Source organism: Streptomyces cyaneochromogenes (assembly GCF_003963535.1).
In the GTDB taxonomy this organism is placed as follows: Bacteria; Actinomycetota; Actinomycetes; order Streptomycetales; family Streptomycetaceae; genus Streptomyces; species Streptomyces shaanxiensis.
The window spans coordinates 4,226,600-4,282,335 of the sequence record NZ_CP034539.1; the positions used below are offsets into that span (position 1 = coordinate 4,226,600).

Here is a 55,736-nt window from a genome sequence, read left to right on the forward strand (position 1 = left end):
ATCAAGCAGGCCGAGATCTGGGCCGACGCCCTGCGCGAACACGTCTCACCCGCCGGCCACCGCCACGCCGTCTTCCCTGCCGCGGTCGAAGCCTGGGCCGAATTCGGCGGCCTCCACCTCACACCCTCCGGCCCCGGCCGTCAGATCGCCCCCGCCACCGTCCACTTCGACCCACTCCACGGCCTCCACATGGCCCGCACCCTCGGCGACCTCGGCCTCGCCCTCGACACCGAGGTCTGCCCCCTCGGCGCCGAAACCGACACCCAGGCCCTCCTCGCCATCGACACCGAAGGCCGCGTCTACACCCTCGACCACACCGGCGACTGGTACCTCGGCCCCGACATCGACCAAGCCCTCGCCGGACTGGTCGCAGGCATAGAACCGGTACGACTCACAGCGGGCTGACCCACGAAAGACCCGCCACGGCAAGCAACGCAACCCGCCGCGCGGCACGGCGAAGCACCGCACGGCTACGCCGCCGGAATCACCGCCGACACCCGAAAACCCCCCGCATCCGTCGGCCCGGACACGAAAACCCCGCCCAACGCGACGACCCGCTCCTTCATCCCCACCAGGCCGTTACCCCCCGACGGCAACCGCGCCGACGACTCCGACGACACCTCCGGCGGCGGCTCGTTCTCCACCTGCATCGCGATCTCCGACACCCGGTGCGCCAGGCGCACATGCGTCTTCGCCCCCGCCGCATGCTTGTGAACGTTCGTCAGCGCCTCCTGCACCACCCGGAACGCCGTCTGCTCGACCTCCCGCGCATACGTCCGCGACTCCCCCTCCACGGACAGATCCACCACCATCCCCGCGGCGGCCGACTGCCCGACCAACTCGTCCAACTCGGACAGACAGGGCCCCTCGGCAACCCCCTCGTCCACCCCGCCCCGCTCCCGATCAGCAGCGGCAGCGGCAGCGGCCCCCACAGCCGCGAGCGGCACGACGGCCCGCTGAACCCTCTCCCGACCAGCGACACCACCGCCGACACCGGCACCGCCGGCACCAGCACCGCTACGCAGCACCCCGAGCATCTCCCGCAACTCGGTCAACGCCTGCCGCCCCATGTCCCCCACCAACGCGGCGTTCTTCACCGCCTTCTCGGGATCCTTCCTGGCCACGGCCTGCAACGCGGCAGCATGCACCACCATCAGACTCACCCGGTGCGCGACGACGTCATGCATCTCCCGGGCGATCCGCGTCCGCTCCTCGTTCCGCGCCCACTCGGCCCGCTCCTCCGCCCGCTCGGCGAGCAGCTGAAGCTCCCGCTCAAGACTGTCGGCCCGCTCGCGAAGACTCTCCATCAGCCGCCGCCGGGCCCCCACGTACAGCCCGAGCAGCAGCGGCGGCGCGGTCACGCCGAGAGCGGTGGTGACGGAGGCGAACGGAATCACCCAGTCCCCGAAGGTCAGGTTCCCCCGCGCCACATCCTGACGCACCCACACGAACGTCACGATCAGCGTGCCGACGAACGACATGCCGGCCAGCGAGGCGATGATCCGCCGCGGCAGTTCGGAGGCGGCGAGGGTGTAGAGCCCGACGATGCCCATCAGGAACCCCATCTGGGCGGGCATCACGGCGATGGACACGAGCACGACGGCTATGGGCCACCGACGCCGCAGCACCAGCACCGAACCGGCCAGAACCCCGAACACCACCCCCGCGGCCACCGGAATCCCGGCATCGCCCGCGAACCGAACCCCCTCGACCCCGCACTCCAACGCGGACGCGACACCCAGACCCACGTCCAGCACAGCACTGCGCAACCTGCCCCACCACCACGGCCCCGCCCCCGGTGGCGGGGCCTCGGCGTGGTCTTCCCCCGTCGTGGTCATGACTCCAGCCTAAGGGCCGTGGGGCGCCGATTTCCGGGGAGTTTTACCGACTGGCCTACACCACACTCCGTGACCGAACGTAAGCGAAACCGCCCGATATCCCTCGAACTGCTGAATCGCACACCGTTCGACCGTGGAACCGATCATTCCGCCCGGACGGTATGCCTATGGCACATCCATACGGCAAGTACGCCAATTTCGAGGACTTGCGGGAGCAGGCGGTGGCACTCCGGCGGCAGGGCTACAGCCTTCGGCAGATCCGCGACGAGCTGAAGATCTTCAACAACGACATCCTCAACCAGCTGGTGAAGGGGGAGCCGCCGCCGCAGTGGACGAAGCGCCCGAACGCGAAGGACGACCTGAGGGCGAAGGCACGGGAGCTACGGCTCCAGGGATGGACGTACGACCGGATCGAGGCGGAGCTGGGGTGCTCCAGGAGCTCCGTTTCGCTGTGGGTGCGGGACCTGCCGAGGCCCGAGCCTCGCTACACACCCGAGGAACAGCGGGCTCTCATGCAGGAAGGCCTGGCGAGGCGGCGTGCCGCCGACAACGAGGAGCGCGAGAAGACCAGGCTCGGAGCTCGCCGCGAGATCGGCGAGCTGACGGACCGCGAGCTGTTCATGGCGGGGGTCGCGCTGTACTGGGCAGAGGGATCGAAGAGCAAGCCCTACGATCGGCGAGAGCGAGCCATCTTCGTCAACAGCGACCCAGGCGTGATCCAGACCTACCTGGCCTGGCTGGACCTTCTCGATGTGGACCGGGAACGCCTGCACTTCCGTCTGCTCATCCACGAGTCCGCCGATGTCGACGCTGCGCACCGTTTCTGGGCAGAGATCGCCGACGTCGATGTCTCGGTCTTCGCCAAGCCGACGCTCAAGAAGCACAACCCGAAGACCGTCCGGAAGAACACCGGCGACGACTACCACGGCTGCCTGGTCATCGGGGTGGCCAGAAGCGCCCACCTGTACAACCGCATCGACGGCTGGTGGAAGGGCATCGTGGCCCAGGCGCAGTCACGTCTCCGGTAAGGTCTGAGGCGCTGTCCCCCGTGGTGTAACTGGCAGCACACTGGTTTTTGGTACCAGCAGGACAAGGTTCGAATCCTTGCGGGGGAGCAACAGCACACAAGACCTAGGTTCGGGCCCTGACACCCAAGTCAGGGCCCGCTCCCATGCCCCCCCACGAAACGCCCCGGTATCCTGCGGATGTCACCCCACCCCCTCCACAGCCGAAGGGCATCCCGTGAGCGCCATTCGCCCGGCAGCCGTCGTCGTTCTCGCAGCGGGTGAGGGCACCCGTATGAAGTCGGCCACACCCAAGGTCCTGCACGAGATCTGCGGACGCAGTCTCGTGGGGCATGTGCTCGCCGCCGCGCGTGAGTTGCAGCCCGAAAATCTGGTCGTGGTCGTGGGGCACGCGCGGGAGAAGGTCACCGCGCATCTCGGCGAGACCGACCCCGGCGTCCGTACCGCGGTGCAGGCGGAGCAGAACGGTACGGGGCATGCCGTTCGGATGGCTCTGGAGGAGCTCGGCGGCTCGGTGGACGGGACCGTGGTCGTCGTCTGCGGCGACACTCCGCTGCTCACCGGCGAGACCCTGACCCGCCTCGCCGCCACGCACTCCGCCGACGGCAATGCCGTGACGGTGCTGACCGCCGAGGTTCCGGACGCGACGGGCTACGGCCGGATCGTGCGGGACGGTGCCTCGGGTGCGGTGACCGCGATCGTGGAGCACAAGGACGCGAGCGAGTCGCAGCGGGCGATCCGGGAGATCAACTCCGGGGTCTTCGCCTTCGACGGGCAGCTGCTCGCCGACGCGCTCGGGAAGGTGCGGACGGACAACAGCCAGGGCGAGGAGTACCTGACCGACGTTCTCGGCATCCTTCGTGAGGCCGGTCACCGCGTCGGTGCGTCCGTGGCGGTCGATCACCGTGAGATCGCGGGGATCAACAACCGTGTGCAGCTCTCGGAGGCCCGCCGGATCCTCAATGACCGGCTGCTGAACCGCGCCATGCTGGCCGGTGTGACTGTGGTCGATCCGGCGACGACGTGGGTTGACGTGACCGTCACGTTCGAGCAGGACGCGATCGTCCAGCCGGGCACCCAGCTCCAGGGGTCCACGCATCTCGGTGAGGGCGCCGAGGTCGGGCCCAACAGCCGGCTGAAGAACACCAAGGTCGGTGCCGGGGCGCGGGTGGACAACACCGTGGCCGACAGTGCCGTCGTCGGGCCGCAGGCGTCCGTGGGGCCGTTCGCCTATCTGCGTCCGGGCACCAGGCTGGGCGCGAAGGGCAAGATCGGTACGTACGTCGAGACGAAGAACGCCTCGATCGGTGAGGGCACGAAGGTGCCGCATCTGTCCTACGTCGGTGACGCGACGATCGGTGAGTACACGAACATCGGTGCGGCGAGTGTCTTCGTGAATTACGACGGACAGGACAAGCACCACACGACCGTGGGCTCTCATTGCCGTACCGGTTCGGACAACATGTTTGTGGCTCCTGTCACGATCGGGGACGGTGCTTACACTGCCGCCGGCTCCGTGATCACGAAGGACGTGCCGCCCGGTTCGCTGGCCGTGGCCCGTGGCCAGCAGCGGAATATCGAGGGTTGGGTGGCTCGTAAGCGTCCGGGCAGCGGGGCCGCGAAGGCGGCTGAGGCGGCTTCTCGGCAGGTCGAGAGCGAAGGCTGACCGGAAACGGGTGCGTCAAACACGGCGTACCGTGATAAGTGCAACCCAGTTGAGACACCTCTGAGGAGACAGCTGTGACCGGGATCAAGACGACCGGCGAGAAGAAGTTGATGTTCTTCTCCGGCCGCGCCCACCCCGAGCTTGCCGAGGAGGTCGCCCAGCAGCTGGGGGTCGGGGTCGTCCCGACGAAGGCCTTCGACTTCGCCAACGGCGAGATCTACGTCCGCTACCAGGAGTCGGCGCGTGGCGCGGACTGCTTCGTGATCCAGAGCCACACGGCTCCGATCAACCAGTGGATCATGGAGCAGTTGATCATGATCGACGCGCTGAAGCGTGCGTCGGCCCGCTCCATCACGGTCATCGTGCCGTTCTACGGTTACGCGCGGCAGGACAAGAAGCACCGTGGGCGTGAACCGATTTCGGCGCGTCTGATCGCGGATCTGATGAAGACCGCGGGTGCGGACCGGATCCTGACGGTGGATCTGCACACGGACCAGATCCAGGGCTTCTTCGACGGCCCGGTCGATCACCTCTTCGCTCTTCCGCTGCTTGCGGACTATGTGGGCCAGAAGGTCGACAAGGCGAAGCTGACCGTGGTGTCTCCGGACGCCGGCCGGGTGCGGGTCGCGGACCGCTGGTGCGACCGGCTCGGTGCTCCTCTTGCCATCGTGCACAAGCGGCGTGACAAGGATGTGGCGAACCAGGTGACCGTCCACGAGGTCGTGGGTGAGGTCAAGGGCCGCGTGTGTGTCCTGGTCGACGACATGATCGACACCGGTGGGACCATCTGCGCCGCCGCGGACGCGCTGTTCGCGCATGGCGCCGAGGACGTCATCGTGACCGCGACGCACGGTGTGCTGTCCGGGCCGGCGGCCGACCGGCTGAAGAACTCGCGGGTGAGTGAGTTCGTGTTCACCGACACGCTGCCGACGCCGGGTGAGCTGAGCCGTGATCTGGACAAGCTGACGGTGTTGTCGATCGCGCCGACGATCGCGAGTGCGGTGCGTGAGGTGTTCGAGGACGGTTCGGTGACGAGCCTGTTCGACGAGCAGTAGAGATCCTTTTGGGTACGGCCTCCCCCTCCGAGTAGACTGCTTCAGTTGCTCGGCGAGGGAGGCCGTACCTGTTGGTGCAGGTGTCGGCTGTCCGTTATCGACGCGCTCTTCGTAGCAGGCCGTTCGTGGCCGGGTAACCACGTCCGTTCCTAGTTCTACGAGGAGTGATCCGTATGTCCGAGGTGAAGCTCGCCGCCGAGACGCGCACCGAGTTCGGTAAGGGTGCCGCGCGTCGTATCCGCCGTGACAGCAAGGTTCCGGTTGTCCTGTACGGGCACGGTTCCGACCCGCTGCACCTGACCCTGCCGGGTCACGACCTGCTGCTCGCGCTGCGTACGCCGAACGTTCTGATCTCGCTGGAGATCGACGGCAAGACCAACGAGCTGGCGATCCCGAAGTCGGTTCAGCGTGACCCGATCAAGGGCTTCCTGGAGCACGTCGACCTGCTGCTGGTCAAGCGTGGCGAGAAGGTCACGGTCGAGGTTCCGGTGCACACCGAGGGCGAGCTGGCCGCGGGTGGCAACCTGCTGGAGCACGTGCTGAACGCGCTGCCGGTCGAGGCCGAGGCCACGCACATCCCCGAGGCCGTCACGGTCTCCGTCGAGGGCCTGGAGGCGGGTGCCTCCGTCCTGGCCAAGGACATCAAGCTGCCGAAGGGCACCACGCTGGCCGTCGAGGAGGACGCGGTGGTCCTTCAGGTGCTGGCCGCGCAGGCCGAGGAGGCCCCGGAGGGCGAGGCCGCCGAGGGCGAAGAGGTCGCCGAGGCCTGATTCCCAGGTCTGGCAGAGGCGTGATCCTCGGCTCTGTCATCGGTTCGTCAGCCGCTGTTCCCGCTGGGGGCAGCGGCTGGCGCGTATCAAGGAGTTATGGACGTGACGACCGACCCGAGCGCCCCGTGGCTGATCGCCGGCCTCGGCAATCCGGGGCCCGAGTACGCGATGAACCGGCACAACGTGGGGTTCATGGTGGCGGATCTGCTGGCCGAGCGGATCGGGGGGAAGTTCAAGCGGGGCGGTAAGGCTCAGGCGCAGGTGGTCGAGGGGCGGATCGGGCCGCCAGGACCGTTGAACCGGCGGGTGGTCCTGGTGAAGCCGATGTCGTTCATGAATCTGTCGGGGGGTCCGGTGAACGCGTTGCGGGACTTTTACAAGGTGCCGGTGGGCAATATCGTCGCGGTTCATGACGAGTTGGACATTGATTACGGTGTGCTGCGGCTGAAGCTCGGTGGTGGGGACAACGGGCACAACGGGCTGAAGTCGATGACGAAGGCGATGAGTTCGGAGTATCACCGGGTGCGGTTCGGGATCGGGCGGCCTCCGGGGCGTATGCCGGTGGCGGACTTCGTGCTGAAGGATTTCTCGTCGGCGGAGCGCAAGGAGCTCGACTACTTCGTGGACCGGGCGGCCGATGCGGTGGAGTGTCTGGTGATCGAGGGGCTGGAGCGGGCGCAAAGCACGTACAACTCCTGACTTGTCCGCCCACTCGAACAGGCCGAGGTTGACCGGGCGTAGGGGCATGGCCAAGGATCGCGGCCATGCCTTCTGCTGCTGTCTCCAGTCAGGGTGCCGTGACCGTCCTGCGGTTCGGGCGCCTCGCGGCGATGGGGACGGTCACGGTGCTGATTCTGATCGCGGGTGTGTGGGCCTCGTGGGGCACCGCTCACCATGTGATGCTCACGAAGGGGCGGGAGAGCGGCACGATCGAGGTGACGGGGTGCGGCGCGGACACGTGCAGTGGGCCGTACACGCCGGTCTCGGCGGGCTCCGAGCCGCGTGCGTCGGTCGTCATCGAGAAGAGCGTGGCGGTGCGCAAGGGGCAGACGTACACGGTTGTGGTGAAGCCGGGCAGTGACGATGTCGTGCGGTCCGGGCCGGCGGGCGTGCTCTATGCCTGGGTTCCGCTGGGCGGTGCGCTGTTGTTGGCCTCGGTCGTCGTCGCTGGTGGGCTGCGGCGGACGCGGCCGGCGTGGGTGCTGGCGGGGTCGGGGATCGCGCTGCTCACGGCCGCGTTCGTGACGGTCTGAGGTTTCTGGCGTTCTCCATGTCTGTGGAGGATCTGAGTGTTGTCTGTTCGTGATTGACCTGGGGTCAGTGCGGGCTGGATGCTGAGCCGCCCCCTCCACATCTTCCCGTTCCTTTCACGAAGATGGATTACTGCCTCATGCGAACCCTCTCCCGCGTCGGCGCCCTGTCCGCCGTCGCCGCGGCCGCTGTCTTCTGCGCACCGGCCGCCGCCCACGCCACAGCAACTGCCGTAGGCCATGGCGACAACGGCACCGTCAAGATCCACGACGCCGCCACCGGCGAGGAGCTGCGTAAGAACGAGCCTCATGTGTGCGAGTTCTATCTGGACGCCTTCGGTTTCGACAGCGTGCAGAAGGTCGACTGGCACATCGAGGCGTGGGCGCCGACCGCCGCCGTCAAGGGCGAGACGGTGGAGTCCGGTGCCATCACCCTCGACGGTGAGGGTCATGGCCGTACCGAGGACATGACGCTGCCCGACGGGCACTACAAGCTGTTCTGGAACTTCGAGGGCGAGAACGGCTCGGCCAAGCACAAGGTGTTCTGGTCGGAGTGCGAGGACGAGGAGGAGGGCGGTGGCACGGCCACGCCGTCCACTCCTGCGTCCGAGTCGCCGGGCGAGCCCACGAGCGAGCCGTCCGCGAGCCCGTCCACGCCCGCCGAGGCCGCCCCGTCGGCGTCCCCGTCGCCGCAGGGCGGTGCGGAGGGTGACCTCGCCGAGACCGGTAACGGTGCTCCGGTGGGGCTGCTGTCCGCGGCGGCCGCGGCGCTGCTGGGCGCGGGTGGGTACCTGGTGTTCCGGCGTCGTAAGGCCTGAGGGCCGTAGGACGTAGGAAGGGGTGCCCCCGTGCTCGTACGAAGCACGGGGGCACCCCTGTTTTGGCTGGTCGGCCCTTTTGGGCTGGTCAGCCGGTGTTGCGCAGGCCTGCCGCCACGCCGTTGACGGTGAGGAGCAGGGCTCGGGCCAGGGTCGGGTCCGGTTCTTCGCCCGCGGCGGCCGCGTCGCGCTGGCGCTTGAGGAGGGCGACCTGGAGGTAGGAGATCGGGTCCAGGTAGGCGTCGCGGATGGTGAACGTCTGCTTCAGGACGGGCTGGGCGTCGAGGAGTTCGTTCTCCCCGGTGATCCGCAGGACTTCGCGGACGGTGAGCTCGTGCTCGGCCTCGATCTCGGCGAAGACGTGCTGGAGTTCCTGCGGGACCAGCGTCTCGACGTAGTGGCGGGCGATGCGCAGGTCGGTCTTGGCAAGGGTCATCTCGACGTTGGAGATGAAGTTCCGGAAGAAGTGCCACTGCTCGTGCATCTCGTCGAGCACGGTGTCCAGGCCCGCCTCGCGCAGCGCCTTCAGGCCGCTGCCGACGCCGAACCAGCCGGGGACGATCTGGCGGGACTGGGTCCAGCCGAACACCCACGGGATGGCGCGCAGGCCGTCGAGGGAGACGCCCGAGCCGGGGCGGCGGGAGGGCCGCGAGCCGAGGTGCAGGTCGGCGAGCTGGTCGACCGGCGTCGACGCGAGGAAGTACGTCGGCAGGTCGGGGTCCTCGACGAGCTTGCGGTAGGCGGCGTGGGCGGCGTCCGAGACGACGTCCATCGCGGCGTCCCAGCGGGCCAGGGCCTCGTCGGACTGGCGCGGGGCCGTGTGCAGGGCGGATGCCTGCAGCGTTGCCGCGACCGTCAGCTCCAGGTTCTCGCGGGCCAGCGACGGGACCAGGTACTTGTCGGAGATGACCTCGCCCTGTTCGGTGACCTTGATCTCGCCCTCGAGGGTGCCCCAGGGCTGGGCGAGGATCGCGTCGTGGGAGGGGCCGCCGCCGCGGCCGACGGTGCCGCCGCGGCCGTGGAAGAGGCGCAGGCGGACGCCGTAGCGGTGGGCGACGTCGCGCAGGCGGCGCTGGGCGCGGTGGATCTCCCACTGGCTGGTGGTGATGCCGCCGAACTTGGAGGAGTCGGAGTAGCCGAGCATGACCTCCTGGACGTCGCCCCGCAGTGCCACGAGCCTGCGGTACGACGGGTCGGAGAGCATGTCCTCCAGGATGGTGTCGGCGGCCTTGAGCTCGTCGGTGGTCTCCAGGAGCGGGACGATGCCGATCTTGGCCCAGCCGGCGTGCAGGTCGATGAGGCCGGCCTCGCGGGCGAGGACGGCGGCGGCGAAGACGTCGTCGGCGCCCTGGCACATCGAGATGATGTACGACTCGATGACCTCGGGTCCGAAGACGGCGAGGGCCCGCTTGACGGTCTGGAACACGCCGAGGGTCTTCTCGCCGGCCGCGTCCACGGGGGCGGGGGTGGGGGCGAGGGGGCGCCGGGACCTGAGTTCCTTGGCGAGGAGCTTGGCGCGGTAGTCGCGGGGCATGTCGGCGTAGCGCCAGGATTCCTCGCCGAGCCGGTCGAAGAGCTGGCCGAGGGCGTGGTGGTGGGCGTCGGCGTGTTCGCGGACGTCCATGGTGGCGAGCTGGAGGCCGAACGCGGACAGGGTGCGGATGGTGCGGTTCATGCGGCCGTCGGCGAACAGGGCGCCGCGGTGTTCGCGCAGCGAGGTCTGGATCAGCGTGAGGTCGGCCAGCAGTTCGCCGGTGCCGAGGTAGTCGCGGCCGGCTTCGTGCGGGATGCCCTTGGCGAGGCGCTGCTTGGTGTTCTCCAGCTTCTGCCGGATGCAGGTGGCCTTGAGCCGGTAGGGCTCCTCGGCGTTGAGGCGCTTGTAGCGGGGGCTGATCTCGGGGAGGGCTTCGAGGTCGGCCTTGAGGGATTCGAGGAGTTCCTCGGTGGCGCCGGTGTAGCGGATGGAGTTCGACAGGAAGCCGCGCAGCTCGTCGATCATCTCCAGGGCGTCGTTGATGCCGTGTTCGTGCTGGAGGATGAGGACGTCCCAGGTCACCTGGGGGGTGACGTTGGGGTTGCCGTCGCGGTCGCCGCCGATCCAGGTGCCGAAGGTGAGGGGGCGGGTGGCGTCGGGGAGCTGGTAGCCGACGCGCTCCAGTTCGGCGGTGAGGTCCTCCAGGACGTCGCCGACGGCGCCGGCGTGGAGTTCGTCGAGGTAGTAGATGGCGTTGCGGGCCTCGTCGGCGGGCTCGGGGCGTACGACGCGCAGTTCGTCGGTCTGCCAGACGAGGTCGATGTTCTCGGCCAGTCGGGTGTCGTGGCGGCGGCGGTCGCCTTCGAGGACCGGGGTCTCCAGGAGTGCGGCGATGCGCCGGAGCTTGTTGAGGACGGAGCGGCGGGCGGCCTCGGTGGGGTGGGCGGTGAAGACGGGGCGCACGTTGAGGTTCTGGATCGTCTGGCGCAGGTGCTCGGGGTCGGCGTCCTTGAGGCGGTCGGCCGTCCGGGCGAGGAGGCCGCCCTCGGCGGCGCGCTTGGCGCGCAGCTCGCGGCCGCGGTGGACCTGCTCGGTGACGTTGGCCAGGTGGAAGTAGGTGGAGAAGGCGCGGACCAGCTTGGCCGCGGTGTCCAGCTCGGTGCCGCGCAGCAGCTCGGCGGCGGCGTCGCCGTCCTCGCGGGTCAGGCGGCGGACCTTCTCGACGAGGTCGAGGAGCTCGGGGCCCTCCTGCCGGACGAGGGTCTCGCCGAGGAGGTCACCCAGTCGGCGGATGTCGGCACGCAGCTCGGTGCTGGTGGTCTCCTGGGCAACGGTCTGGTCGTCGGCACTGCTCACAGGTGCGGCTCCTTGCAGTGTTGAAGCTCGTCCGGGGAGGGAACCCGGCGCAGGTGCCGCGCGGCGGGTGCCGCTTACGGCTCCTGAGTTCCGGGAAGAAATTCAGAGCGGACCGCGCTGTCCGACCGACTCCCAGGATAGGTGTCCGGGTGGACGCGCAGTCTCTCGGGCTCTTGCCGCCGGGCGACGCACTGCCATACTTACGACGCCGTAGGTTACGGAACCGTAGGCACCGTTTTAACGGAACCTGGGAACAGTTCCCGCAGCCCCGGCATCTGCCACCACCCTCGACACCCCACAGGGGACGCCCATGACCACGAGCTCCGATGTGATCGAAGACGCCCCGAAGGCGAACGACGACACCCTGACTGCCTCCGCCACGCTGGGCGGCGAGAAGAAGCGGTCGATCGAGCAGATCGCGCTGCTTCTGTTCATCACCGTCCCGTTCCTGGCGCTGGTCGCGGCCGTGCCGCTGGCCTGGGGCTGGGGTGTGAGCTGGCTCGACCTCGGCCTGATGGTCTTCTTCTACTTCCTGGGCTGTCACGGCATCACGATCGGTTTCCACCGCTACTTCACCCATGGTTCGTTCAAGGCCAAGCGTCCGCTGCGGATCGCGCTGGCCGTCGCGGGTTCGATGGCGGTCGAGGGCCCGATCGTGCGCTGGGTGGCCGACCACCGCAAGCACCACAAGTTCTCGGACGCCGAGGGCGACCCGCACTCCCCGTGGCGTTTCGGCGAGACCCTCCCGGCGCTGATGAAGGGCCTGTGGTGGGCGCACATCGGCTGGATGTTCGACGAGGAGCAGACGCCGCAGGAGAAGTACGCGCCGGACCTGGTCAAGGACCCGGCGATCCGCGCGATCTCCCGTCAGTTCATCTACTGGACGATGCTGTCGCTGGCCCTGCCCGCCCTGATCGGCGGTCTGGTGACGATGTCCTGGTGGGGCGCGTTCACGGGCTTCTTCTGGGGGTCGCTGGTGCGAGTGGCCCTGCTGCACCACGTGACGTGGTCGATCAACTCGATCTGCCACGCGGTGGGCAAGCGGCCGTTCAAGTCGCGTGACCGTTCGGGCAACGTGTGGTGGCTGGCGGTGCTGTCGTGCGGCGAGTCCTGGCACAACCTGCACCACGCCGACCCGACGTCCGCGCGGCACGGTGTGGAGCGCGGGCAGATCGACTCCTCGGCTCGGATCATCCGCTGGTTCGAGATGCTCGGCTGGGCCTCTGATGTGCGCTGGCCGTCACGCTCGCGTATCGATTCGCGCCGGAACACCGAGGAAGGCGGCTCCGGGCGCCGGAAGGAGCCTGCGAAGGCGGCATGATTGACGCCGTGGCGACCGACTCCAGCAGTACTCCCGGCAACGACAAGCAGCGGCGGACCCGCCGTACCCGGATGACCGGTGCGGAGCGGCGCCAGCAGCTGCTGGAGATCGGTCGTACCCTCTTCGCCGCGAAGGGCTTCGAGGGCACGTCGGTGGAGGAGATCGCGGCGAAGGCCGGGGTGTCCAAGCCGGTGGTGTACGAGCACTTCGGCGGCAAGGAGGGGCTGTACGCGGTCGTCGTGGACCGTGAGATGCGGCGTCTGCTGGACATGGTGACCGGCTCGCTGACGGCCGGCCATCCGCGTGAGCTGTGCGAGCAGGCGGCGTTCGCCCTCCTGGACTACATCGAGGAGTACACGGACGGCTTCCGCATCCTGGTCCGTGACTCGCCCATCCCGCAGTCGACGGGTTCCTTCGCCTCGCTGATCTCGGACATCGCGACCCAGGTGGAGGACATCCTGGGCCGCGAGTTCAAGAGCCGCGGCTTCGACCCCAAGCTGGCCCCGCTGTACGCGCAGGCCCTGGTCGGGATGGTCGCGCTGACCGGGCAGTGGTGGCTGGACGTCCGCCGTCCGAAGAAGGCGGAGGTCGCCGCCCACCTGGTGAACCTGGCGTGGCACGGGCTGGACGGCCTGGAGGCGAAGCCGCACTTGATAGGGCGCCGTAAGAGCTGACGCGCTGCGTCCGCCCGGGCGCGCTCAGTGCCGGAAGGTTCCTTGCCGGAAGGTGCCTTCGCTCAGTGCTTGAAGGTGTCCTTCGTTTTCTCCTTCGCCTGGCGCGCGTCGCCCTTCTTCTGTTCGGCCCTGCCCTCGGCGGTCATCCGCTCGTTGCCGACGGCGCGGCCCATGGTTTCCTTGGCCTTGCCCTTGAGCTGTTCCTTCTTGGCCCTGGCCTTCTCTTCCTTCGCCACGTCTCTCACTCCTCGAGTGGCTTGAGGTCGGTGTCTCCCCCAACGGGTGACCCTCCGCCGTCGCACTCAAACAGCGGCCATGGGCTCTCCGGTCACGGGCTCCAACGGCGACCATCACCCGAAACGGTGACATCAATCGACCACTGGATGCATCTTGTGGAACCATGTGCCCATGACTGAGATCACGATCAGCGCAGCCCGTTCCCAGCTCGGCGACCTGGTCCGCCGCGCGGCGCACAGCCGCGAGACCATCGCCATCACCGACCACGGGCACGTGGCCGCACTGCTCGTCTCACCGCAGGTGATAGAGGATCTCGAAGACGCCCTCGCCGTCGCGGACTATCAGCGGCGCAAGGCTGAGGGCACGCTCGGCGAGGGCATCCCCCACGAGGAAGTCGGACGCATTCTGGGGCTGCGCCCGTGACCTACCGCATCATCTGGGAGCCGAGCGCGACGAACGCAGCCGTCCGGTTCCTCAAGGACGACCCGACCGGACTCGCTGCGGTCTACGAAGCCGTGGGCACCCTCGCCGAGACGCCGCGCCCCATCAACTCCGTCGCCTACGGCGTCGACATCCGGCGCCTGCGCGTAGGCGATTACCGCGTCCTCTACGTCATCGACGACGAAGTGATCCACATCCTCGTCACCCACCTGGGCCGCACGTCCTGAACGCCACCGGCTCCAGGAACTCCAGCCGGTTGCCCACCGGGTCGTACGAGTAGAACCGTCGGTGTCCCGGCAGGTCCTCGTCCCAGGTGACGATCGCTCCCCGGGCCGCCAGCCGGGCGGCGTACGTCTCGATTCCGGTGACCCGCAGCCCGGGGTGGGCCTTCTTCGGGGGTCGGTAGTTCTCTTCGATGCCGAGGTGCAGTTGTACGGCGCCCGCCTGGAACCAGCAGCCTCCGCGCACGGCGAGGCCGGGTGGCTTGGGGATCTCGGTCATGCCCAGGACGCCCGTGTAGTACGTCCGCAGCCGTTCCTCCGAGCCGGGCGGGGCCGCGAGCAGGACGTGGTCGACGGCGGTGATCATCACGCCTCCTTGTGGGCCACGGCGAAGATCCGGCGGAACGGGAAGGGCGTGCCGTGCGCGGTGGCCGGATAGGCCTCGCGCAGGGCCGCCCGGTAGTCGCTGAGGAAGGCCTCCCGCTGGTCCGGGGCGTCGGCGAGCGCCGTCAGGACCGGGCGCAACCCCGTCCCCTTCACCCAGTCCAGCACCGGATCCTCGCCGGTCAGGAGGTGGACGTACGTCGTCTCCCACACGTCCGCCGCGCAGCCCAGGTCGGTGAGCCGGGCCAGGTAGTCCCGCGGGGTGAGCACGGCGTCCTCGTGGCGCAGGGTGTCGCCGAGGCCGTACCGGGGGGCGAGGTCGCGCATCAGGCGGTGGCTGGGGGCGTCGAAGTTGCCGGGGACCTGGAAGGCGAAGGTGCCGCCGGGGCGCACGGCCCGCAGCCAGTCCGCGAAGCGGTCCGCGTGACCCGGCACCCATTGCAGCGTGGCGTTGCTGACGATCAGGTCGTACGGCTCCTCGGGCGTCCACGTGCGTACGTCGGCGTGGGCGAAGTCGAGGCGGCCGCCACCCGCTGTCGGACCCTCGTGCTCGACGTGGGCCTGGTCGAGCATGTCGACGGAGTTGTCGTAGCCGGTGATGTGGGCGGTGGGCCAGCGCTGGGCGAGCAGGGCGGTGACGTTGCCGGGGCCGCAGCCGAGGTCGGCGATGCGGGGGCGCCCCCCGGACGGTTGCGCGGGGAGGTCGGGGACGCGGGCGAGGAGGTCGGCGAAGGGACGGGCGCGGTGGCCGGCGTGGCGCAGGTACTGGGCGGGGTCCCAGGTGGGGGCGGCGGCAGCGGACATGGTGGGGGCCTCCTGTCGTCTCTCGCTCTCCAGCCTGCCCCCCGAAGTCTCTTGACGTCAAGAGAATCGACATCAAGAGACTTCACATCGACACAACCACTACACTGATCGTCATGGAGGACGAGGTCGATCGGCTGGTCGCAGCGTGGCGCCGGGAGCGCCCGGACCTCGACGTGGAACCGCTCGAGGTGCTCAGCCGGGTGAGCAGACTCGCCCGGCATCTGGACCGCGCACGCCGGCTGGCCTTCTCCGAGCACAGCCTGGAGCCCTGGGAGTTCGACGTGCTGACCGCGCTCAGGCGCGCGGGAACGCCGTACCAGCTCTCCCCGGGGCAACTGCTGACGCAGACCCTGGTCACCTCGGGCACGATGACGAACCGCATCGACCGCCTGGCCAAGAAGGGCCTGGTGGAACGCCTCCCCGACCCAAGCGACCGGCGCGGGGTCCTCGTCCGGCTCACGGACGAGGGGCGCGACCGCGCGGACCAGGCGCTCGCCGGTCTGCTGGACCAGGAGCGCGCGATTCTCTCCGAGCTCTCCCGGGCACAGCGGGGCGAACTGGCCGGTCTGCTGCGTCAGCTGACGGCGCCTTTCGACAACATCCCCGGGTAGGCGTTCCGCTGGTGGCGCCGGCTTGTGTCGGTGGTTGTCTGCGGCGCCGTCGTGGCTGGTCGCGCCCACGCGGCGGAGCCGCACATCGATACAGCCCCGCGCCCCTGAAAAAGGGGCGCTGCCGCCCAGCGGCCTCGATCACGCGCTGCTGCTTTCCTCCGGCAAGATCCGTCCGGCGGGACCTAGATCCACCGGGCCGACGCCCGCCCGCCTCGCGAGCGCGACCGCGGCCAGTGTCGAGTGGACGCCCAGCTTGCCCAGGACGTTCTGCATATGGGTGCGGACGGTGTGCGGGGAGAGATACAGGCGCTCGGCGACGGCCTTGCGCCCCAGCCCCGCCACCATGCACCGCAGGACTTCCCGCTCCCTCGGCGTCAGCGACTCGACCAGCCGTTCGCTCTCGGTGCGGTGCTTGCGCGCGGCCGTCAACTCCCGCAGGACGCCCGTGAGCAGGGCGGGCGGCAGATGGGTCTCGTCGCGCAGGACACCGCGGATGACGGTGAGCAGCCGGGACAGCGAGCAGTCCTTGGCCACCCAGCCGGACGCCCCGGCCTGCAGGGCGAGCGCGGCCCGGCGCGGATCGTCCTTCTCGGCGAGGACGACGATCCGTACGGCAGGCTGCCCGGAACGGACCCCGGCGACCAGCGAGATGCCGTCCACCAGCCCGTCCTCGCCCACCTCCTGAACGGGCACGGCCGGCCGGACGCCCGGCACGTTGCCACCCAGGTCGGCGTCGACGAGCAGCACGTCGAACCGGCGCCCCTCGGCCGCCGCGCGCTCCAGACTGCGTAGCGCGGCCGGACCGCTGCCCGCGGCGGAGACGTCGACGTCGGGCTCGGCGGCCAGGGCGGCGGCGAGCGACTCGGCGAAGATGCGATGGTCGTCGACGACCAGGACTCGGATGCGAACCACGAAACCCCCTTCCCCAAGCTCTCGAAGAGCAGGGGATACCCCATCGTCAAAGGACGACACCGGGAGACGAACACCGTCGCGGGCACGACGCCCGAAGCGCGGATGGCCGCACGGCCGCCGCCGTGCAAGAACTGCTACCCCCACTTCGGGCGTCATACCCGACCTGTCTCGCCCCCTGATCAGCACCGGCCCCCACCGGTGCTGCTCATCAGAGTACGGCCGGGTGGCAGGAGCGGAAGGTAATTTGCAGAACTGGTTGGCTGACGCGTTTATGGTGAGCCGCATGTTTCGTCTGGAGACAGAAGTCGACAAATCACGGCAGGATCTGCTCCGCCGGCGGCTGCGGGACACCAACACCGCGGCCTCCCCCATCCTCCGCGCCCTGCGCGGAACCCCTGGTGAACGCGAACTCCCGCTCCAGGTATGGGCGTTGGACGACTCGGGGGCCGTGGCCGGCGGGCTGGTCGGTCACACGTGGACCACTTGGCTCCATGTCACCTACCTCTGGGTCGACGAACGCCACCGCGGTGCCGGTCTCGGTTCGCATTTGCTCGCACGCGCGGAGCGCACGGCCCACGGCGAACGGGGCTGCACCGCCGTACGCCTGGAGACCTGGGACTTCCAGGCGCCGGAGTTCTACAAGAGGCAGGGGTACGACGTGGTGTGTGTGATCCCGGACTATCCGCCGGGGATCACGGAGTACACCCTCATCAAACGGCTGGGGTGAGCCCCGGGGCGTCCAGGCGTCGATGGGCTTGGCGGTCCTGCTGCTGTCTGACTGAAGGGGGCATGCCAGATCTCCGTAGTGATCGGAGACCCAGGTGTCAACAACGTCCGGCAGTTTTATACCTAGCCCACCCGCCGCGCCCCCGCCGCCGGCACCGCCTCGAACACGCGGGGCGCGGTGAATCCGGCGGAGGCGAAGGCGTCCTCGACCGCCTTAGTGATGGTCTCGACGTCGGCCTCCTGCGCCAGCACGATCGCCGAGCCGCCGAAGCCGCCGCCGGTCATGCGGGCGCCGAGCGCGCCGGCTGCCAGCGCGGTGTCCACGACCAGGTCGAGTTCGGCGCAGGAGATGCGGAAGTCGTCCCGCAGAGAGGCGTGGCCCTCGACCAGCACCGGGCCGATCGCCCGCGTCTCGCCCGACTCCAGCAGGGAGACGACCCGCTCGACGCGCTGGTCCTCGGTGACGACGTGACGCACCAGGCGGCGTACCTCCTCGTCGTCGCCGAGCCGGTCCAGCGCCGTGTCCAGGTCGTCGTAGGCGACGTCCCTGAGCGCGTCGACGCCCAGCAGCGCGGCGCCCTTCTCGCAGCCCGCGCGGCGCTTGCCGTACTCGCCCTCGCTGTGGGAGTGCTTGACCTGGGTGTCGACGACCAGCAGGCGCATGCCCTCGGCGGCCAGGTCGAAGGGGATCTGCTTCTGGGAGAGGTCGCGGGTGTCGAGGAACAGGGCGTGGCCGGCCTCGCAGCACGCGGACGCCGTCTGGTCCATGATGCCGACCGGGGCGCCGACGTAGACGTTCTCCGCGCGCTGGCACAGACGGGCCAGCTGCCAGCCCCTCTGGCCCAGGTCGTACAGGTCGTTGAGGGCGAGCGCGACGACGACCTCCAGGGCCGCCGACGACGACAGGCCCGCACCCGCGGGGACCGTCGAGGCCAGGTGGATGTCGGCGCCGGTCACCGCGTGGCCGGCCTGGCGCAGGGCCCAGACGACGCCCGACGGGTATGCCGTCCAGGCCTTGTCCGACTCGGGCGCGAGGTCGTCGAGCCGCAGCTCCACCACACCGCCCTCGACGTCCGCCGAGTGCAGCCGCAGGACGCCGTCCCTGCGCCGTGAGACCGCCGCGACCGCCGTGTGCGGCAGCGCGAACGGCATGACGAAGCCGTCGTTGTAGTCGGTGTGCTCGCCGATCAGGTTGACCCGGCCCGGCGCGGCCCACACCCCCTCCGGCTCGGCCCCGTACAGCTCCTTGAACCGCTCGGCGACCGCGGCTGCCGTGTCGACGCTCATCCCCTGACCCTGACCTTCCGTGCTGAACCGGCCCTGTCGGCCGGTGAGTTGACCGGCCGCACAGCCGTAGAACCTACGGCCGGCCGTGCCGGTCGTAGAACTTAACCTGCGCGCCGCTGCGCGAACTCCCACGCGTCCGCGACGATCCCCGCAAGGTCCGCGCGGGACGGGTTCCAGCCGAGCCGCTCGCGGGCGGTGTCGGCGGAGGCGACCAGGACCGCCGGGTCGCCGCCGCGGCGCGGGGCCACGACCTCGGGGATCGGGTGCCCGGTGACCTGGCGGACGGTCTCGATGACCTCGCGCACGGAGAAGCCGTTGCCGTTGCCGAGGTTGCAGATCAGGTGCTCGCCCGGCTGGGCGGCCTTGAGCGCCAGCAGGTGGGCGTCGGCCAGGTCGGCGACGTGGATGTAGTCGCGCACGCAGGTGCCGTCCGCCGTGGGGTAGTCGTCGCCGAAGACGGAGATCGCGTCGCGCCTGCCCTGGGCGACCTGAAGGACGAGCGGGATGAGGTGCGACTCGGGGTCGTGGCGCTCGCCCTGCTCGCCGTAGGCGCCCGCGACGTTGAAGTAGCGCAGGCTGACCGCGCCCAGGCCGTGTGCCGCCGCCTCGCCGGTGATCATGTGGTCGACGGCGAGCTTCGAGGCGCCGTACGGGTTGGTCGGCCGCGTCGGCGCCGACTCGACGATCGGCACCTCCTTCGGCTCGCCGTACGTGGCCGCCGTGGAGGAGAAGACGAGCTTGCGCACGCCCGCCTCGCGCATCGCGCCGAGCAGCGCCATGGTGCCGCCGACGTTGTTGTCCCAGTACTTCTCGGGCTTCACGACCGACTCGCCGACCTGCGAGAACGCGGCGAAGTGCAGCACCGCGTCGAAGGAGGAGTCCAGCCACTTGGCGGCGTCGCGGATGTCGCCCTCGATGAAGGACGCCCCGGACGGCACACCCTCACGGAAGCCGGTGGAGAGGTTGTCCAGGACGACGACCTCCTCGCCGGCCTCGATCAGGTGCTGCGCGACCACGCTGCCGACGTAGCCCGCGCCACCGGTGACCAGAAACTTCCCACTCATGTACTCGCTACCTCTCGCAGTCGCTCGGCCGCGCGCTCCGGCGGCACATCGTTGATGAACACGCTCATGCCGGATTCGGAACCCGCGAGGAACTTCAGCTTGCCGGAAGTGCGGCGGATGGTGAAAAGCTCGAGGTGAAGCGCGAAGTCCTCACGGACGACGCCCTCGAAGTCCTCCAGCTGCCCGAACGGCGCCTGGTGCCAGGCGGCGATGTACGGCGTCGGAGGCTCGCCCGCGGAGCCTTCCCCTCCATTCCCCTCGTCGAAGATCCGGTCGAAGCGCCTCAAGAGTTCCAGATACACCTTGGGGAACTCTGTGCGCGCGTCCTCGTCGAGGGCGAGCAGATCGGGCACGCGGCGCTTGGGGTACAGGTGGACCTCGTACGGCCAGTGCGCGGCGTACGGCACGAAGGCCACCCAGTGTTCACTCTCCAGGACGACCCGCTCGTCGGCGAGTTCACGCTCCACGACGGCGTCGAAGAGGTTCTCGCCGCCGGTGGCGTCCTTGTGCGCGGCGAGGGAGCGCAGCATCAGGGCGGTGCGCGGGGTGGTGAAGGGGTAGGCGTAGATCTGCCCGTGCGGATGGCCGAGGGTTACACCGATCTCGGCGCCGCGGTTCTCGAAGCAGAACACCTGCTCGACGGAGGGCAGGGACGACAGTTCGGAGGTCCGGTCGGTCCATGCGTCGAGGACGAGCCGGGCCTGCTCCTCGGTCAGGTCGGCGAAGGACGCGTTGTGGTCGGAGGTGAAGCAGACGACCTCGCAGCGCCCGGAGTCGCCGGCGAGCGAGGGGAAGCGGTTCTCGAAGACGACGGCGTCGTACGACGAGTCCGGGATCTCGCTGAGGCGGTCGCCCTCGGAGGGGCACAGCGGGCACTGGTCGGCCGGCGGGTGGTACGTCCGCCCCTGCCGGTGCGAGGCGATGGCGACACGGTCGCCGAGCAGTACGTCGTGACGGACCTCGGACGTCGTGACGGTCCGGTCCAGGGGGCGGCTGTCGACCGCGTCCCGTACGGCGTCGTCACGCAGGTCGTAGTAGATGAGCTCGCGACCGTCGGCCAGCCGGGTCGAGGTCTTCTTCACGCCGGACTCCATTCGAGCCACTCAGGCCTTCCGAGACTCTCGAGACTTCACCGCGTCTTCTCCGAGCCTCCATCAAACAGAACTAAACATAGGGAAACACAACTCACCACGACAGTCAACATCACAATCAAACAAAGAGCGTCACACGACGTGTTCAATTGCTGAACGCAGGGGCGTAGGTTCCGCGCTGTATCGGTTCGCCAAACGAAGCGAGTACATATGCACACCCCCACACAAACCCCCACAAACTCCCCCACCCTTCTCGCCGCCGAGCTACGGCTCCCCACGAACTGGCTCGACTACACGCTCCTCGGTATCTACTTCGTCGTCGTGCTGGGCATCGGCTTCGCCGCCCGCCGCTCGGTGAAGACCAGCCTCGACTTCTTCCTCTCGGGCCGCTCCCTGCCCGCCTGGGTCACCGGCCTCGCGTTCATCTCCGCCAACCTGGCCGCCACCGAGATCCTGGGCATGGCGGCGAACAGCGCGCAGTACGGCGCCTACACCGTGCACTGGTACTGGATCGGCGCCATCCCGGCCATGGTCTTCCTCGGCCTGGTGATGATGCCCTTCTACTACGGCAGCAAGGTCCGCTCGGTCCCGGAGTTCCTGCTCCTGCGCTTCGACAAGGGGGCGCACCTGCTCAGTTCGATCCTGTTCGCCTTCGCCGCGATCCTGATCGCCGGTGTGAACCTCTACGCCCTGGCGATCGTGGTGGAGGCCCTGCTGGGCTGGCCCCAGTGGGTGGCGATCGTGGTCGCGGGATTCTTCGTGCTCGCGTACATCACCCTCGGCGGACTGTCCTCCGCGATCTACAACGAGGTCCTGCAGTTCTTCGTGATCCTGGCGGCCCTCATCCCCATCACGGTGCTGTCCCTGAAGAAGGTGGGCGGCTGGGACGGCCTGAGCGACAAGCTGACCCAGACCCACGGCGACGACTTCGTCACGGCCTGGGGCGGCACGGGCATCGGCGAGGCGAACCCGCTGGGCGCGAACTGGCTGACCATCGTGCTCGGCCTCGGCTTCGTGCTGTCCTTCGGCTACTGGACGACGAACTTCGCCGAGGTCCAGCGCGCGCTCTCCGCGAAGAACCTCTCAGCCGCCCAGCGCACCCCGCTGATCGCGGCGTTCCCGAAGATCTTCATCGTGTTCCTGGTGATGATCCCGGGGCTGGCGGCCGCGGCCCTGATCCCGGGCTTCGGCACCAAGGAGTCGGGCTACCAGTACAACGACGCCATCCCGTACCTGATGGAGGGGCTGCTGCCGAACGGCGTGCTGGGCATCGCGGTGACCGGTCTGCTGGCCGCCTTCATGGCGGGCATGGCGGCGAACGTGTCGTCCTTCAACACGGTGTTCACCACCGACATCTGGGCGAAGTACGTGGTGACGGACCGCGAGGACGGGTACTACGTCCGCTTCGGCCGCCTGATCACGGCGATCGGCGTGCTGGCGTCGATCGGCACGGCGTTCCTGGCGTCCTCCTTCTCCAACATCATGAGCTACCTGCAGACCCTGTTCTCCTTCTTCAACGTGCCGATGTTCGTGGTCTTCATCGTCGGCATGTTCTGGAAGCGGGCGTCGATGAAGTCGGGCTTCTGGGGCCTGCTGGCCGGCACGACGGCAGCGATGGTCAACTACTTCGTCTTCTACAAACAGGACATCATCTCCATCCCCTCCGACCAGGGCGCGAACTTCGTCTCCGCGATCGCGGGCTTCGTGGCCGGCGGGGTCGTCATGGTCGCCGTCTCGCTCTTCACGGCACCGAAGCCGACGGAGGAACTCCAGGGGCTGGTCTACGGCACCCGCTCCCCCGGCATGGCCGAGCCGCCGGCACCGGGCGACGAGGCCTGGTACCGCAAGCCGGCACTGCTGGGCTGGGGAGCGATCGTGCTGGCGGCCGCCTGCTACATCCCGTTCTCCTTCTGACGACCGGAGGTTGAGAGACCCATGACAGAGAACTCCGACCACTCCGACCGCTCCGCGAACCCGGACCACCCCGAGCACTCCGCGCGCCACGGGTACTCCGAGAAGGACGTCCAGCGGGAAGTCACCGAGCTGGAGGGGAAGTCCGCGACAGCCGCCCGGCTCTTCGACATCCGGCGCATCATCGGCGGCCTCTTCGTGATCTACGGCGTGATCGTCACGATCGTCGGCCTCACCGACGACGACGCCGCGATCGACAAGGCCGAGGGCATCAACATCAACCTCTGGACCGGCCTCGGCATGCTGCTGCTCGGCCTGTTCTTCCTGGCGTGGCTGAAGCTGAGGCCCACGGCTCCGCCGCCGCCGGACGTCGACGCGGGCGCCGCGCCGGGAGGCGGGCCCACCGAGTAGCGGCCAGGCGCCGACCCCCGACGTGTACGGGGCCGAGGTCCGCCGGGACCCCGGCCCCGTACGCGTTCATCGACCAGCGACGGTCACCAGCGTCAGAGCTCGCCCACCGGGCAGGGCGAGAACCCCACCCCGCCGCACATCCCCCGCGAACCAGGCGCCGTTCTCCAACTCCGCCGTCCACCGCCGCCACCGGAACGGAGCCCGCGCCTTCATCACCGGCGTCCAGTCGTCCGCACCGTCACCGACCTTCGCCTGCACGGCGATTCCACCGCGCACCCGGGCCCCCCGGACCCTGCGCACCGAGGTGCAGTACTGCCAGGGGTGGCCACCCAGCGTCGTGTCGATCGCCCGCACGCACTGCATCGAGAGAGAGGCCAGCGCCAAGGGACGAAGACTGACGAACATCAGCAGCAGGAAGACAGCCCGCACGGTCTCCAGATCCCGGTCCCGGATGACGACGACGGCCAGAGTCAGCAGCGCCCACACAACGCCCCACACCACCAGCCGAACCAACCCGCGTCGCCATGTCGCCACGAGGACGGACTGGGTCTGCGGGTCGTCGACGGCGCGGGGGGCGGTGGGGGGCGGGGCGCTCTGGTGCACTGGGAGATCGCTCTTCATGCGGGCGATTCTCCCCTGGAAGGAACCTGGGCTCTTCGGTCAGGGCCCCAGCCCTGGACCCGCATCCGGGGCCGAGTGCGGCACAGGCCCCGCCCGATCCAGCAACCCCGTCCGCGCCGCCAGCGCCGCCGCCTCCAGTCTCGAACCGACCCCCAGTTTCATCAGCACCCGCTGGACATGGGTACGGGCCGTCGAGGGGGCGATGCCCATGCCCGCGGCGATCAGGCGGGTGTCCTCACCGTCGGCGACGCGGACCAGGACCTCGACCTCGCGCGGGGTGAGCATCTGCAGCAGTCGCTGGCCTTCGTCGTCCGGTTGGGCGGCCGGGTTGAGGAGTTCGCTGAACGCGCCCTGGAGCAACTGCGGGGCCACCGCCGCCTCGCCCGCCCGGGCCTTCATGATCGCCCGTTCGACGCCCTCTATGCGCTCGTCGTGCCGGACATAGCCGGAGGCGCCCGCCGCGAACGCCGCCGCTATGCCGCGCGGGCTCGGCACCGGGCCCAGGACGAGCACCGCCACCTGCGGGCGCTCCCGCTTGATCTTCACCACCGGGTCGAATATGCCCGGCTCGGCCGGTGTCGCCGTCCCCAGCAGGCACACCTCGGGCGCCCGCGTGATCACCAGTTCCGCCGCCCCCGCGGCGGGCGCCGCCGCGGCCAGCACCCGGTGCCCCCTCAGTTTCAGTGCCGAGGCCAGCGCCTCGGCGAGCAATCGGTGGTCGTCGACCACCATGAGCCGCACTCCCATCGAGCAACCCCCCAGTCCCCCCAATGGATCTCCATCAATACCCAGGACCGGCTCCGCCGATCCGGACGCCCCACTATGGATGCCCACTGGTCCGCGCGGACAGAAGCCCCCTCCCGGCTCCCCCGCCTTTCATGCCCCCGGAAGCTACACGCTTGTTCGACATTGCGCTCCCCCTACCGGTGAGAAGTGCCCCGGAACGGCGGAATTTCTGGCGTTCCGCGCATTCGCGGACGACGGGCAGTACGCCCCCACGCCCCCCTTGGGCACCCGTCGGTCGACCGTCATTCGCCCTTCAGGCACCCGTGCCGAACGCGATCACCAGGTACTCCTTCGCGGCCGGGCTCGCCGATCCGCTCGCCCGCACCGCCGAGATGTACAGACGCCCCTGCGCGTAGAGGTACTCGGCGCGCTCCGGAGGCAGGCCCGCCTCGGCCTCGCGCACGGCCTGCGTGGCCGGATTCTCCAGCAACGCGGTCTGCTCGAAGGTGACACCGTCGATGCTGACGACCCGCCCGCTCCGGGCGGCGCTCGGCGACCGCTTGTAGGCGAGCAGATTGCCGCCGTCCATCCGCAGCGGCACGATCACATAGCCCTCGCCCGCGGCCGTACGCTGGCCGGTCTGCCTGCCGGTGGTGAGGTCGAACGCGACGATCTCGTTGGTCTGTCCGGAACCGCCGCCGCCGTCATGTGCCTTCGTCGGCAGGTACAGCCGGTCCTTGCCGACCGCCGACTGCGTGCACCGCTCGATCCCGCGGAGGACGTCGCACACGGCCGTGTACCGCTCGGCCGGCGCCGAGATCCGCGTACGCAGCTTGCCGGTCCGGTTGTCGAGGGAGAAGTACTCCGAGATGCCGCTGCCACCGTCCGCGCTGCCGCCACCCGCGCTACCGCCGGCGTTCGCGGCGACGACCAGCGGGTCGGTCGAGACGATGCCGACCTGTTCGACGCCGTCGGCCATCCGGTACGCCGAGATCACCTTCCCGGTCGCCGGGTCGATGGTCTGGATGTGCAGTTGGAGCCCGCCGGACGTCCGGCACTTGCGCACCGCCACCAGCTTCGCACCGCCGCCGTACCCGGCGTCGTAGCAGGTGTCGCTCGCCTTCGGCGTCCACAGCGACGCGCCCGAGGCGATGTCGAACGCGGCGCCCCCGGCCGCCCCGCCGGCGGCGACGGTGTGCGCGCTGATGGTGACGTTGTCGAACCGGATGGGTTGGCGGCCGCGCAGGGCGGAGCCGGTCCACAGCTTCCGGCCGGCGTCGAGGTCGATCGCGGAGACCTGGGTGCAGCCGTGCGTCGGCTTCGCCTTGGTCGGCATCGCGGACTCGTGGACGATCGCCGTCAGGCCGTCCTCGGTGGTGTGGTCGGTGACCGCGCACACCGGGCCGGGCAGCGGGATCGTCCACGACTCGGTGCCCTTGTCCGGGTCGTAGCCGGTGATCTCGGCGACGCCGGTCTTGACGTACGCCTTCCCGGTCAGCCACGAGCCGGGAACGGCGCCCCCGCCGGCGCCCCCGGCCTTGGGCGAGGGCACCTGGAAGAGGACCCTCGCGGCGGGGTTGGCGGGCACCTTCTCGCTGCCCCGGGACGTCGGGTTGTCGCCCTCGCCGACCGCCTTGCCGGTGCCGCCGCCGACGCCGGCCGTGTCGTTTTTCGCGGCCTCGTCACCGGAGTCCGCGTACAGGACACCACCGCCGATGATCAGCGCGATCGCCACGACCGCCGCGACGGCGACGGCCCACCACCCCTTGGGCCTGCGCCCGCCGCCACCGGCGCCACCGGGCCCGGCGAGCGGGGGGTGCGACGGCGGGGGCGCCTGCTGGGCGCCGTAACCGGAGTTCCAGTCGTAGTCGTACGGGTCCTGCGGCTGACCGTAAGGACCGGACTGCGGACCGGGCTGCAAGCCGGGCTGACCGCAGGGGCCGCCGTATCCGGCAGGCGGCGGAGGCAGCACGGGCGGCAGGGGAGGCCTCGGCGGCGTGGGGGGCCCACCGTAGCCACCCTGCTGCGGTGGCTGGGTCATACGCGGCTCTCCCCTCGCGAACTGATGTGCCGCCACTCCTGCGCCGTCGTAAATCCGCCACACCAGCGGTTCTCGGCCTGTTGGCGAGCAAGTCTTTCTACCACCCGGCGCGGACGACGCACCGGCCCGCGTCCACCCCGGGTTCCCGAGGCGCGCGGGCCGATGCCGCCGGTGCTACGCGTCCTCGGCCAGCTCCAGCCAGCGCAGTTCCAGTTCGTCCCGCTGACCTGCCAAGTCGCGCAGTTCGGCGTCGAGTTCGGCGACCTTCGCGAAGTCGGTGGCGTGCTCGGCGATCTGGGCGTGCAGCTTGGTCTCCCGCTCGGAGAGCTTGTCGAGCTGCCGCTCGATCTTCTGCAGCTCCTTCTTGGCGGCGCGTTGGTCGGCGGCGCTCTTCTCCGGTACGGCCCTGTCGGCGGCCGGGGCGGGGGCGGCCGCGGCGGCGACCTGAGCCTCCATGCGGTGGCGGCGCTCCAGGTACTCGTCGATGCCGCGCGGGAGCATCCGCAGGGTGGCGTCGCCGAGCAGGGCGAAGACGCGGTCCGTGGTGCGCTCGACGAAGAACCGGTCGTGGGAGATGACGATCATCGAGCCCGGCCAGCCGTCGAGGACGTCCTCCAGCTGGGTCAGGGTCTCGATGTCGAGGTCGTTGGTGGGCTCGTCGAGGAAGAGGACGTTGGGCTCGTCCATGAGCAGGCGCAGCAACTGCAGGCGACGGCGCTCACCACCGGACAGGTCACCGACCGGCGTCCACTGCTTCTCCTTGCCGAAGCCGAACGTCTCGCACAGCTGCCCTGCGGTCATCTCGCGGCCCTTGCCGAGGTCCACGCGCTCGCGCACCGCCTGAACGGCTTCCAGGACACGCCAGTTCGGGTCGAGCTCGGCGACCTCCTGGGACAGATAGGCGAGCTTGACGGTCTTGCCGACGGCGATCCGCCCGCCGGCCGGCTGCGCCTCGCCCTCGGTCCGCGCCGCCTCGGCCATGGCGCGCAGCAGCGACGTCTTCCCGGCGCCGTTGACCCCGACGAGACCGATGCGGTCGCCGGGCCCGAGCTGCCAGGTCACATGCTTGAGCAGCATCTTGGGACCGGCCTGGACGGTCACGTCCTCCAGGTCGAAGACCGTCTTGCCGAGCCGGGACGAGGCGAACTTCATCAGCTCGCTGCTGTCCCGGGGCGGCGGTACGTCCTTGATGAGCTCGTTGGCCGCCTCGACCCGGAAGCGCGGCTTGGACGTGCGTGCGGGGGCGCCGCGGCGCAGCCACGCCAGCTCCTTGCGGACGAGGTTCTGCCGCTTGACCTCCTCGGTGGCGGCGATGCGTTCGCGCTCGGCGCGGGCGAAGACGTAGTCGGAGTAGCCGCCCTCGTACTCGAAGACGTCGCCGCGCTGGACGTCCCACATGCGGGTGCAGACCTGGTCGAGGAACCAGCGGTCGTGCGTGACGCAGACGAGGGCCGAGCGGCGTTCGCGCAGGTGCTGGGCGAGCCAGGCGATGCCCTCGACGTCGAGGTGGTTGGTGGGCTCGTCGAGGACGATCAGGTCCTGGTCCTCGATGAGCAGCTTGGCGAGCGCGATGCGCCGCCGCTCGCCGCCGGAGAGCGGGGCGATGACGGTGTCGAGGCCCTGCGGGAAGCCGGGCAGGTCGAGCCCGCCGAACAGCCCGGTGAGCACATCGCGGATCTTGGCGTTGCCGGCCCACTCGTGGTCGGCCATGTCCCGGATGACCTCGTGCCGGACGGTCGCCTGGGGGTCGAGCGAGTCGTGCTGCGTGAGCACGCCGAGCCGCAGTCCGCCGGAGTGGGTGACCCGGCCGGTGTCGGCCTCCTCCACCTTGGCCAGCATGCGGATCAGGGTCGTCTTGCCGTCGCCGTTGCGGCCCACGACGCCGATGCGATCGCCCTCGGAGACGCCGAGCGAGACACCGTCGAGCAGGGCACGGGTGCCGTACACCTTGCTGACGTTCTCGACATTGACCAGGTTGACGGCCATTTCTCTCCTGACAGGGGGGATCGCTCGACCCTCCAGAGTAGTCGGGCGGGCCGTCGCCCCTTCAAACGTGCCTGCTCACAGGGGCCGCACAGGGGTTCCACAGAGGCTCTGCCAAACCCCGCCGGGCCCCTACTCGCCCGTAGGGATTCCCCTAGTTGACGTGACCTCTTCAAAACGGCCACCTTATGCGCACAGACAAGGCCACCCCCCACCGCCCCGTCCGTGCACGTTTCCCAGAAGGGGTCCCACCCCCATGTTCGTGCAGCACTCCCCCGCACTCCGGACGCCCGGCCGCCGCAGACGCGGTGCGCTCGCCGCGCTCGTCTCCGCCGCCGCCCTGCTCGCCGTCGGCGCCGCGTCGACCGCCCCGGCGTCCGCGGCCCCCGCCGAGGGCGTCGTCCTCGGCGCCGACGCCCCGGGTGCCATCAAGGACAGCTACATCGTCACCCTCAAGGACAGCGCCGGCTTCCGCGCCGCCTCCGCCAAGGGCAAGGCGCTCGCCACCCGGTACGGCGCCGAGGTCGAACGCACCTACAAACAGGCCCTCAACGGCTACGCGACCGAGATGACGCAGACCGAGGCCAAGCGGCTCGCCGCCGACCCGGCCGTCGAGAGGGTGGTCCAGAACAAGACCGTCCACATCAACGGCACCCAGACCAACCCGACCTGGGGCCTGGACCGCATCGACCAGGCCGACCTGCCGCTGTCCTCGTCGTACACCTACCCGGACAGCGCGGGCAGCGGGGTGACGGCGTACATCATCGACACCGGAGTCCGCATCACCCACAGCGACTTCGGCGGCCGGGCCTCCTACGGCTACGACGCGGTCGACGGCGACTCCACCGCGCAGGACGGCAACGGACACGGCACGCACGTGGCCGGCACCGTCGCGGGATCGACGTACGGCGTCGCCAAGAACGCGGACATCGTCGCCGTGCGCGTCCTCGACGACGACGGCTCCGGCACCACCGACGGCGTGGTCGCGGGCATCGACTGGGTGACCCAGAACGCGCAGTTCCCCGCCGTCGCCAACATGTCGCTGGGCGGCGACGCCGACTCGGTGCTCGACGAGGCGGTCGAGAACTCCATCGCGGCCGGCATCACCTACGCGGTCGCGGCCGGCAACGACAACACCAACGCCTCCTCCAACTCCCCGGCCCGCGTCTCGGCGGCACTCACCGTGGGCGCCTCGACCAGCGCCGACGCGCGGTCGTCGTTCTCCAACTACGGCTCCGTACTGGACCTGTTCGCGCCGGGTTCGAGCATCACGTCGGCGTCCAACGCCTCGGACACCGGCACCGCGACCTACTCGGGTACGTCGATGGCGTCCCCGCACGTGGCCGGCGCAGCCGCCGTGTACCTCGGCGAGAACCCGAGCGCCTCGCCCTCCGCGGTCGCCTCGGCGCTGACCTCGGCGGCGTCCTCCGGCACGCTGACCAGCGTCGGAACCGGCAGCCCCAACCTGCTGCTCCAGGTCACCCCGGCCGGTGACGGCGACGGCGGAGGCGGCGACACGGGCAGCAGCTTCGAGTCGGCCGCCGACGTCTCCATCCCGGACGCGGGCTCGGCCGTCTACTCCCCGATCACCGTCAGCGGCCTCACCGGCAGCGCGCCCAGCGACCTGTCGGTGTACGTCAACATCGTCCACACCTACCGCGGCGACCTGGTGATCGACCTGGTCGCGCCGGACGGCTCGACGTACCGGCTGAAGAGCAGCAGTTCCTCCGACTCGACGGACAACGTCGACGCCACGTACACGGTGAACGCGTCCAGCGAGACGACCGTCAACGGGACCTGGCAGCTGAAGGTCCAGGACGTCTACAGCGCGGACACGGGCTACATCAACAGCTGGAAGCTGACCTTCTGAACGACGGTCCGCGCATCTTCCGTAACAGCAGTGCGCCCCGGGGACGCCGATCCCCGGGGCGCTTCACTGTGGCCGATGTCAGCGGCGGGCCGCCGCCTCGCGGACCTCGGCGAGGAGGTCGTACATGACCTGGCCGGGGCACTCGGTGGTGAAGTAGTCACGGTGGCCGCCGACCACGTGCGTGTCCTTCTTCGTGCCGTTGACGGGGTTGGTGTACGTCACCTGCGCCTGCGGGTCCAGCCCCTTGAACCGGGAGATCACCTTGATCAGCCGGATCAGGGACGCCTTGGCCGCGTCCGTGGGGGCCTGCTGGCTGAGGGTGCCGAGCAGGGCGATACCGAGGGCGCCGGAGTTGTAGCCCACGGAGTGGAAGCCCGTGACGAGGTCGCCGTCCGGGTTGAAGGCGGGTATGCCGTCGTCGCCGGAGTAGCGGCCCTCGTAGACGTTGCCGGCCTCGTCGATGAGGAAGTGGTAGCCGATGTCGCCCCAGTCGTTGGTGATCGCGTGCTGCTCGTAGATCGCGCGCACCGTCGCGGCCGGGTCGGGATCGTCGTTCGGCGTCGCGGTGTGGTGGACCGTGATGATCTGGAGCGGGTAGTACTTCTCGGGCGAGTTGACGGAGCCGTCCGGCTTGAACCGCTTGGACTCGTCGGCGCCCCAGGCCGGCCGCGAGAGGTAGCGCACGCCACGCACGCGTGTGGGCTCGCTCGGCACATGGAAGGTACGGCCGGGGCCGCCGGTGGTGTCGATCGCCAGCGAGTGCACGACCTCGATGCCGCTCGACGCCTTCAGCTCGTACGCGGTGGCGTTCTGGGCGGCGACCAGGGCCGTGCCGCCGTCCTCGACGATCGCGCAGCCGCTCTTCAGGGGCTGCCAGTCGCCGTCCGCGAGCCGGATGGCGGCGCCCTCCTTCGAGCCGGACCAGCGCACGCCGACGTAGGAGGCGGCGAAGGCGGTGGTGGTCTCGCCGGTGCCGGTGGCGGCCTCGGTGCGGGTGGCGGGGAACTTCTCCGGCGTCGTACCGGAATCGCCGGAGCCGGACGCGGAGTTGTCCGTCTCGGCGGAGTCGGTGGCAGCGAACACCATCGGCGTGATCGCGGCCCCGGCGGCCACCGCCCCGCCCGCGGCGATCATGCCGCGGCGGGACAGGGAGCGCTTTCTACGGTGGGACGAGGGGGTGGGGGTGGGGGTGGGGGATTCGGACACGGAAGTACGCCTTCCAGAGGTGCATGTGACGTGCGTCGAACCGGGGGGAAGGTCCGACGCTTGAAACGTCAACCGACCCTAATCGCCCCAGCTGTCCCACGAGTAGTCCGATCGCAGTACATCTGTGTGAAGATCGGGCGAAGATGGCGTACTTGTGAGTACGGCGTCACGCTCCGGCTTCGTCGATCCGCTGCTGCGGGATCAGCGCCGTCGCCGGGGCCAGGCCCCGCCCCTGGACCGCCCCTTCGCCCACCGGCATGTCGTCGCGCAGCAGGTTCTCGGGGACGAGGACCGCCGCCGTGACGCCGCCGCTCGGCGATGCGCGCACCTCGACGCGCAACCCCTGCCGCTCACGCAGCCGGTTCACCACGAACAGGCCGATCTGCTTGGCGTCGAGGAGGTCGACCTTCTCGGACTGGATCTTGCGGTTGGCGTCGGCGAGGGCGTCCTCGTTCATGCCGAAGCCGCTGTCCTCGACCTCGACGAGAAGCCCCTCGCGCATCCGGGCGGCGCGCAGCTGCACCTTGGTGCTGGGTGGGGAGAACGCCGTGGCGTTCTCGACCAGTTCGGCGAGGAGATGGATGACGTCGGCGACCGAGCCGCCCACCAGCGACACCCTCGGCACCGCCCAGATCTGCACGCGCTGCGTGTTCTCGACCTCGGCGACGGCCGCGCGCAGCACGTCCGCCAGCGGAATCGGGTCCCGCCAGCCACGCCCCGGCGCGATGCCGGACAGGATCAGCAGGCTCTCGGAGTGGCGGCGCATCCGGGTGGCGAGGTAGTCGACGCGGAACAGGTCCTGCAGCTCGGCCTGATCCTGCTGCCGCCGCTCCATCCCCTCCAGCAGGTCCAGCTGACGGTGCAGCAGCACCTGGCTGCGGCGCGCCAGGCTGACGTACACCCCGGAGATCCCGCTCAGCAGCTCGGCGCGCTCGCTCGCGGCCTTCAGCGCCGCGCGCTGCACCGCGGTGAGCGCCGTGCCGACCTGGGCCAGTTCGTCGCCGACCAGACGTCGCATGGGCGCCTCGGCATCGATGTCGACGCCCTGACCGGCGTGCAGTTTGCGCATGGCCTGCGGCAGGCGCCGGCCGGCCACCTCCAGGGCGTCGTTGCGCAGGTCGAGGAGTTCGACGATGAGCCCGCGCCCGACCAGCACGGAGACCAGCAGCGACAGCAGCACACCCACCAGGCCGAGCACCACCGCCACGCCCGAGGCGCCGAGGGTGTTCCAGCCGAACGGGTCGGCCTGCGCGGCGGCCCCGGTTCCGGCCGCCGTCTCCGCCTCGGTCAGCTTCGTCAGCACGCCGGCGACCGCCGTGTCCCAGCCCGCGAGCGAAGTGGCCGTCACGGCCGCCGCCCCGGCACCGGCATCCCGCACCCGGTTCTCGACGGCCCGCACGCGCGCGTACCCCTCGCCCTCCAGGACCTCCGCGTACGGCGCCCGGTGTGCCGCCTTCAGGTCGGCGACCGCGGGCTCCAGCAGCTCGCGCTGCGTGGCGACGGCGCCCATGAACAGCCCGTACTGCCCCTGGCTCAGCGTCCCGCGTGCGTCGGCGGCGCCCAGCAGTGCCTGCTCCCGGGCCAGCGCCTCCCGCGCGCGGGCGAGTTCGAGCACCACGCGCGCCTCGGACGCGGCGTCGGTGCCCTGGTCGCCGGTGAGGGCGCCGGTGACGGCGAAGGCGTGCTCGATGATCGCCGAGTAGGCGGTGTACGCGGCCGAGGGCGCCCCCGTCTTCTTCGCGGTCGCCTCGGCGCGCGGCTTGGCCAGCCTTCCGGCGTCGGCCTCCAGTTGTTCGATGCGGCCGGGCAGGCTCGCGTCGAGGAGAGCGGCGTCGGAGCTGGAGGCGTTGATGCCGTTCAGCAGGGCGGTGGCGGCCTTGTCCGTGGCCTTGCGGGCCTTGGCGAAGGCCTCCGGGGCAGCCGCGTACCGCATCGCGGCGGTGCGCTCGGCCTGCAGCACGGTGACGAAGTCGCCGACCGGGGTGAGGAGTTCGGCGTTGACGTCCTTGGCGCGCTCGGTGTCGCCGATGCTGGACGCGGTCGTCACGGCGGCGAAGCCCCACAGTGCCATGAGGGACACGATGGGCAGCATCAGCAGGGAGACGATCTTCGCCCGCACCGATCTGGGGCGCAGCCGGGCGGAGGTACGGCGGGGGACGCGCATGAGGGGACCTCGTTCGACCTGGGTCAGGGGAGAAGCTCGGGGACAGGGGGAGCCGTCAGGCCGTGGTGAGTTCGACCTCGCGCAGCAGTTGCGCCGCGGCCGCCGACTCGTGGCGCTTGCCGGTCGGGGACAGGGCGACGTACGCGGCGGCGAGGAAGAGGAACGAGCCGAGCAGCACGGCCAGCGGGAAGATGAACTCCGTGGCGGTGGCGCCGGGCAGGGCCGCGCTGCTGGGCGCGAGAGAGATGTTCACGGCGTACATCGCGGTGTAGTGCATGCTGCTGACGGCGAGCCCCATGACGAGCGCGGCGGCCGTCGCCAGCACCGGGCCGCGCACGATGAGCGTGAGCGTCAGCGCGGCGGTCGCGGCGACGACGGCGATCGCGACGGAGGCGATGACGAGCATCGGGTCGTAGTCGACCTCGCCGTGCAGGTTGAGCGCGGCCATGCCGGTGTAGTGCATGGCGGCGACACCGAGCCCGGCGCCGAGGCCGCCGAGGACGACCGACATCACGCGTGAGCGGCCGTATCCGGCGGTGAAGACGCCGGCCGCGACCACGGCGACGGCCATCAGCAGGCTCAGCACGGTGATCGGGACGTCGAAGCGGATCGGAGTGCCGTCGACACTGAAGCCCATCATCGCGATGAAGTGCATGGTCCAGATGCCGGAGCCGATGGCGAGCGAGGCGAGCAGCAGCCAGTTCCGCTTGGAGGCGCCGTCCGCCTCAAGTGCCCTGACGGTGCAGCGCAGTCCGAGCGCCGAGCCGACGCAGGCCATCGCGTAGGAGAGGACGGGGGTGACCCATCCCGCGCTGAAGTGGTCCATGTGCCCCATGGGAGCTCCTTGGGAGTACCACCGGTAACAGATGACCGGGGATGCCTGATCATGCCAGCCGTTCCCATGACGCACAGTGGCGCAAAAAGGACCATGAAGATGATTGTCAAACAATCAACTACCGTGAATTGGTCAACACTTGACCCGCACATGTATGCAGATCAAGGGGCCGCGATGACCTATGTGGAGATACCGTGGCGGTTTTGCGCAGACAGTACGGTGGCGCCCTGAGCAGGGCCGGAGGCCGTACGCACCGCCCGACAGGTCCCCGACGACCGTAGAGTTTCAGCCACCTTGACCGCCGACTCGGGGTCGCGGGCGAGGAACGCCGTCGTCGGACCCGAGCCGGAGACCAGCGCCGTGAGCGCGCCCGCGGCGCGGCCGGCGGCGAGGGTGCCGGCGAGCTCCGGGAAGAGGGAGAGGGCGGCGGGCTGCAGGTCGTTGGAGACGGCGGCGGCGAGCGCGTCGGGGTCGCCCTTCGCGAGGGCGTCGAGCAGCGGCTGCGAGGCGACCGGCTCCGGGATGTCCGTGCCCTCGCCGAGGCGGTCGAACTCACGGAAGACGGCGGGCGTCGACAGCCCGCGCTCCGCCATCGCGAACACCCAGTGGAAGACGCCGCCCACATCGAGCGGGCGCAGCTTCTCGCCCCGCCCGGTACCGAGGGCCGCCCCGCCGACCAGGCTGAACGGCACGTCGCTGCCCAACTCGGCGCAGATGTCGAGGAGTTCCTCGCGGGAGGCGTGGGTGCCCCAGAGCGCGTCGCACGCCAGCAGCGCGGCCGCCCCGTCCGCGCTGCCGCCCGCCATGCCACCGGCGACCGGGATGTCCTTGGCGATGTGCAGGTGCACATCGGGCGTACGGCCGTACCGCGCGGCCAGCGCCTCCGCCGCGCGGGCGGCGAGGTTCGTACGGTCCAGGGGGACCTGGCCCGCGTCCGGGCCGTCGCAGGTGACGCGCAGGCCGTCCGGCGACGGGGTCACGGTGACCTCGTCGTACAGGCCGACCGCCAGGAAGACGTTGGCCAGGTCGTGGAAGCCGTCGGGGCGGGCGGCGCCGACCGCGAGCTGGACGTTGACCTTGGCGGGCACCCGGACGGTGACGCTCGCGCTCACTTACTCGGACTCCTTGTGCTGGGCGGCTTCGGGGTGCTCGGCGGCTTCCTTGTGCTCGGCGATACGGGCGAACTCCTCGACCGTCAGCGCCTCTCCGCGTGCCTGCGGCGAGACGCCGGCCGCGACGAGGGCCGCCTCGGCCGCCGCCGCCGAACCCGCCCAGCCGGCGAGCGCGGCCCGCAGCGTCTTGCGGCGCTGGGCGAAGGCCGCGTCGATGACGGCGAAGACCTCGCGCTGGGAGGCGGTGGTCTTGAGCGGCTCGGCGCGCCGGGTCAGGGCCACCAGCCCGCTGTCGACGTTCGGCGCGGGCCAGAAGACGTTGCGCCCGATGGCACCGGCCCGCTTGACCTCGGCGTACCAGTTGGCCTTCACGGACGGCACGCCGTACACCTTGGAGCCGGGTGCGGCGGCCAGGCGGTCGGCGACCTCCGACTGCACCATCACGAGGGTGCGTTCGATGCTCGGGAAGGTGGCGAGCATGTGGAGGAGGACCGGGACGGCCACGTTGTAGGGGAGGTTGGCGACCAGCGCGGTGGGCGGCGGGCCGGGCAGCTCGGCGACGTGCATCGCGTCGGAGTGCACCAGCGCGAAACGGTCGGCGCGCTGCGGCATGCGGGCCGCGACGGTGGCGGGGAGCGCGGCGGCCAGGACGTCGTCGATCTCCACGGCGGTGACGCGGTCGGCCACCTCCAGCAGGGCGAGGGTGAGGGAGCCGAGCCCCGGGCCCACCTCGACCACCACGTCGTCGGGGCGGACCTCCGCGGTGCGGACGATACGGCGGACGGTGTTCGCGTCGATCACGAAGTTCTGGCCGCGCTGCTTGGTGGGACGCACACCGAGGGCCGCCGCCAGCTCGCGGATGTCGGCGGGGCCCAGGAGGGCGTCGGGGGTGGGGCTGCTCACCCGACAAGGGTACGGGGGCCGGGGACGGGGACCGTCCAGGTGAGGTCCGGCCGGGCCTCACCCGTGCAACCGCCCCCCGCAGTGCGGCCAGGGACTGGCCCCCTGCCGCACATAGAGCTGCTTCGCCCGCAGCGTCTGCTCAGCCGCCGGCGCGTCCTGCGGCCGCCCCTTCCCTCCGAGGCTCCGCCAGGTCTGCGTGTCGAACTGGTACAGCCCGCCGTACGTCCCCGACGAGTCCACCGCGTCCGGCCGCCCCCCGGACTCGCACGCCGCCAGCCCCTGCCAGTCCAGCCGGTCCGCACCGCGCACGGACGTCGGCAGCGGCTTCGTCCCGACCTTCACGACCTGCGTCTGCGGCTCCCGTACCACCTCGGTCCGGATCCGCCGCGGCTTCTGCCGGACGCCGTTGACCATGCGCAGCGAGTACGTGATCCGCCTGAGCCCCGGCACCCCCGCCCGCTCGACGACCTCTGTGCCCCGGAAGACCGAGGGATCCTCGACCCGCTCCACGGCGAACGCGATCGCCTCGTCGCGGATCTCCTTCCTGCCGGTGATCCGCAGGACCGTGACCGTCTGCCCGTCGCGCGGGAAGGTGTCGAGCGGGACGGACGTGGTGTCCTGCCCGCGCAGCGTGATGCCGGCCTGCTCCACGACCTCGCGCACGGTCGCCGCGTTCGTGCGGATGGTGCGCGCCCTGCCGTCCGCCATGACGGTCACCGCGCGCTCGGTGCGCACATCCAGCGCGAGCCCCTCGCGTCCGATACGCCGGGAGCGCGAGGTCGACACATACGCCCCTTCCGCCCGCACCCCCAACTGCTTGAGCGCCGCCTCCACCGTGTGCGCCGTCGTCCACACCTCGCGCCGCTGACCGTCGAGCGTGAGCCGCACGGGCCGCCCGTAGCGCACCGCGACCTCGTCACCGCTGGTGAGGGCCGCGTCGGGAGCGGGCGCCACCACATCGTGCGCCCCCACCTCCACGCCCTCGTCGGTGAGCAGTTCGGTGACGTCGTCCGCGAAGGTGTGCAGGGTGCGCGGCTTGCCGTCGACCCTCAGCTCGACCGCCTTGTCCTTGGCGACGAAGGCCGACGTCCCGCCCGCGAGGAACGCGACGACCAGCGCCTGCGGCACGAGCCGGCGCATGGACCCCTCCCCCCGCTCGACGGGCCGCGCCTTGCGGCGGTGCGCCGCCCGCCGCCCGCGCCCCGGGCGCACCTCCGGCTCGGGCTCGGGCTCGGGGTCCTCGTACGCGGGCTGGTACGTGTCCTCGTACGTCTCGTAGGCGTCGTACGCGGCGTGCTTCCCGTACGGCTCGCGGAGCGAGTGCGCCTCATGCGCCCCGTGCTGGGAACCGTGGGACCCGTGGGACGCATGAGACCCGTGACTGCCGTGGGCTCCGTGCGTCGCGTACATCTCGTACGCCGGTCTGTAACTCTCCGTACGCGTCCCATAGCCCCCGTGCACCCCCTGCACCCCGTACCCCAGCGTCTGGGCGCTGTACGGGTCGAAGCCTCCGTACGCCGGGGGCTCGTGGGCGGCCGGGCTCGGGCCATACGTCTCGAACTGCGCGTTGCTCACGACGACACGCTCCAGCGGAGTACTCCGGATCGGGCCCCCAGAACCTAGCGGAGGGGTGGTGACTCTCCAAAGCGACTCGACTACGCACAGTGGCGACAAGGCCCGGCGGAAATCCGTGCGAGCGCCGTCCGGCGGGGAGGGGTCAGTAGCCGAACGCGCGGGCCGTGTTCGCGCCCAGGGCCGTCGCCAGCGCGTCCTCGTCGATCCCCCGGACGGCGGCCATGGCACGCACCGTGATCGGAATGAGATACGGCGCGTTGGGCCGTCCGCGGTACGGGGCCGGGGTGAGGAAGGGCGCGTCGGTCTCCACGAGGAGCAGCTCCAGCGGGGCCACCGCCACCGCGTCCCGCAGGTTCTGGGCGTTCTTGAAGGTGACGTTGCCCGCGAAGGACATGAAGTAGCCGGCGGCGGCGCACACCCGCGCCATCTCGGCGTCCCCGGAGTAGCAGTGGAAGACGGTGCGCTCGGGCGCGCCCTCCTCCTTCAGCACCCGCAGCACGTCCGCGTGCGCCTCGCGGTCATGGATGACCAGGGCCTTGCCGTGCCGCTTGGCGATCTCGATGTGGGCGCGGAAGGACGCCTCCTGCGCCTCCTTGCCCTCGGGCCCGGTGCGGAAGTAGTCGAGGCCGGTCTCGCCGACACCCTTGACCTGCGGAAGTGCGGCCAGGCGGTCGATCTCGGCGAGCGCCTCGTCGAGCGCCCGCGCACCACCTGGCTCACGCGCCCCCTGCCGCGACCAGCCGTCGGGGTCCCCGTGCACGATGCGCGGCGCCTCGTTGGGGTGCAGGGCGACGGTCGCGTGCACGGCGTCGTACGCCGCCGCCGTCTCGGCCGCCCACCGCGAGCCGCGTACGTCGCAGCCCACCTGCACGACCGTGCTCACCCCGACCGACGCCGCCTTGGCCAGGCCCTCCTCCACGGTGCCCGACTGCATGTCGAGGTGGGTGTGGGAGTCGGCGACCGGCACCCGGAGCGGCTGCGGGAGGGGCGGGGCGGCGTGCTTGTCGGCGGCGTTCGAAGGCATGCCCCGATCCTACGAAAGGGGCATGCCCTCCCGGCCGGCGCTCTGCCCTGCCCGAAAGCAGGCGCTCGGCTCAGCTCGCCTTGCGGTGGAAGACGTGCAGGAGATCGGACAGATGCCAGTGGTGGTCCGGCTGCCGCCCGTCCGCCGCGTCCTGCTGCGAGGAATCCGCCTGCCGGGGAATCGGGTGGGGGCGGTGCAGGGAGTTCTGCACGGAGGAGACCTGGCCGGGCCGCATGATCCGCACGACATGGCCGTCGCAGTTCTGGCACGTGGGCCGGCTCAGCGGCGACGGCACGACCTCGCCGTTCGCGACGTACATCACGAACTCGTGGCCGTCACCGTCTATGTGGTGCTCTATCTCGTACGACTGCTCCCAGCCGTGCCCGCAGCGCATGCAGGCGAACGAATACGACTCGTGGACGACGGCGGTCGCGGCGCTGCGAAGGCCCGTGGTCTGCTGTGCGATCTCACTCATGCCAGCTCCTGTGGTCCGCTGGGTGGGACGGGTTGCGTCCCACGACCCAGTGGACTCCTCCGCAGGAGCGAACGCACGCCATCTGTCCAGTGTTGGCGTCGACTTGGGCGTTCCTTGCCGAAAGGCCCGGCTCCCTTTACCCCGGCATGGGGCGCACGCTCATGCGATAGACGCCCTGCTCACACGGCGTTTCACACCCCCGCGTTCTTCGCCGCCACCACGGCGTCGAAAACCTCCCGCTTGGGCACCCCGGCCTCCGCCGCCACCGCCGCGATGGCCTCCTTGCGCCGCTCCCCCGCCTCTTCGCGGACGCGAACACGCCGTACGAGCTCCGCGGCGTCGACCTCCTCGGCCCCCTTCTGAGGCGCCCCCTCGACCACCACGGTGATCTCCCCGCGCACGCCCTCGGCGGCCCACTCCGCGAGCTCCCCGAGCCCGCCGCGCCTGACCTCCTCGTAGGTCTTGGTCAGCTCCCGGCACACGGCGGCCCGCCGGTCGGCTCCGAACACCTCGGCCATCGCGGCGAGTGTGTCGTCGAGCCGGTGCGGCGCCTCGAAGTAGACGAGTGTGCGCCGCTCCTCGGCCACCTCCCGCAGCCGCCCCAGCCGCTCCCCCGCCTTGCGCGGCAGGAACCCCTCGAAGCAGAACCGGTCGACGGGCAGCCCGGACAGGGCGAGCGCGGTGAGCACGGCGGACGGTCCCGGTACGGCGGTGACCCGGATGTCCTTCTCCACGGCCGCCGCGACCAGCCGGTACCCCGGGTCGGACACGGACGGCATCCCCGCGTCGGTCACCAGCAGCACCCGCGAGCCCTCCAGGAGCGCCTCGACCAGTTCGGGCGTCCGCGCCGACTCGTTGCCCTCGAAGTACGACACGACCCGTCCGGCCGGCTGCACGCCCAGCGCCTGGGTGAGGCGCCGCAGCCGCCGGGTGTCCTCGGCGGCGACCACGTCCGCGCCGGCCAGCTCCTCCGCGAGCCGGGGCGGGGCGTCCTTGACGTCGCCGATGGGGGTGCCTGCCAAAACAAGGGTTCCTGTCACGTTTCCATCCTCGCAGGGCACATCCACGGGACTCCCACAGACGTGTTCCCTACGATGGCGCGGTGACCAGTACAGCGTCGTCCATGGACTCCACGGCCACCCGGCAGGACCAGGCACCGCACGAGCAGCGGCCGTCGTGGCAGCAGCGGCTGCGCCGATTCGGCTACACGGGGGCGCCCGGAAGCGACGTACGCGAGCGGCTCGTGCCGCCGTACGTGCAGCCCAGCCCGCGGTTGTGGCAGTTCCTCGGCGTCTCGCGGCCGCTGGCGGAGCGGCTGGTGCGCTGGTCGGCCTGGGGCGGTCCGCTGCTGGTCACGCTGCTCGCCGGAGTGCTGCGGTTCTGGAACCTGGGCAGCCCGAAGAAGGTGATATTCGACGAGACGTACTACGCCAAGGACGCGTGGGCGATCGTCAACCGCGGCTTCGAGCTCAGCTGGGACAAGAAGGCCAACGACCTGATCCTGTCGACCAACGGCGACGTGCCCCTGCCCACGGACGCGGCGTACGTCGTGCATCCGCCGGTCGGCAAGTACGTCATCGGGCTCGGCGAGCTGATGTTCGGCTTCAACCCCTTCGGCTGGCGGTTCATGACGGCGGTGCTGGGCACCCTGGCCGTCCTGATGCTGTGCCGTATCGGCCGCCGTATCTTCCGCTCGACCTTCCTCGGCTGCCTCGCGGGCGCGCTGATGGCGGTGGACGGGCTGGCCTTCGTGATGGCGCGCACCTCGCTGCTCGACGGGGTGCTGATGTTCTTCGTGCTGGCGGCGTTCGGCTGCCTCGTCATCGACCGGGACCGGGCCCGCGCGAGACTCGCCGCCGCGCTGCCGGCCGACCCCGACGGCCGGGTCCGCCCGGACGCGCACATCGCCCAGACCCTGAGCCTCGGGTGGCGCCCGTACCGCTGGCTGGCCGGCCTGATGCTGGGCCTGGCCATCGGCACCAAGTGGAACGGCCTGTACTTCCTGGTCGCGTTCGGCCTGATGACGGTGGTGTGGGACGTCGGTGCCCGCAAGGTCGCCGGCGCGTACGCCCCGTACACGGCGGTCCTCAAGCGCGATCTGGGCCTCGCCTTCCTGGCGACGGTCCCGGTGGCGATCGTCACGTACATCCTGTCGTGGACGGGCTGGATCCTCTCCCCGACGGACGGCACCGGCGGCTACTACCGCGACTGGGCGTCCGCCAACGGCCGCAGCAGCAGCTGGTCGTGGCTGTTCCCCGACTGGTGGCTCAGCCTGTGGCACTACGAGCACCAGGTGTACGAGTTCCACGTCGGCCTGTCGTCGCCGCACACCTACCAGTCCAACCCGTGGAGCTGGATCGTCGACGGCCGCCCCGTGTCGTACTTCTACGAGTCCCCCCTGCCCGGCAAGGACGGCTGCCCCGTCGACGCGGGCGAGAAGTGCGCCCGCGAGGTCCTGGCCATCGGCACCCCGCTGCTGTGGTGGGTGGCCGCCTTCGCGATCCTGTACGTCCTGTGGCGCTGGGCCTTCCGCCGCGACTGGCGCGCCGGCGCGATCGCCTGCGGCGTGGTGGCGGGCTACCTCCCCTGGTTCCTCTACCAGGAACGCACGATCTTCTTCTTCTACGCCGTCGTCTTCCTGCCCTTCCTCTGCCTCGCCGTGGCCATGCTGCTCGGCGCGATCATCGGCCCACCCCGCGCCGGCGACACCCGCCGGGTGGTGGGGGCGACGGGGGCGGGTGTGCTGGTGCTGCTGATCGCGTGGAACTTCATCTACTTCTGGCCGATCTACACCGGGACGGCGATCCCGGTCGACGACTGGCGGTCGCGGATGTGGCTGGACACCTGGGTCTAGCGTGCGTAACAGGAGGAGTCGATGATCGTTCACTGAGGTATGAACGTGACTAAACGGACAATTGCGGTCATCGCCCTCGCTGCTGCGGCGGTCATGTCGGCCTCCACCCTCGCCAACGCGGACACCCCCGACTCACAGCCCCGGAGCATCAACCTGGTGTACCCGTACTCAGCCACCTACCCACCGGGCGTCCTCCCCCTGGCCGCCGCTCCCGCGGCCGCCCTCCTCGGCGTCGCTCCCTTCGGCATCCTCTGAGGATCGCCTCCCACCGAGAGCGCTGTGGTCGGCCGGCCGGTCGACCACAGCGCTCAGCCATGTCCACCGCAAAACGGCCAACAAAAGAAAACTCTTCCCACAGGTTTCCCTCACACCACTTACAGTTCGGGTGACTAACGGGGAGGGGACCATGTCCAAGGGGGTCAAAGTCGCCGTAATAGGCGGCGTGTTCGCGGTGATGGTGGGCGGTGCCGGGTACGGCGCGTACAACATCATGTCCGCGTTGAACGGGGGCGGGGCGACGGGTGCCGCGGGGCCGGCGCCGGCGCGGTCCGGGCCGCCCAGTGCGGAGGAGGTCGAGGAGACCACGGCGAAGTTCTTCGCGGCCTGGGAGAAGGGGCGGGCGGCACAGGCCGCTGCGTACACGAACAACGACGCGGCCGCCGAGCGGGTGCTGACGTCCTACGGCAAGGAAGCCCACATCACCGGCGTGAAGATCACGCCGGGTAGGGCGAGCGGCGCCACCGTGCCGTTCAGTGTGAAGGCGAAGGTGTCCTACGGCGGGAAGTCCAAGGCGCTCGACTACAGGACCGAACTCACCGTCGTCCGCGGTCTCACCACCGGCAAGGCCCTCGTCGACTGGCAACCCACCGTGATCCACCCGGAGTTGAAGCGGGACGACACCCTCGTCACCGGCGAGGCGGCGAGCCCGCCCATCGAGGCCGTCGACCGCGACGGCACCGTGCTGACGAAGGAGAAGTACCCCTCCCTCGGCCTGGTGCTGGACACCCTGCGCGAGAAGTACGGCGACAAGGCCGGCGGCGAGCCCGGCATCGAACTGTCGATCCGGCACGCCGACGAGTCGCCGGACACCTCGCTGCTGACCCTCGCCAAGGGCAGGGCCGGCAAGCTGGAGACGACGCTCAGCGCGAGCGTGCAGGCGGCCGCCGAGAAGGCCGTGAAGCAGCACGACCAGTCCTCGGTGGTGGCCCTCAAGCCGAGCACCGGTGAGGTGCTGGCGGTGGCGAACCACCGCGACGACGCCTGGAACGCGGCCTTCGAGGGCAAGGTCGCCCCGGGCTCCACCATGAAGATCATCACCGCGGCGATGCTCATCGACAACGGCGTGACCTCGATGAACGGCCCGGCCCCCTGCCCGCCCACGGCCACGTGGCAGAGCCAGACCTTCAAGAACCTCACGGGCCTGGAGCCCGACGAGAGCGCGAACGCCACGCTCGCCAACGGGTTCATGCGCTCCTGCAACACCGCCTTCATCAAGCTCGTCGACGAGGACCCGCTCACGGACGCCTCGCTGACGGCGGAGGCCGAGGAGCGGTTCGGGCTCGGCCGGGGCGACTGGAAGACCGGCATCACGTCCTTCGACGGCAGCGTCCCCGCCGCCACCGGCCCGGACCGCGCGGCGGGCGCCATCGGCCAGGGCCAGGTCCAGATGAACCCGCTGAACATGGCGTCGGTGACGGCCACCGCGATCACCGGCGAGTTCCGCCAGCCGTATCTCGTCTCGCCCGAACTCGACGGACGGCAACTGGCCACCGCCGAGGGGCTGCGGGCGAGCACCGCCGCCCAGCTGAAGGAGATGATGCGGATGACGGCGACCCGGGCGCCGGGCACCGCAGTGCAGGCCATGTCGGGAATCCCCGGCGACATCGGCGCCAAGACCGGTTCCGCCGAGGTCGACGGAAAGGCGACGTCGGACAGCTGGTTCACGGGTTTCCGTGATGATGTGGCGGCCGCGGCCATGTCCCAGCAGGGCGGCCACGGCGGCGACGCGGCGGGGCCGATTGTCGCAGCCGTGCTACGAGCGTCCGGCTGAACTTATCCGCCGCGGCACGGGACTCTAGTGTGGTCGGCGTCGTTGGTATGCGTGAGGTCGGCGGGGCGGCGGGGGCCCCTGGAATACGCGAGGGAACTGAAGGCAGTGGGTAACAGAAGGCGCGTCGCCGAGCGACGGAAGACCAACCCCGCGGTGCTCGGCGGGATGATCGCCGTGGTCGTCGGCTGCGCCGGGTTCGGCGTCTACGCCCTGTACGGCGGCGGAGCGGCGGCCGACAGCGGTACGCAGACGGCGTCCTCCGCCGGCGACCAGAACGCGAAGAAGGTCAAGACCGGCCCGCTGTCGGCCAAGGAGGTCACCACCGCGGCCGAGGCCTTCCTCACCGCCTGGCAACAGGGCAAGGTGACCGAGGCGGCCGCCGCCACGGACGACACGGCGGCCGCGAAGGCGCTGCTGACCGGCTACGCCAAGGACGCCCACATCACGGACGTCACCCTCACCGAGGGCACCCGCACCGGCGCCAAGGTGCCCGTCTCCGTGAAGGCCACGGTGTCGTACAAGGGCACCACCAAGCCGCTGACGTACGACACCTCGCTGACCGTCGTCCGTCGCGCCGAGGACGGCGAGCCGCGGGTCGAGTGGCACGCGGCGGTCGTCCACCCCGACCTCGAGGACGGCGACACCCTCGTCACCGGCGAGTCCGGCACCCCGCCGGTCAAGGCGCTCGACCGGGACGGCGGGGAGCTGACGGAGAAGGAGTACCCGTCGCTGGGCTCGGTCCTCGACGGGCTGCGCGAGAAGTACGGCGAGAAGGCCGGCGGCAAGGCGGGCGTCGAGCTCCAGGTGATCCGGGGCAAGGAGTCCAAGAAGGCCGAACTGTCCGACAAGACCCTGCTGGAGCTGAGCAAGGGCACGCCGGGCACGGTGAAGACGACGCTGAGCCCGGCGCTGCAGGCCGCCGCGGAGAAGCAGGTGGCCGCGAAGCCGAAGGCCTCGGTGGTCGTCCTGCGCCCGTCGACCGGCGAGATCCTGGCGGTCGCGAACTCCTCGAAGGGCTTCAACACCGCCTTCCAGGGCTCCCTCGCCCCCGGCTCCACGATGAAGGTCATCACCTCGTCCCTGCTGATCGAGAAGGGCCTCGCGTCGGCGAACGAGCAGCACCCCTGCCCGAAGTACTTCACATACGGCCACTGGAAGTTCCAGAACGACGACAAGTTCGAGATCAAGGGCGGCACCTTCAAGGCGAGCTTCGCCCGCTCCTGCAACACGGCCTTCATCAGCCAGGCCCCCGAGCTGGACAACGACAGCCTGACCAAGCAGGCCCAGCAGGTCTTCGGGCTGTCGATGAACAACTGGTCGGTCGGCGTCCCGACCTTCGACGGCGCCGTCCCGATCCAGTCCCAGGCGCAGATGGCGGCCTCGCTCATCGGCCAGGGCGGGGTGCGGATGAACCCGCTGAACATGGCGTCGGTCTCGGCGACGGTCAGGACGGGCACCTTCAAGCAGCCCTACCTGGTGGCCCCGACGGTCGACAACCGCACCCTCGCCACCGCCTCCCGCACCATGTCGGCGTCCACGCTCTCGCAGCTGCGCGAGCTGATGGCCTACACGGCGGCGTACGGAACGGCGGCCGAGGCGATGTCCGGGGTCACCGGTGACGTCGGCGCGAAGACCGGCTCGGCGGAGGTCGACGGCCAGAAGAAGCCCAACGGCTGGTTCACCGCCTACCGGGGCGACCTCGCGGCGGCGGGCGTCGTGCAGTCGGGCGGCCACGGCGGCGAGACGGCGGGGCCGATCGTGGCGGCGCTGCTGAAGGCGGGCGGCTGAGCCTCAGCACCGCACCCGGGCCTCAGCCCCGCAGCTGGGACTCGGGTTGCCGGGCGGGTGCGGCGGTGGCCAGATACGTCCGCCGCAGGAACCGCATCAACGCCTTCGACTCGAACTGCACCACGGAAACACCCTGAGCCGAGTGGAACTCCACCACGGCCTGCACCCGCCCGCACGGCCACACACGTATCTCGCCGCTCTCGGCCGGCGCACGCAGCCCCTGCTCCAGCAGGGAGCGCGAGAACGTCCACTCATGGGCCTCACGGCCGGGCAGCCGCACGCGCACCGAGCGCGGATCGCTCTCCGGGTCGTACTTCAGGACGACCGGCACCGCGTCCTGTTCTTCCGCCAGGATGTCCGCGTCCGTGACGATATGGGCCCGCGCGTACTGCTCGACTACAGACATCGGACAGCCCCTTACCCTGCGTTACCTGTGCGAAGGCTGTGCCTTCGCTCCCCCTCCAATGTCGCATATCTTCACGAATGCGCCCCTTGGGGCAGGCGTATATCCCATGTGCGATACACAAGCTCCTCGCTCTTGCAAGTGGTTCGCATTAAGCCACTATCATCGAACGGTGCACGTACCTGACGGATTCATAGACGCCCCCACCTCGGTCGCGACCGGCGTGGTCGCCGCTGCCGCCGTCGCCGTGAGCCTGCGCGGCGCCCGCCGTGAGCTCGACGAGCGCACCGCGCCGCTGGCCGGCCTGGTGGCCGCGTTCATCTTCGCGGTGCAGATGCTGAACTTCCCGGTGGCGGCCGGGACCAGCGGACATCTCCTCGGCGGCGCCCTGGCCGCGATACTCGTCGGCCCCTGCACCGGCGTGCTCGTCATCTCCGTCGTCCTGCTCATGCAGGGCATCCTCTTCGCGGACGGCGGCCTGACCGCGCTCGGCGTGAACATCACGTGCATGGGCATCGTCACGGTGCTCGTGGCGTACGGCCTCTTCCGCGGACTGGTCAAGATCCTGCCGCGCACGCGCCGCTCCGTGACGGCCGCCTCCTTCGTCGCCGCGCTCGTCTCGGTCCCGGCCTCGGCCCTCGTCTTCACGGCGCTGTACGCCGTCGGCGGCACCACCGACGTCTCCATCGGCAAGGTCGCCACCGCCATGGTCGGCGTGCACATCCTGATCGGCGTCGGCGAGGCCGCGATCACCGCGCTGACCGTCGGCGCCGTCATCGCCGTACGCCCCGACCTCGTGTACGGCGCCCGCGATCTGCGCCAACGCCTGCGGCTGCGGGTGAACGGCGAGCTGGTCGACGCCCCCGCCGCCGAGCCCGCGGTCCCGGTCGCCGCTCGTTCCCCGCGCAGGATCTGGGCCGTCGGCCTGGTCACCTCCCTGGTCCTCGCCGGGTTCGTCAGCTTCTACGCCTCCGCCGACCCCGACGGCCTGGAGAAGGTCGCCGCCGACAAGGGCATCGACGAGAAGGTCGAGGAGCACGCGGCCGCCGACTCGCCGCTCGCCGACTACGGCGTCAAGGACGTCGAGAACGCCCGCCTGTCCGGGGGGCTGGCGGGTGTCATCGGCGTCGGCGTGACCGTGGTCGCCGGCACCGGCGTCTTCTGGGCGGTGCGGAGGCGCCGCACGGCCGAGGGGGCGGACGCGTCCGACGCGTCGCCCGCGAGCACGAGCGTCTGAGATGGGCACAGGGCACGCGCACAAGCTCTACCGGCACGGGCACTCGCCCGTACACGCCCTGCCCCCGCACACCAAGCTCGCGGCGGTCTTCGCCTTCGTGATCGTGGTCGTGTCGACACCGCGGGAGGCGATGTGGGCGTTCGGTCTGTACGCCGTACTGCTGGCGGTGGTCGCCTGCGTCGCGCGCGTGCCCGCCGGCTTTCTGCTCAAGCGGCTGCTGATCGAGGTGCCGTTCGTCGCGTTCGCCGTGCTGATGCCGTTCGTGGCGGAGGGCGAGCGGGTCGAGGTGCTGGGCATGTCGCTGAGCCTCAGCGGGCTGTGGGGCGCCTGGAACGTACTGGCGAAGGGCACCCTGGGCGTCGCCGCCTCCGTCCTGCTGGCCTCGACGACCGAGCTGCGAGCCCTGCTCCTGGGCCTGCAGCGGCTGAAACTCCCGCCCCTTCTCGTGCAGATCGCGTCCTTCATGATCCGGTACGGCGATGTCATCACGGACGAGATGCGGCGCATGCGCATCGCCCGCGAGTCGCGCGGCTTCGATGCGAGGGGCCTGCGGCACTGGGGTGTGCTCGGGAAGTCGGCGGGCGCGCTGTTCATCCGGTCCTACGAGCGCGGCGAGCGTGTGCATCTGGCCATGGTCAGCCGCGGGTACGCTGGTTCGATGCCGGTGATCGACGAGGTGACCGCGTCCCGGGCACAGTGGTCGTACGCCCTCGCGCTCCCCTTCGCCGCCCTCGTCGTCTGTCTGCTGGGATGGTCGCTGTGACTGACGCTGTGACTGATGTGACGCCTTCGCCCTCGCTGGAAGTGGCCGGCCTCGCCTTCGCCTACCCCGACGGCCACCAGGCCCTGTTCGGCGTGGACTTCTCCGTCGCGCGCGGCGAGCGGGTCGCGCTGCTCGGGCCGAACGGCGCCGGCAAGACGACCCTCGTGCTGCACCTCAACGGCATCCTGACCGGCGGCACGGGCACGGTGAAGGTCGCCGGGCTGCCCGTCGGCCGGCAGCACATGGCCGAGATCCGGCGCCGGGTCGGGATCGTGTTCCAGGACCCGGACGACCAGTTGTTCATGCCGACGGTCCGCGAGGACGTGGCCTTCGGGCCGGCGGCGGCGGGGCTGAAGGGCCCGGAGCTGGAGGAGCGCGTCGACCGGGCCCTGGTCCAGGTCGGCATGGCCGAGTTCAAGGACCGTCCCCCGCACCACCTCTCCTTCGGCCAGCGGCGCCGGGTGGCGGTGGCGACCGTCCTCGCGATGGAACCGGAGATCCTCGTCCTGGACGAGCCCTCCTCCAACCTCGACCCCGCCTCCCGCCGCGAACTGGCCGACATCCTGCGCTCGTTGGACGTCACGGTCCTGATGGTCACGCACGACCTGCCGTACGCCCTGGAGCTGTGCCCGCGCTCCCTCGTCCTCAGCGAGGGCGTGATCGCGGCGGACGGGAAGACCGGCGAACTCCTCTCCGACGAGGAGCTGATGCGCGCCCACCGCCTGGAGCTGCCGTTCGGCTTCGACCCGCGCTCCGTGGTGGGGGAGGGCGCGTGACGAACGAGGAACCGGCGGACGGCGGGAAGGCGAGCGAGGAACCGGCCGACGGCGGGAAGGCGAGCAAGGGCTCGCTGCTGCTCGACGAGCAGCTGTGCTTCGCGCTGTACGCCGCCCAGCGCGCGGTGACGGCCGCGTACCGTCCGCTTCTCGACGAGCTCGGCCTCACCTACCCGCAGTACCTGGTGCTGCTGGTCCTCTGGGAGCGCGGCGAGACGACGGTGAAGGAGCTGGCGGCCGCCCTGCGGCTCGACTACGGCACGGTCTCCCCGCTGCTGAAGCGGCTGGAGGCGGCGGGGCTGGTACGCCGTGAGCGCTCGGCGCGGGACGAGCGGTCGGTGCTCGTCGCGGTCACCGGGGAGGGCGAACGGCTGCGGGAGCGGGCGCAGTGCGTGCCGGGCACGCTGCTCGCGGCGACGGGGCTCGGTGAGCCGGAGGTGGCCCGGTTGCGCGAGGAGTTGTGGCTGCTGGCGGGGAAGGCGGCGGCCGCGGCGGACCGTACCGGCCGCTGAACTCGGGTTACCCCCGGTTGCTACCCCTGGCGATGAGCGCCCACCTACCGGCCGGTACCTTGTGCACGATGTAATTGTGCGCCCACGCGGCGGAGCCGCACATGGACACAGCTTCTGGGGGAGGCCACTCATGACCGCCGAGGACACCGCCGTCGACACCCGTCCGACGAAGATCATGTTCGTCGCCGAGGCCACCGCGCACGGCGGCCGGGACGGGTTCGTCAGCAGCCAGGACGGCCAGATCGACCTCAAGGTCGCGATGCCTCCGGAACTGGGCGGGGACGGCAACGGCACCAACCCCGAGCAGCTCTTCGCCGCCGGGTACAGCTCCTGCTTCCACAACGCGCTGATCCTCGTCGGCAACCGCGAGGGCTACGACCTCACCGGATCCACGGTCGCCGCGAAGGTCGGCATCGGCCCCAACAGGCACCGCGGCTACGGCCTCGCGGTCGCCCTCAGCGTCTCGCTGCCGGTGCTGGACCCGGGCATCGCGGCCAAGCTGGTGGACGCCGCGCACGAGGTCTGCCCGTACTCCAACGCGACCCGGGGGAACATCGACGTCACGATCCTGCTTGGGTAGAAGGGCACCCGCACAAGGCAGGACGAGGAGACGGACGTGGACGTGAACGGCAAGGTGGCCGAGGGCTTCGAGCCGGTCAGGGCGGCGTTCGTCCGGAACTTCGAGACGCTGGGCGAGCGGGGCGCGGCGATCGCCGTGTACCGGGACGGCCGCAAGGTGGTCGACCTGTGGGCCGGCACGAAGGACGTCGACGGCACGGAGCCCTGGGAACACGGCACCGCGCAGGTCGTGCGGTCGGCGACGAAGGGCGTCGCCGCCGCCGTACCCCTCCTCCTGCACCAGCGCGGTGTGTTGGACCTGGACGCGCCGGTGGCCGCGTACTGGCCGGAGTTCAAGGCGCACGGCAAGGAGCGGCTGCTGGTCCGGCATGTGCTGAACCACCGCGCCGGGCTCCCGGTCCTCGACCGCCCGCTCACGCCCGCGCAGGCGCTGGACCCGCGCCGGGGCCCCGAGGCGGTGGCCGCGCAGGCGCCCGCGTGGGAGCCGGGCACCGATCACGGCTATCACGCGCTGACGTACGGCTGGATCCTCGACGAACTGGTCCGGCGCGTGACGGGGCGGTGGGCCGGCGAGTGGCTCGCGACGGAGGTCACCGGCCCGCTGGGCGCGGACCTGTGGCTGGGCCTGCCGGAGGCGGAGGCGGCCCGGGTGGGCCGTGCCGGCCGCGTGGACGGACCCGAACCGGCGGGCGGGCTGCGCTCCCGCCCCAAGCGCTCGGTCACCGAGGCCTACGACGACCCGGACTCCCTCACCCGCCGTGCCTTCGCCGCCATCACCCCGTTCCCCGACCAGAACGACCCCGCCTACCGCGCCGCCGCCCTCCCCGCGACGAACGGCATCGCCACGGCCGACGGTCTGGCCCGCGTCTACGCCGGCCTGATCGGCAAGATCGACGGCATCCGCCTCTTCGACCCGCGCACCCTGGAACTGGCCCGCACCGAGGAGTCCTCCGGCCCGGACCGTGTCCTGATCGTGAACACCCGCTTCGCCCTCGGCTACATGCTCCACGGCACCGCCTCCCCCCTCCTGGGCCCCACCTCCTTCGGCCACCCCGGCCGCGGCGGCGCCCTCGGCTTCGCCGACCCGGACTCGGGCATCGCGTTCGGCTACGTGACGAACGGCTTCCGCAAGACGGTCACGGCGGATCCGAGGGCGCAGGCGTTGGTGCGGGCGGTACGGGGGGTTCTGGCGTAGCCGCCGGGGCGGGTGGCGCACCGGCGGTGGTCAGACGTGGATCGGGTGGGACGTGCGGCCCGATGCCTGGTCGATCTCGCTGTGTGCCTTGGTGAGGAGTTGCATCGCCAGTTCGTTCAGGGCGCGGGCCCCGGCGATCTCCTCGCCGACTCGTGGCTGATTGGAGTCGGTGTGGTGCCGTGTGGCGTGTCCGTGGGCCCGTACTTCGGAGCCGTCGGGCAGGCGCACCAGGGCGACCGAGCGGGTTTCCTGGTCGTCCTCCTGGAACTCCAGCTCGACATGCCATCCCACTGTGGTGTGCATCATGACGATCACCTCCGGAAGACCTGCTTCCAGGGTGCGCCCGAGAGGGCACCGGCGACCAGTCGGAGTCGGAATAAGCTCCGGGTTGGTTCGGAGCACGGGGCGGAAAGCGACTCGGAATGCGGCTCGGAACACTTTGCGGATACCTCGGAGCGACAGGATGGCCGGCCGATGGGCGTGCGTGAACAGGACTGTGTCTTCTGCGAGATCGTCGCCGGTGCCGGCGAGGCGCGGGTGGTGCACGAGGACGAGCACACCCTCGCCTTCTTCCCGCTGGCGCCCGCCACACGGGGGCACACCCTGGTCGTGCCGAAGGCGCACGCGGCGGACCTGTGGGCGATGGACGAGACGGCGGCCCAGCGCCTGTTCCACACCGTGATGGTGGTGGGCAGGGCGCTGCGCTCGGTTCTGCGGCCCGACGGCATGAACGTCGTCAACTCCGCCGGCGCGGTGGCCACACAGACCGTGTTCCACACCCATGTGCACCTCGTGCCACGCGGCCCCGGCGACACGATGGGAACCATCTGGCCACCGAAGGGCGCGGGCTTCCGCTACGAGGACGACGCGGCCACGGACGCGCTCGCCGCCCGCCTCTGCGCGGCCATCGTCCGACGGCCAGCGCCCTGACTTCGGCCGACGCCTCACGTCACCTCACGTCACCTCACAGGGCGAACACCAGCAGCGCCAGGTCGGTCAGCAGCAGCGGCGCGTAGAACAGCAGCAGCGTCGGCGTCTGCCAGACCTCCGGCCAGGGCATCCGGGCCAGATACGGCGCCACGTCCATGGAGAGCATCTCGACCGTGCTGCCGGGGCGCCGCGCGTCGTCGTAGAGCCGCCTGAAGGCCCGTTCCTGGCGCAGGAAGAAGCAGTCCAGGTACCAGAAGCAGAGCAGCGGCACCAGGCCGACGCCCGCGAGCTGCCAGCTCAACCGGCTGGCGGACAGCGCGAACAGGCCCGCGGCCAGGGTCAGCGCCCAGCCCTTGACGAGGAACGAGTTGGTGCCCAGTCGCGTGATCGTCGCCTGGATGAACTCGAGGTGCTTGATCCGGTCCGCGCCCAGCGCCGGCTCGCGGCCCCCGACGTCCGGGCCTTCGACGTCCGCCCCGTCGGCATCCGCGCCCGCGACGCCCGGCCCCTGCGAACCCTCACTCAGCGCAGTCACTGCCCCGCCCCCTCGGTAGCCCTCCCCCGGCCCGCTCGATCGTAGTCCCGGAGCAAAGCCCCCAACTCGGGATCAGTGAGACTCGGCACACTCCCTTCGGTGACCGCCTTCGTCCTGCTTCCATGGAGATGTCGCGTTCCGTTCCATGGAGATGTCTCGCGCCGGACCTGGCCCCGCCGCCACCGCCACCTCCCCCGTTCACCGCTCAGGGCCATATCGAGGACATGCGCTGCTGTTTCTCCGCCCACCTCCCCGCACTCGCGGCCCTGTCGGCCTTCCCCGGCCCCTGCGAGGTGCTGCGCTCCGGCGCGCGCCTCGCCCCCGCCCTGCTCCGGTCGGCCTCCGCCGCCGTCCAGCGGGCGCGCTCCCACCCCGACGACCTGAGCGCCGTCAACCTGGAACTGGTCACTCTCACCGAGGACCGCGCGGTGATCACCTGGTACACCGGCATCCCCGGCACCAACGACGGCCTCGGCCACCCCCTCCCCGCGATCACCGAGGGCGAGGTCGTCTACGGCACCCACCCCTCCCGGCTCAACCGCACCGCCTCCGAGGGCCGCCCGACCGCCTACCACCAGGTCGAGCTCACGGACCTGGAGCCGGGGCAGACGTACTACTACCAGGCCCGCTCACGCGGCGTCGCCGCCACCCCCACCCCGCTGCACCTGGTGCGCGGCAACGCGGTGGGCACCTCGACGTTCGGGTTCGGCCACAGCGGCGGCCCGTACTCCTTCACCACCCCGCAGCCCCCACCCGGCCGCCACCTGCTGTCGGTCGCGCTCTGCAACGACCTGCACCTCGGCGAGACCACCGCCGGCCTGGTCGGCGGCCTGCCCCTGCTGCGCGGCGTGGTGCAGCAGCCGGGGCGCGCGCCGTATCCGGAGCTGATGAGCCGGGCCCTGGTCGAGGAGGCCCGGCGGCGCGGGGCGGACGTGCTGCTGGCCGGGGGCGACATCTCGGCCGGCGGGGCGGCGCAGGACCTCGGCGAGGCCCGCCGGATCCTGGACGGTTTCGGCGCCCACGGCCAGGACTACTTCGTCGTACGCGGCAACCACGACCGCTCGCGGAACGACGACAACGCCAACGCCAACGCCTTCCAGGCCACCTTCCAGACCGCCTTCCCGGGCGGCGGCGACGGCTCCGGGTTCTTCGCCCACGACCTCGGCGGGCTGCGGATCATCGGCCTCGACACCTACGCCAAGACCGGCAACGGCGCCGACGCGGGCGGCCTCGGACCCGACCAACTGGCCTGGTTCCAGGAGCGGTTGAGGAAGCAGCCGGACCAGCCGACGCTGGTGTTCGGCCACCATCCGCTGACCGTGCGGGACTCGGTGTTCCCGGTGACCCGCGGCCAGTGCCTGGAGCGCCGCCAGGCCCGCGCGATCGTCGACGCCTACGCGCAGGCCCCCGGCGTCTTCCTGCACCACGCGGGCCACACCCACCGCAACAAGCGCACCGTGCTGACGCGGGCCCCGCACGTCACCCAGCAGGAGGTCGCCGCCGCCAAGGACTACCCGGGCGGCTTCACCCTCCTGCGCATCCACTCCGGCGGTTACGCCCTCAACCACTACAAGGCCGACGCCCCGGCGGCCCGCCAGTGGAACGAGCGCAGCCGCCGCGTCGCCGCGGGCCTGTGGCCGCACCACGCCCTGGGCCGCTCGGTCGCGGACCGCAACAGCGTGACGGCGCACGACCTGTCGGGCATCGCCGCGCACAGCACAGTGCGCTGACAGCGCACCGGTGACGGACCGGTAACGCACCGATAGCGCACTGTGAATAGCACCGGACAGGGAGTGTCCGTAGCGTCGACAGCATGGCGACCCTCTGGGAGCTGATGCGCGACTGCATCCCCGACGACCACGCCCGTCAGGTCACCTCGCGGTACTACGTCGACGAGGTGATGGGCGCCCCCGGCGCACCCGGGCTGGTCGTCGACCTGGGATGCGGCCGCGGCACGTCCGCCCGGCTCTTCCGCAAGCACGCCCCGGCGGTGCGGTGGGTCGGCGTCGACATCCGGGACTCACCGGAGGCCGCACAGCGCACCCCGGGCGGTGACCCGGTGGTGCACTACGACGGCGTCCGCCTCCCGCTCGGCTCGGACTCGCTCCCCCTCATCTACTCCCACCAGGTCTTCGAACACGTCGCCCGCCCGCGCGAGCTGCTCGCCGAGATCGGCCGAGTACTGGAGCCCGGCGGCCTGTTCATCGGGTCGACGTCCCAGTTCGAGCCGTA

General features: G+C 70.6%; 55 protein-coding genes and 1 tRNA gene (2 of these 56 running past the window's edge). 31 read left to right on the forward strand and 25 right to left on the reverse strand.

Annotated elements, in window-relative coordinates:
* Positions 1–405: the 3' portion of an SUKH-3 domain-containing protein gene (locus tag EJ357_RS18830; RefSeq protein WP_126392782.1), read on the forward strand. The gene continues 90 nt to the left of window position 1, outside the view; 405 of the gene's 495 nt are visible here — the last part of the coding sequence; the start codon falls outside the window, past its left edge; its stop codon occupies positions 403–405.
* 65 nt (positions 406–470) lie between these two features.
* Here EJ357_RS18830 and EJ357_RS18835 read toward each other — a convergent pair whose 3' ends face one another.
* Entirely contained in the window at positions 471–1,838 is a 1,368-nt protein-coding gene (locus EJ357_RS18835; protein WP_126392783.1) for a sensor histidine kinase, read from the reverse strand.
* A 167-nt stretch (positions 1,839–2,005) separates the two neighbouring features.
* On the opposite strand from EJ357_RS18835, the gene EJ357_RS18840 reads away from it, so the two are divergent.
* The 8 genes from EJ357_RS18840 (at position 2,006) to EJ357_RS18875 (ending at position 8,422) form a co-directional block, all read left to right on the forward strand.
* Positions 2,006–2,866, forward strand: coding sequence for a hypothetical protein (locus EJ357_RS18840; protein ID WP_126392784.1), 861 nt, complete (start codon positions 2,006–2,008; stop codon positions 2,864–2,866).
* A gap of 14 nt (positions 2,867–2,880) precedes the next feature.
* Positions 2,881–2,953: transfer RNA gene (locus EJ357_RS18845), tRNA-Gln, on the forward strand.
* Positions 2,954–3,080: 127 nt separating this feature from the next.
* On the forward strand, positions 3,081–4,529 hold the full coding sequence (gene glmU, locus EJ357_RS18850) for a bifunctional UDP-N-acetylglucosamine diphosphorylase/glucosamine-1-phosphate N-acetyltransferase GlmU (RefSeq protein WP_126392785.1): 1,449 nt from the start codon (positions 3,081–3,083) through the stop codon (positions 4,527–4,529).
* Positions 4,530–4,603: 74 nt separating this feature from the next.
* Positions 4,604–5,584, forward strand: a complete 981-nt coding sequence (locus EJ357_RS18855) for a ribose-phosphate diphosphokinase (protein WP_126392786.1) — start codon at positions 4,604–4,606, stop codon at positions 5,582–5,584.
* 173 nt (positions 5,585–5,757) lie between these two features.
* A complete protein-coding gene (locus EJ357_RS18860; protein WP_126392787.1) occupies positions 5,758–6,354 on the forward strand; it encodes a 50S ribosomal protein L25/general stress protein Ctc in 597 nt (198 codons plus the stop codon).
* Between the two features lie 96 nt (positions 6,355–6,450).
* Positions 6,451–7,053: an aminoacyl-tRNA hydrolase gene (pth, locus tag EJ357_RS18865; protein ID WP_126392788.1), complete on the forward strand. Its 603-nt coding sequence runs from the start codon at positions 6,451–6,453 to the stop codon at positions 7,051–7,053.
* A 65-nt stretch (positions 7,054–7,118) separates the two neighbouring features.
* Positions 7,119–7,607 carry a hypothetical protein gene (locus EJ357_RS18870; RefSeq protein WP_126392789.1) on the forward strand — a complete coding sequence of 163 codons (489 nt, stop codon included), beginning with the start codon at positions 7,119–7,121 and terminating at the stop codon, positions 7,605–7,607.
* A 137-nt stretch (positions 7,608–7,744) separates the two neighbouring features.
* The gene (locus EJ357_RS18875) at positions 7,745–8,422 is read left to right on the forward strand and encodes an LPXTG cell wall anchor domain-containing protein (RefSeq protein ID WP_126392790.1); all 678 of its coding nucleotides are present in this window, start codon (positions 7,745–7,747) and stop codon (positions 8,420–8,422) included.
* Between the two features lie 88 nt (positions 8,423–8,510).
* Here the strand turns inward: EJ357_RS18875 and ppc are convergent, their stop codons facing one another.
* Entirely contained in the window at positions 8,511–11,252 is a 2,742-nt protein-coding gene (gene ppc / locus EJ357_RS18880; protein WP_126392791.1) for a phosphoenolpyruvate carboxylase, read from the reverse strand.
* Positions 11,253–11,562: 310 nt separating this feature from the next.
* Between ppc and EJ357_RS18885 the strand changes: the two genes are divergently transcribed.
* Positions 11,563–12,573 carry an acyl-CoA desaturase gene (locus EJ357_RS18885; protein ID WP_126392792.1) on the forward strand — a complete coding sequence of 337 codons (1,011 nt, stop codon included), beginning with the start codon at positions 11,563–11,565 and terminating at the stop codon, positions 12,571–12,573.
* Positions 12,570–13,247 (forward strand): TetR/AcrR family transcriptional regulator, encoded by a 678-nt coding sequence (locus tag EJ357_RS18890; RefSeq protein WP_126392793.1) that lies wholly within the window; start codon positions 12,570–12,572, stop codon positions 13,245–13,247. Before EJ357_RS18885 ends, EJ357_RS18890 begins: the two co-directional genes overlap by 4 nt.
* A 62-nt stretch (positions 13,248–13,309) precedes the next feature.
* Here EJ357_RS18890 and EJ357_RS18895 read toward each other — a convergent pair whose 3' ends face one another.
* A complete protein-coding gene (locus EJ357_RS18895; protein WP_126392794.1) occupies positions 13,310–13,483 on the reverse strand; it encodes a CsbD family protein in 174 nt (57 codons plus the stop codon).
* Between the two features lie 172 nt (positions 13,484–13,655).
* Between EJ357_RS18895 and EJ357_RS18900 the strand changes: the two genes are divergently transcribed.
* Positions 13,656–13,907, forward strand: coding sequence for a type II toxin-antitoxin system Phd/YefM family antitoxin (locus EJ357_RS18900; protein ID WP_126392795.1), 252 nt, complete (start codon positions 13,656–13,658; stop codon positions 13,905–13,907).
* Complete coding sequence (locus tag EJ357_RS18905) at positions 13,904–14,152, forward strand: type II toxin-antitoxin system RelE family toxin (RefSeq protein WP_126392796.1); 249 nt, start codon at positions 13,904–13,906, stop codon at positions 14,150–14,152. Before EJ357_RS18900 ends, EJ357_RS18905 begins: the two co-directional genes overlap by 4 nt.
* Here EJ357_RS18905 and EJ357_RS18910 read toward each other — a convergent pair.
* Positions 14,127–14,513 (reverse strand): VOC family protein, encoded by a 387-nt coding sequence (locus tag EJ357_RS18910; RefSeq protein ID WP_126392797.1) that lies wholly within the window; start codon positions 14,511–14,513, stop codon positions 14,127–14,129. The two genes, EJ357_RS18905 and EJ357_RS18910, sit on opposite strands and share 26 nt — an antisense overlap.
* Positions 14,513–15,334: a trans-aconitate 2-methyltransferase gene (locus tag EJ357_RS18915; protein ID WP_126392798.1), complete on the reverse strand. Its 822-nt coding sequence runs from the start codon at positions 15,332–15,334 to the stop codon at positions 14,513–14,515. Before EJ357_RS18915 ends, EJ357_RS18910 begins: the two co-directional genes overlap by 1 nt.
* Before the next feature lie 113 nt (positions 15,335–15,447).
* Here EJ357_RS18915 and tamR point away from each other — a divergent pair, with 113 nt between their 5' ends.
* Positions 15,448–15,945, forward strand: coding sequence for a MarR family transcriptional regulator TamR (gene tamR / locus EJ357_RS18920; RefSeq protein WP_093904744.1), 498 nt, complete (start codon positions 15,448–15,450; stop codon positions 15,943–15,945).
* 138 nt (positions 15,946–16,083) lie between these two features.
* Here tamR and EJ357_RS18925 read toward each other — a convergent pair whose 3' ends face one another.
* Positions 16,084–16,857: a LuxR C-terminal-related transcriptional regulator gene (locus EJ357_RS18925; protein ID WP_126392799.1), complete on the reverse strand. Its 774-nt coding sequence runs from the start codon at positions 16,855–16,857 to the stop codon at positions 16,084–16,086.
* Positions 16,858–17,128: 271 nt separating this feature from the next.
* Here EJ357_RS18925 and EJ357_RS18930 point away from each other — a divergent pair, with 271 nt between their 5' ends.
* On the forward strand, positions 17,129–17,584 hold the full coding sequence (locus EJ357_RS18930) for a GNAT family N-acetyltransferase (RefSeq protein WP_126399654.1): 456 nt from the start codon (positions 17,129–17,131) through the stop codon (positions 17,582–17,584).
* 122 nt (positions 17,585–17,706) lie between these two features.
* On the opposite strand, the gene galK is transcribed toward EJ357_RS18930, so the two are convergent.
* The 3 genes from galK to galT form a co-directional block, all read right to left on the reverse strand.
* Complete coding sequence (gene galK, locus EJ357_RS18935; protein ID WP_126392800.1) at positions 17,707–18,870, reverse strand: galactokinase; 1,164 nt, start codon at positions 18,868–18,870, stop codon at positions 17,707–17,709.
* A gap of 101 nt (positions 18,871–18,971) precedes the next feature.
* On the reverse strand, positions 18,972–19,934 hold the full coding sequence (gene galE / locus EJ357_RS18940; protein WP_126392801.1) for a UDP-glucose 4-epimerase GalE: 963 nt from the start codon (positions 19,932–19,934) through the stop codon (positions 18,972–18,974).
* Positions 19,931–21,016: a galactose-1-phosphate uridylyltransferase gene (gene galT, locus EJ357_RS18945; protein ID WP_126392802.1), complete on the reverse strand. Its 1,086-nt coding sequence runs from the start codon at positions 21,014–21,016 to the stop codon at positions 19,931–19,933. Before galT ends, galE begins: the two co-directional genes overlap by 4 nt.
* A gap of 219 nt (positions 21,017–21,235) precedes the next feature.
* On the opposite strand from galT, the gene EJ357_RS18950 reads away from it, so the two are divergent.
* Both EJ357_RS18950 and EJ357_RS18955 read left to right on the forward strand, forming a co-directional pair.
* Entirely contained in the window at positions 21,236–22,939 is a 1,704-nt protein-coding gene (locus tag EJ357_RS18950; RefSeq protein ID WP_126392803.1) for a sodium:solute symporter family protein, read from the forward strand.
* A gap of 21 nt (positions 22,940–22,960) precedes the next feature.
* Complete coding sequence (locus tag EJ357_RS18955; RefSeq protein WP_126392804.1) at positions 22,961–23,347, forward strand: hypothetical protein; 387 nt, start codon at positions 22,961–22,963, stop codon at positions 23,345–23,347.
* A 66-nt stretch (positions 23,348–23,413) separates the two neighbouring features.
* On the opposite strand, the gene EJ357_RS18960 is transcribed toward EJ357_RS18955, so the two are convergent.
* From EJ357_RS18960 to EJ357_RS18975, 4 genes are all read right to left on the reverse strand, one after another.
* Entirely contained in the window at positions 23,414–23,968 is a 555-nt protein-coding gene (locus tag EJ357_RS18960; RefSeq protein WP_126392805.1) for a PH domain-containing protein, read from the reverse strand.
* Positions 23,969–24,007: 39 nt separating this feature from the next.
* The gene (locus EJ357_RS18965) at positions 24,008–24,700 is read right to left on the reverse strand and encodes a helix-turn-helix transcriptional regulator (RefSeq protein WP_228473093.1); all 693 of its coding nucleotides are present in this window, start codon (positions 24,698–24,700) and stop codon (positions 24,008–24,010) included.
* Between the two features lie 307 nt (positions 24,701–25,007).
* Complete coding sequence (locus EJ357_RS18970) at positions 25,008–26,735, reverse strand: outer membrane protein assembly factor BamB family protein (RefSeq protein ID WP_126392807.1); 1,728 nt, start codon at positions 26,733–26,735, stop codon at positions 25,008–25,010.
* 174 nt (positions 26,736–26,909) lie between these two features.
* Positions 26,910–28,721: an ABC-F family ATP-binding cassette domain-containing protein gene (locus EJ357_RS18975; protein WP_126392808.1), complete on the reverse strand. Its 1,812-nt coding sequence runs from the start codon at positions 28,719–28,721 to the stop codon at positions 26,910–26,912.
* A gap of 253 nt (positions 28,722–28,974) precedes the next feature.
* Between EJ357_RS18975 and EJ357_RS18980 the strand changes: the two genes are divergently transcribed.
* Positions 28,975–30,588 carry a S8 family peptidase gene (locus EJ357_RS18980; RefSeq protein WP_126392809.1) on the forward strand — a complete coding sequence of 538 codons (1,614 nt, stop codon included), beginning with the start codon at positions 28,975–28,977 and terminating at the stop codon, positions 30,586–30,588.
* A gap of 78 nt (positions 30,589–30,666) precedes the next feature.
* Here the strand turns inward: EJ357_RS18980 and EJ357_RS18985 are convergent, their stop codons facing one another.
* The 9 genes from EJ357_RS18985 to rsmI form a co-directional block, all read right to left on the reverse strand.
* A complete protein-coding gene (locus EJ357_RS18985; RefSeq protein ID WP_323378021.1) occupies positions 30,667–31,794 on the reverse strand; it encodes a peptidoglycan recognition protein family protein in 1,128 nt (375 codons plus the stop codon).
* A gap of 166 nt (positions 31,795–31,960) precedes the next feature.
* Positions 31,961–33,958, reverse strand: coding sequence for a sensor histidine kinase (locus tag EJ357_RS18990; RefSeq protein ID WP_126392810.1), 1,998 nt, complete (start codon positions 33,956–33,958; stop codon positions 31,961–31,963).
* A 55-nt stretch (positions 33,959–34,013) separates the two neighbouring features.
* Positions 34,014–34,793 (reverse strand): MHYT domain-containing protein, encoded by a 780-nt coding sequence (locus tag EJ357_RS18995; protein ID WP_126392811.1) that lies wholly within the window; start codon positions 34,791–34,793, stop codon positions 34,014–34,016.
* 179 nt (positions 34,794–34,972) lie between these two features.
* Positions 34,973–35,905, reverse strand: a complete 933-nt coding sequence (locus EJ357_RS19000; protein WP_126392812.1) for a 4-(cytidine 5'-diphospho)-2-C-methyl-D-erythritol kinase — start codon at positions 35,903–35,905, stop codon at positions 34,973–34,975.
* Positions 35,906–36,808, reverse strand: coding sequence for a 16S rRNA (adenine(1518)-N(6)/adenine(1519)-N(6))-dimethyltransferase RsmA (gene rsmA / locus EJ357_RS19005; protein ID WP_126392813.1), 903 nt, complete (start codon positions 36,806–36,808; stop codon positions 35,906–35,908).
* Positions 36,809–36,865: 57 nt separating this feature from the next.
* The gene (locus EJ357_RS19010; protein ID WP_126392814.1) at positions 36,866–38,383 is read right to left on the reverse strand and encodes a ubiquitin-like domain-containing protein; all 1,518 of its coding nucleotides are present in this window, start codon (positions 38,381–38,383) and stop codon (positions 36,866–36,868) included.
* A gap of 142 nt (positions 38,384–38,525) precedes the next feature.
* The gene (locus tag EJ357_RS19015; protein ID WP_126392815.1) at positions 38,526–39,407 is read right to left on the reverse strand and encodes a TatD family hydrolase; all 882 of its coding nucleotides are present in this window, start codon (positions 39,405–39,407) and stop codon (positions 38,526–38,528) included.
* Between the two features lie 70 nt (positions 39,408–39,477).
* A complete protein-coding gene (locus EJ357_RS19020) occupies positions 39,478–39,882 on the reverse strand; it encodes a hypothetical protein (protein ID WP_126392816.1) in 405 nt (134 codons plus the stop codon).
* Positions 39,883–40,073: 191 nt separating this feature from the next.
* Positions 40,074–40,922, reverse strand: a complete 849-nt coding sequence (gene rsmI, locus EJ357_RS19025) for a 16S rRNA (cytidine(1402)-2'-O)-methyltransferase (protein WP_126392817.1) — start codon at positions 40,920–40,922, stop codon at positions 40,074–40,076.
* A 62-nt stretch (positions 40,923–40,984) separates the two neighbouring features.
* On the opposite strand from rsmI, the gene EJ357_RS19030 reads away from it, so the two are divergent.
* The 4 genes from EJ357_RS19030 to EJ357_RS19045 all read left to right on the forward strand — a co-directional run bounded on the left by EJ357_RS19030 (position 40,985) and on the right by EJ357_RS19045 (position 46,574).
* On the forward strand, positions 40,985–42,736 hold the full coding sequence (locus EJ357_RS19030; RefSeq protein ID WP_126392818.1) for a dolichyl-phosphate-mannose--protein mannosyltransferase: 1,752 nt from the start codon (positions 40,985–40,987) through the stop codon (positions 42,734–42,736).
* 45 nt (positions 42,737–42,781) lie between these two features.
* Complete coding sequence (locus EJ357_RS19035; RefSeq protein ID WP_126392819.1) at positions 42,782–42,991, forward strand: hypothetical protein; 210 nt, start codon at positions 42,782–42,784, stop codon at positions 42,989–42,991.
* A gap of 151 nt (positions 42,992–43,142) precedes the next feature.
* Positions 43,143–44,786 (forward strand): penicillin-binding transpeptidase domain-containing protein, encoded by a 1,644-nt coding sequence (locus tag EJ357_RS19040; protein WP_126392820.1) that lies wholly within the window; start codon positions 43,143–43,145, stop codon positions 44,784–44,786.
* Positions 44,787–44,891: 105 nt separating this feature from the next.
* Positions 44,892–46,574, forward strand: a complete 1,683-nt coding sequence (locus tag EJ357_RS19045) for a penicillin-binding transpeptidase domain-containing protein (protein WP_126392821.1) — start codon at positions 44,892–44,894, stop codon at positions 46,572–46,574.
* Between the two features lie 22 nt (positions 46,575–46,596).
* On the opposite strand, the gene EJ357_RS19050 is transcribed toward EJ357_RS19045, so the two are convergent.
* Positions 46,597–46,980, reverse strand: coding sequence for an SsgA family sporulation/cell division regulator (locus tag EJ357_RS19050; protein ID WP_126392822.1), 384 nt, complete (start codon positions 46,978–46,980; stop codon positions 46,597–46,599).
* 169 nt (positions 46,981–47,149) lie between these two features.
* Between EJ357_RS19050 and EJ357_RS19055 the strand changes: the two genes are divergently transcribed.
* From EJ357_RS19055 to EJ357_RS19080, 6 genes are all read left to right on the forward strand, one after another.
* A complete protein-coding gene (locus EJ357_RS19055) occupies positions 47,150–48,214 on the forward strand; it encodes an energy-coupling factor ABC transporter permease (RefSeq protein WP_126392823.1) in 1,065 nt (354 codons plus the stop codon).
* 1 nt (position 48,215) lies between these two features.
* A complete protein-coding gene (gene cbiQ / locus EJ357_RS19060) occupies positions 48,216–48,977 on the forward strand; it encodes a cobalt ECF transporter T component CbiQ (RefSeq protein ID WP_126392824.1) in 762 nt (253 codons plus the stop codon).
* The gene (locus tag EJ357_RS19065; protein ID WP_175647439.1) at positions 48,965–49,753 is read left to right on the forward strand and encodes an energy-coupling factor ABC transporter ATP-binding protein; all 789 of its coding nucleotides are present in this window, start codon (positions 48,965–48,967) and stop codon (positions 49,751–49,753) included. Before cbiQ ends, EJ357_RS19065 begins: the two co-directional genes overlap by 13 nt.
* Positions 49,750–50,265, forward strand: coding sequence for a MarR family winged helix-turn-helix transcriptional regulator (locus EJ357_RS19070; RefSeq protein ID WP_126392825.1), 516 nt, complete (start codon positions 49,750–49,752; stop codon positions 50,263–50,265). Before EJ357_RS19065 ends, EJ357_RS19070 begins: the two co-directional genes overlap by 4 nt.
* A gap of 130 nt (positions 50,266–50,395) precedes the next feature.
* Positions 50,396–50,845, forward strand: coding sequence for an organic hydroperoxide resistance protein (locus tag EJ357_RS19075; RefSeq protein ID WP_126392826.1), 450 nt, complete (start codon positions 50,396–50,398; stop codon positions 50,843–50,845).
* Between the two features lie 36 nt (positions 50,846–50,881).
* Positions 50,882–52,039: a serine hydrolase domain-containing protein gene (locus tag EJ357_RS19080; protein WP_126392827.1), complete on the forward strand. Its 1,158-nt coding sequence runs from the start codon at positions 50,882–50,884 to the stop codon at positions 52,037–52,039.
* Between the two features lie 30 nt (positions 52,040–52,069).
* On the opposite strand, the gene EJ357_RS19085 is transcribed toward EJ357_RS19080, so the two are convergent.
* On the reverse strand, positions 52,070–52,345 hold the full coding sequence (locus EJ357_RS19085; RefSeq protein ID WP_126392828.1) for a DUF1876 domain-containing protein: 276 nt from the start codon (positions 52,343–52,345) through the stop codon (positions 52,070–52,072).
* Positions 52,346–52,513: 168 nt separating this feature from the next.
* On the opposite strand from EJ357_RS19085, the gene EJ357_RS19090 reads away from it, so the two are divergent.
* Positions 52,514–52,969 (forward strand): HIT family protein, encoded by a 456-nt coding sequence (locus EJ357_RS19090; RefSeq protein WP_126392829.1) that lies wholly within the window; start codon positions 52,514–52,516, stop codon positions 52,967–52,969.
* A 34-nt stretch (positions 52,970–53,003) separates the two neighbouring features.
* On the opposite strand, the gene EJ357_RS19095 is transcribed toward EJ357_RS19090, so the two are convergent.
* Positions 53,004–53,504: a hypothetical protein gene (locus EJ357_RS19095; RefSeq protein ID WP_228473094.1), complete on the reverse strand. Its 501-nt coding sequence runs from the start codon at positions 53,502–53,504 to the stop codon at positions 53,004–53,006.
* A gap of 224 nt (positions 53,505–53,728) precedes the next feature.
* Between EJ357_RS19095 and EJ357_RS19100 the strand changes: the two genes are divergently transcribed.
* Entirely contained in the window at positions 53,729–55,234 is a 1,506-nt protein-coding gene (locus EJ357_RS19100; protein ID WP_126392830.1) for a purple acid phosphatase family protein, read from the forward strand.
* 83 nt (positions 55,235–55,317) lie between these two features.
* Positions 55,318–55,736: the 5' portion of a class I SAM-dependent DNA methyltransferase gene (locus tag EJ357_RS19105; RefSeq protein ID WP_126392831.1), read on the forward strand. Its footprint extends 325 nt past the window's final position; the window shows 419 of its 744 coding nt (coding positions 1–419); the start codon lies at positions 55,318–55,320; its stop codon lies off the right edge, out of view.

Bases quoted from the DNA above. Each gene is read 5' to 3' on its own strand.
- EJ357_RS19090 (WP_126392829.1), top strand. From the start codon at position 52,514: ATGGGCGTGCGTGAACAGGACTGTGTCTTCTGCGAGATCGTCGCCGGT.
- galK (WP_126392800.1), bottom strand. From the start codon at position 18,870: ATGAGCGTCGACACGGCAGCCGCGGTCGCCGAGCGGTTCAAGGAGCTG.
- EJ357_RS19085 (WP_126392828.1), bottom strand. From the start codon at position 52,345: ATGATGCACACCACAGTGGGATGGCATGTCGAGCTGGAGTTCCAGGAG.
- EJ357_RS18960 (WP_126392805.1), bottom strand. From the start codon at position 23,968: ATGAAGAGCGATCTCCCAGTGCACCAGAGCGCCCCGCCCCCCACCGCC.
- EJ357_RS18900 (WP_126392795.1), top strand. From the start codon at position 13,656: ATGACTGAGATCACGATCAGCGCAGCCCGTTCCCAGCTCGGCGACCTG.
- EJ357_RS18955 (WP_126392804.1), top strand. From the start codon at position 22,961: ATGACAGAGAACTCCGACCACTCCGACCGCTCCGCGAACCCGGACCAC.
- EJ357_RS18890 (WP_126392793.1), top strand. From the start codon at position 12,570: ATGATTGACGCCGTGGCGACCGACTCCAGCAGTACTCCCGGCAACGAC.
- EJ357_RS19040 (WP_126392820.1), top strand. From the start codon at position 43,143: ATGTCCAAGGGGGTCAAAGTCGCCGTAATAGGCGGCGTGTTCGCGGTG.
- EJ357_RS18885 (WP_126392792.1), top strand. From the start codon at position 11,563: ATGACCACGAGCTCCGATGTGATCGAAGACGCCCCGAAGGCGAACGAC.
- EJ357_RS18975 (WP_126392808.1), bottom strand. From the start codon at position 28,721: ATGGCCGTCAACCTGGTCAATGTCGAGAACGTCAGCAAGGTGTACGGC.
- EJ357_RS19020 (WP_126392816.1), bottom strand. From the start codon at position 39,882: ATGAGTGAGATCGCACAGCAGACCACGGGCCTTCGCAGCGCCGCGACC.
- EJ357_RS18875 (WP_126392790.1), top strand. From the start codon at position 7,745: ATGCGAACCCTCTCCCGCGTCGGCGCCCTGTCCGCCGTCGCCGCGGCC.
- pth (WP_126392788.1), top strand. From the start codon at position 6,451: ATGGACGTGACGACCGACCCGAGCGCCCCGTGGCTGATCGCCGGCCTC.
- EJ357_RS18860 (WP_126392787.1), top strand. From the start codon at position 5,758: ATGTCCGAGGTGAAGCTCGCCGCCGAGACGCGCACCGAGTTCGGTAAG.
- EJ357_RS18910 (WP_126392797.1), bottom strand. From the start codon at position 14,513: ATGATCACCGCCGTCGACCACGTCCTGCTCGCGGCCCCGCCCGGCTCG.
- EJ357_RS19075 (WP_126392826.1), top strand. From the start codon at position 50,396: ATGACCGCCGAGGACACCGCCGTCGACACCCGTCCGACGAAGATCATG.
- EJ357_RS18930 (WP_126399654.1), top strand. From the start codon at position 17,129: ATGGTGAGCCGCATGTTTCGTCTGGAGACAGAAGTCGACAAATCACGG.
- tamR (WP_093904744.1), top strand. From the start codon at position 15,448: ATGGAGGACGAGGTCGATCGGCTGGTCGCAGCGTGGCGCCGGGAGCGC.
- EJ357_RS18995 (WP_126392811.1), bottom strand. From the start codon at position 34,793: ATGGGGCACATGGACCACTTCAGCGCGGGATGGGTCACCCCCGTCCTC.
- EJ357_RS18970 (WP_126392807.1), bottom strand. From the start codon at position 26,735: ATGACCCAGCCACCGCAGCAGGGTGGCTACGGTGGGCCCCCCACGCCG.
- EJ357_RS18950 (WP_126392803.1), top strand. From the start codon at position 21,236: ATGCACACCCCCACACAAACCCCCACAAACTCCCCCACCCTTCTCGCC.
- EJ357_RS18990 (WP_126392810.1), bottom strand. From the start codon at position 33,958: ATGCGCGTCCCCCGCCGTACCTCCGCCCGGCTGCGCCCCAGATCGGTG.
- EJ357_RS18915 (WP_126392798.1), bottom strand. From the start codon at position 15,334: ATGTCCGCTGCCGCCGCCCCCACCTGGGACCCCGCCCAGTACCTGCGC.
- EJ357_RS18980 (WP_126392809.1), top strand. From the start codon at position 28,975: ATGTTCGTGCAGCACTCCCCCGCACTCCGGACGCCCGGCCGCCGCAGA.
- cbiQ (WP_126392824.1), top strand. From the start codon at position 48,216: ATGGGCACAGGGCACGCGCACAAGCTCTACCGGCACGGGCACTCGCCC.
- EJ357_RS18870 (WP_126392789.1), top strand. From the start codon at position 7,119: ATGCCTTCTGCTGCTGTCTCCAGTCAGGGTGCCGTGACCGTCCTGCGG.
- EJ357_RS19050 (WP_126392822.1), bottom strand. From the start codon at position 46,980: ATGTCTGTAGTCGAGCAGTACGCGCGGGCCCATATCGTCACGGACGCG.
- EJ357_RS18840 (WP_126392784.1), top strand. From the start codon at position 2,006: ATGGCACATCCATACGGCAAGTACGCCAATTTCGAGGACTTGCGGGAG.
- EJ357_RS19100 (WP_126392830.1), top strand. From the start codon at position 53,729: ATGCGCTGCTGTTTCTCCGCCCACCTCCCCGCACTCGCGGCCCTGTCG.
- EJ357_RS18965 (WP_228473093.1), bottom strand. From the start codon at position 24,700: ATGGTGGTCGACGACCACCGATTGCTCGCCGAGGCGCTGGCCTCGGCA.
- galE (WP_126392801.1), bottom strand. From the start codon at position 19,934: ATGAGTGGGAAGTTTCTGGTCACCGGTGGCGCGGGCTACGTCGGCAGC.
- EJ357_RS19015 (WP_126392815.1), bottom strand. From the start codon at position 39,407: ATGCCTTCGAACGCCGCCGACAAGCACGCCGCCCCGCCCCTCCCGCAG.
- EJ357_RS18835 (WP_126392783.1), bottom strand. From the start codon at position 1,838: ATGACCACGACGGGGGAAGACCACGCCGAGGCCCCGCCACCGGGGGCG.
- EJ357_RS19065 (WP_175647439.1), top strand. From the start codon at position 48,965: ATGGTCGCTGTGACTGACGCTGTGACTGATGTGACGCCTTCGCCCTCG.